Annotated in this window: 56 protein-coding genes and 1 other RNA gene (1 of these 57 running past the window's edge); 26 read left to right on the top strand and 31 right to left on the bottom strand. The window is 35.2% G+C overall.

Translation table 11 applies throughout. The annotated features are described in order from the left end of the window. The 3 genes from AEQU1_RS14220 to AEQU1_RS14210 all read right to left on the bottom strand — a co-directional run. A protein-coding gene (locus AEQU1_RS14220) for a bifunctional UDP-3-O-[3-hydroxymyristoyl] N-acetylglucosamine deacetylase/3-hydroxyacyl-ACP dehydratase (protein WP_111882160.1) crosses the window boundary here: on the bottom strand, nucleotides 1-926 show its 5' portion. 481 nt of this gene lie to the left of the window's left edge; only the first 926 of its 1,407 coding nucleotides appear in the window; it begins with the start codon at nucleotides 924-926; the stop codon falls past the left edge of the window. Continuing rightward, entirely contained in the window at nucleotides 919-1,944 is a 1,026-nt protein-coding gene (gene lpxD / locus AEQU1_RS14215; RefSeq protein ID WP_111882158.1) for a UDP-3-O-(3-hydroxymyristoyl)glucosamine N-acyltransferase, read from the bottom strand. Before lpxD ends, AEQU1_RS14220 begins: the two co-directional genes overlap by 8 nt. A gap of 120 nt (nucleotides 1,945-2,064) precedes the next feature. Beyond that, the gene (locus tag AEQU1_RS14210; protein WP_111882157.1) at nucleotides 2,065-3,309 is read right to left on the bottom strand and encodes an HD domain-containing protein; all 1,245 of its coding nucleotides are present in this window, start codon (nucleotides 3,307-3,309) and stop codon (nucleotides 2,065-2,067) included. A gap of 155 nt (nucleotides 3,310-3,464) precedes the next feature. On the opposite strand from AEQU1_RS14210, the gene AEQU1_RS14205 reads away from it, so the two are divergent. From AEQU1_RS14205 to AEQU1_RS14175, 7 genes are all read left to right on the top strand, one after another. Next, nucleotides 3,465-5,015, top strand: coding sequence for a response regulator (locus AEQU1_RS14205; RefSeq protein ID WP_111882155.1), 1,551 nt, complete (start codon nucleotides 3,465-3,467; stop codon nucleotides 5,013-5,015). A gap of 86 nt (nucleotides 5,016-5,101) precedes the next feature. Beyond that, nucleotides 5,102-5,515 carry a tRNA (adenosine(37)-N6)-threonylcarbamoyltransferase complex ATPase subunit type 1 TsaE gene (gene tsaE, locus AEQU1_RS14200; RefSeq protein WP_111882154.1) on the top strand — a complete coding sequence of 138 codons (414 nt, stop codon included), beginning with the start codon at nucleotides 5,102-5,104 and terminating at the stop codon, nucleotides 5,513-5,515. 265 nt (nucleotides 5,516-5,780) lie between these two features. Beyond that, nucleotides 5,781-6,293: a hypothetical protein gene (locus AEQU1_RS14195; protein ID WP_111882152.1), complete on the top strand. Its 513-nt coding sequence runs from the start codon at nucleotides 5,781-5,783 to the stop codon at nucleotides 6,291-6,293. Nucleotides 6,294-6,669: 376 nt separating this feature from the next. Further along, entirely contained in the window at nucleotides 6,670-6,810 is a 141-nt protein-coding gene (locus AEQU1_RS14190) for a hypothetical protein (RefSeq protein WP_220092321.1), read from the top strand. A gap of 37 nt (nucleotides 6,811-6,847) precedes the next feature. Further along, complete coding sequence (locus AEQU1_RS14185; RefSeq protein WP_111882151.1) at nucleotides 6,848-7,285, top strand: hypothetical protein; 438 nt, start codon at nucleotides 6,848-6,850, stop codon at nucleotides 7,283-7,285. 58 nt (nucleotides 7,286-7,343) lie between these two features. After that, nucleotides 7,344-8,543: an alanine dehydrogenase gene (locus tag AEQU1_RS14180; protein ID WP_111882149.1), complete on the top strand. Its 1,200-nt coding sequence runs from the start codon at nucleotides 7,344-7,346 to the stop codon at nucleotides 8,541-8,543. Between the two features lie 37 nt (nucleotides 8,544-8,580). Then, nucleotides 8,581-8,958, top strand: coding sequence for a DUF4258 domain-containing protein (locus AEQU1_RS14175; RefSeq protein ID WP_111882148.1), 378 nt, complete (start codon nucleotides 8,581-8,583; stop codon nucleotides 8,956-8,958). Nucleotides 8,959-8,971: 13 nt separating this feature from the next. On the opposite strand, the gene AEQU1_RS14170 is transcribed toward AEQU1_RS14175, so the two are convergent. Further along, nucleotides 8,972-10,144, bottom strand: a complete 1,173-nt coding sequence (locus AEQU1_RS14170) for a proline dehydrogenase family protein (protein ID WP_111882146.1) — start codon at nucleotides 10,142-10,144, stop codon at nucleotides 8,972-8,974. Between the two features lie 71 nt (nucleotides 10,145-10,215). Here AEQU1_RS14170 and aroB point away from each other — a divergent pair, with 71 nt between their 5' ends. Together aroB and AEQU1_RS14160 are read left to right on the top strand one after the other, a co-directional pair. Further along, nucleotides 10,216-11,286: a 3-dehydroquinate synthase gene (gene aroB / locus AEQU1_RS14165; protein ID WP_111882144.1), complete on the top strand. Its 1,071-nt coding sequence runs from the start codon at nucleotides 10,216-10,218 to the stop codon at nucleotides 11,284-11,286. 77 nt (nucleotides 11,287-11,363) lie between these two features. Next, complete coding sequence (locus AEQU1_RS14160) at nucleotides 11,364-11,657, top strand: hypothetical protein (protein ID WP_111882143.1); 294 nt, start codon at nucleotides 11,364-11,366, stop codon at nucleotides 11,655-11,657. Nucleotides 11,658-11,730: 73 nt separating this feature from the next. On the opposite strand, the gene AEQU1_RS14155 is transcribed toward AEQU1_RS14160, so the two are convergent. The 5 genes from AEQU1_RS14155 to AEQU1_RS14135 all read right to left on the bottom strand — a co-directional run bounded on the left by AEQU1_RS14155 (nucleotide 11,731) and on the right by AEQU1_RS14135 (nucleotide 15,605). After that, nucleotides 11,731-12,279: a type 1 glutamine amidotransferase domain-containing protein gene (locus tag AEQU1_RS14155; protein ID WP_111882141.1), complete on the bottom strand. Its 549-nt coding sequence runs from the start codon at nucleotides 12,277-12,279 to the stop codon at nucleotides 11,731-11,733. A gap of 116 nt (nucleotides 12,280-12,395) precedes the next feature. After that, nucleotides 12,396-13,343, bottom strand: a complete 948-nt coding sequence (locus tag AEQU1_RS14150) for a YihY/virulence factor BrkB family protein (protein WP_309300267.1) — start codon at nucleotides 13,341-13,343, stop codon at nucleotides 12,396-12,398. Further along, on the bottom strand, nucleotides 13,340-13,858 hold the full coding sequence (locus AEQU1_RS14145) for a DinB family protein (RefSeq protein ID WP_111882138.1): 519 nt from the start codon (nucleotides 13,856-13,858) through the stop codon (nucleotides 13,340-13,342). The genes AEQU1_RS14150 and AEQU1_RS14145 overlap by 4 nt, the downstream gene beginning before the upstream one ends. A gap of 68 nt (nucleotides 13,859-13,926) precedes the next feature. Next, nucleotides 13,927-14,406 carry an Lrp/AsnC family transcriptional regulator gene (locus AEQU1_RS14140; RefSeq protein WP_111882136.1) on the bottom strand — a complete coding sequence of 160 codons (480 nt, stop codon included), beginning with the start codon at nucleotides 14,404-14,406 and terminating at the stop codon, nucleotides 13,927-13,929. A 53-nt stretch (nucleotides 14,407-14,459) separates the two neighbouring features. Beyond that, entirely contained in the window at nucleotides 14,460-15,605 is a 1,146-nt protein-coding gene (locus AEQU1_RS14135) for a M14 family zinc carboxypeptidase (protein WP_111882135.1), read from the bottom strand. Between the two features lie 302 nt (nucleotides 15,606-15,907). On the opposite strand from AEQU1_RS14135, the gene AEQU1_RS14130 reads away from it, so the two are divergent. Next, the gene (locus AEQU1_RS14130) at nucleotides 15,908-16,315 is read left to right on the top strand and encodes a helix-turn-helix transcriptional regulator (RefSeq protein WP_309300266.1); all 408 of its coding nucleotides are present in this window, start codon (nucleotides 15,908-15,910) and stop codon (nucleotides 16,313-16,315) included. 42 nt (nucleotides 16,316-16,357) lie between these two features. Continuing rightward, complete coding sequence (locus AEQU1_RS14125) at nucleotides 16,358-16,729, top strand: DNA topoisomerase IV (RefSeq protein ID WP_111882226.1); 372 nt, start codon at nucleotides 16,358-16,360, stop codon at nucleotides 16,727-16,729. A gap of 111 nt (nucleotides 16,730-16,840) precedes the next feature. Here the strand turns inward: AEQU1_RS14125 and AEQU1_RS14120 are convergent, their stop codons facing one another. The 5 genes from AEQU1_RS14120 to lon form a co-directional block, all read right to left on the bottom strand. After that, the gene (locus AEQU1_RS14120; RefSeq protein ID WP_181566787.1) at nucleotides 16,841-18,754 is read right to left on the bottom strand and encodes an ATP-binding protein; all 1,914 of its coding nucleotides are present in this window, start codon (nucleotides 18,752-18,754) and stop codon (nucleotides 16,841-16,843) included. A gap of 212 nt (nucleotides 18,755-18,966) precedes the next feature. Then, a complete protein-coding gene (gene mscL, locus AEQU1_RS14115) occupies nucleotides 18,967-19,407 on the bottom strand; it encodes a large-conductance mechanosensitive channel protein MscL (protein WP_111882225.1) in 441 nt (146 codons plus the stop codon). An 82-nt stretch (nucleotides 19,408-19,489) separates the two neighbouring features. Then, the gene (cmk, locus tag AEQU1_RS14110; protein ID WP_111882129.1) at nucleotides 19,490-20,185 is read right to left on the bottom strand and encodes a (d)CMP kinase; all 696 of its coding nucleotides are present in this window, start codon (nucleotides 20,183-20,185) and stop codon (nucleotides 19,490-19,492) included. Further along, nucleotides 20,185-21,204, bottom strand: a complete 1,020-nt coding sequence (gene porQ / locus AEQU1_RS14105; protein WP_111882128.1) for a type IX secretion system protein PorQ — start codon at nucleotides 21,202-21,204, stop codon at nucleotides 20,185-20,187. The genes cmk and porQ overlap by 1 nt, the downstream gene beginning before the upstream one ends. Nucleotides 21,205-21,422: 218 nt before the next feature. After that, nucleotides 21,423-23,873, bottom strand: a complete 2,451-nt coding sequence (gene lon, locus AEQU1_RS14100) for an endopeptidase La (RefSeq protein WP_111882126.1) — start codon at nucleotides 23,871-23,873, stop codon at nucleotides 21,423-21,425. Between the two features lie 233 nt (nucleotides 23,874-24,106). On the opposite strand from lon, the gene AEQU1_RS14095 reads away from it, so the two are divergent. Further along, a complete protein-coding gene (locus AEQU1_RS14095) occupies nucleotides 24,107-24,841 on the top strand; it encodes a head GIN domain-containing protein (RefSeq protein WP_111882124.1) in 735 nt (244 codons plus the stop codon). Between the two features lie 75 nt (nucleotides 24,842-24,916). Here the strand turns inward: AEQU1_RS14095 and AEQU1_RS14090 are convergent, their stop codons facing one another. The 3 genes from AEQU1_RS14090 to AEQU1_RS14080 form a co-directional block, all read right to left on the bottom strand. Then, nucleotides 24,917-26,356, bottom strand: a complete 1,440-nt coding sequence (locus tag AEQU1_RS14090) for a DUF6252 family protein (protein ID WP_220092320.1) — start codon at nucleotides 26,354-26,356, stop codon at nucleotides 24,917-24,919. Between the two features lie 13 nt (nucleotides 26,357-26,369). Beyond that, nucleotides 26,370-27,689 carry an MFS transporter gene (locus tag AEQU1_RS14085; protein WP_111882121.1) on the bottom strand — a complete coding sequence of 440 codons (1,320 nt, stop codon included), beginning with the start codon at nucleotides 27,687-27,689 and terminating at the stop codon, nucleotides 26,370-26,372. Nucleotides 27,690-27,784: 95 nt separating this feature from the next. Next, nucleotides 27,785-28,606, bottom strand: coding sequence for a M48 family metallopeptidase (locus AEQU1_RS14080; RefSeq protein ID WP_111882119.1), 822 nt, complete (start codon nucleotides 28,604-28,606; stop codon nucleotides 27,785-27,787). Nucleotides 28,607-28,818: 212 nt separating this feature from the next. On the opposite strand from AEQU1_RS14080, the gene AEQU1_RS14075 reads away from it, so the two are divergent. The 3 genes from AEQU1_RS14075 (at nucleotide 28,819) to lpdA (ending at nucleotide 31,372) form a co-directional block, all read left to right on the top strand. Continuing rightward, nucleotides 28,819-29,349 (top strand): hypothetical protein, encoded by a 531-nt coding sequence (locus tag AEQU1_RS14075; protein WP_111882118.1) that lies wholly within the window; start codon nucleotides 28,819-28,821, stop codon nucleotides 29,347-29,349. A gap of 1 nt (nucleotide 29,350) precedes the next feature. After that, nucleotides 29,351-29,830, top strand: coding sequence for a peptide-methionine (R)-S-oxide reductase MsrB (gene msrB / locus AEQU1_RS14070; RefSeq protein ID WP_111882223.1), 480 nt, complete (start codon nucleotides 29,351-29,353; stop codon nucleotides 29,828-29,830). Nucleotides 29,831-29,995: 165 nt separating this feature from the next. After that, on the top strand, nucleotides 29,996-31,372 hold the full coding sequence (lpdA, locus tag AEQU1_RS14065; RefSeq protein WP_111882116.1) for a dihydrolipoyl dehydrogenase: 1,377 nt from the start codon (nucleotides 29,996-29,998) through the stop codon (nucleotides 31,370-31,372). Between the two features lie 111 nt (nucleotides 31,373-31,483). On the opposite strand, the gene aroQ is transcribed toward lpdA, so the two are convergent. The 5 genes from aroQ to AEQU1_RS14040 all read right to left on the bottom strand — a co-directional run bounded on the left by aroQ (nucleotide 31,484) and on the right by AEQU1_RS14040 (nucleotide 35,008). Further along, nucleotides 31,484-31,900: a type II 3-dehydroquinate dehydratase gene (gene aroQ / locus AEQU1_RS14060; protein WP_111882115.1), complete on the bottom strand. Its 417-nt coding sequence runs from the start codon at nucleotides 31,898-31,900 to the stop codon at nucleotides 31,484-31,486. Between the two features lie 71 nt (nucleotides 31,901-31,971). Next, on the bottom strand, nucleotides 31,972-32,541 hold the full coding sequence (locus tag AEQU1_RS14055; RefSeq protein WP_111882113.1) for a porin family protein: 570 nt from the start codon (nucleotides 32,539-32,541) through the stop codon (nucleotides 31,972-31,974). A gap of 143 nt (nucleotides 32,542-32,684) precedes the next feature. Further along, nucleotides 32,685-33,353 (bottom strand): porin family protein, encoded by a 669-nt coding sequence (locus AEQU1_RS14050; RefSeq protein ID WP_111882111.1) that lies wholly within the window; start codon nucleotides 33,351-33,353, stop codon nucleotides 32,685-32,687. A 251-nt stretch (nucleotides 33,354-33,604) separates the two neighbouring features. Continuing rightward, the gene (locus AEQU1_RS14045; protein ID WP_111882110.1) at nucleotides 33,605-34,192 is read right to left on the bottom strand and encodes a porin family protein; all 588 of its coding nucleotides are present in this window, start codon (nucleotides 34,190-34,192) and stop codon (nucleotides 33,605-33,607) included. Between the two features lie 264 nt (nucleotides 34,193-34,456). Then, nucleotides 34,457-35,008 (bottom strand): porin family protein, encoded by a 552-nt coding sequence (locus AEQU1_RS14040; protein ID WP_111882108.1) that lies wholly within the window; start codon nucleotides 35,006-35,008, stop codon nucleotides 34,457-34,459. A 110-nt stretch (nucleotides 35,009-35,118) separates the two neighbouring features. Here AEQU1_RS14040 and xerD point away from each other — a divergent pair, with 110 nt between their 5' ends. Then, nucleotides 35,119-36,015: a site-specific tyrosine recombinase XerD gene (xerD, locus tag AEQU1_RS14035; RefSeq protein ID WP_111882106.1), complete on the top strand. Its 897-nt coding sequence runs from the start codon at nucleotides 35,119-35,121 to the stop codon at nucleotides 36,013-36,015. 256 nt (nucleotides 36,016-36,271) lie between these two features. Next, nucleotides 36,272-37,219 carry an aldo/keto reductase gene (locus AEQU1_RS14030; protein ID WP_111882105.1) on the top strand — a complete coding sequence of 316 codons (948 nt, stop codon included), beginning with the start codon at nucleotides 36,272-36,274 and terminating at the stop codon, nucleotides 37,217-37,219. A gap of 93 nt (nucleotides 37,220-37,312) precedes the next feature. Here the strand turns inward: AEQU1_RS14030 and rny are convergent, their stop codons facing one another. From rny to AEQU1_RS14010, 4 genes are all read right to left on the bottom strand, one after another. After that, on the bottom strand, nucleotides 37,313-38,875 hold the full coding sequence (gene rny / locus AEQU1_RS14025) for a ribonuclease Y (protein ID WP_111882103.1): 1,563 nt from the start codon (nucleotides 38,873-38,875) through the stop codon (nucleotides 37,313-37,315). Nucleotides 38,876-38,931: 56 nt separating this feature from the next. Beyond that, nucleotides 38,932-39,040: non-coding RNA, 6S RNA (gene ssrS, locus AEQU1_RS14020), on the bottom strand. Between the two features lie 54 nt (nucleotides 39,041-39,094). After that, complete coding sequence (locus AEQU1_RS14015) at nucleotides 39,095-39,385, bottom strand: cell division protein ZapA (RefSeq protein WP_111882102.1); 291 nt, start codon at nucleotides 39,383-39,385, stop codon at nucleotides 39,095-39,097. A 10-nt stretch (nucleotides 39,386-39,395) separates the two neighbouring features. Further along, nucleotides 39,396-39,686: a hypothetical protein gene (locus tag AEQU1_RS14010; protein WP_111882100.1), complete on the bottom strand. Its 291-nt coding sequence runs from the start codon at nucleotides 39,684-39,686 to the stop codon at nucleotides 39,396-39,398. Between the two features lie 164 nt (nucleotides 39,687-39,850). On the opposite strand from AEQU1_RS14010, the gene AEQU1_RS14005 reads away from it, so the two are divergent. Further along, entirely contained in the window at nucleotides 39,851-41,527 is a 1,677-nt protein-coding gene (locus AEQU1_RS14005; RefSeq protein ID WP_258455304.1) for a M23 family metallopeptidase, read from the top strand. 9 nt (nucleotides 41,528-41,536) lie between these two features. After that, complete coding sequence (locus AEQU1_RS14000) at nucleotides 41,537-43,996, top strand: carboxypeptidase-like regulatory domain-containing protein (protein ID WP_111882222.1); 2,460 nt, start codon at nucleotides 41,537-41,539, stop codon at nucleotides 43,994-43,996. A gap of 45 nt (nucleotides 43,997-44,041) precedes the next feature. Here the strand turns inward: AEQU1_RS14000 and AEQU1_RS13995 are convergent, their stop codons facing one another. After that, entirely contained in the window at nucleotides 44,042-45,187 is a 1,146-nt protein-coding gene (locus tag AEQU1_RS13995; RefSeq protein WP_111882097.1) for a cysteine desulfurase family protein, read from the bottom strand. A 167-nt stretch (nucleotides 45,188-45,354) separates the two neighbouring features. On the opposite strand from AEQU1_RS13995, the gene AEQU1_RS13990 reads away from it, so the two are divergent. After that, a complete protein-coding gene (locus AEQU1_RS13990) occupies nucleotides 45,355-46,242 on the top strand; it encodes a hypothetical protein (RefSeq protein WP_111882095.1) in 888 nt (295 codons plus the stop codon). A 163-nt stretch (nucleotides 46,243-46,405) separates the two neighbouring features. Here AEQU1_RS13990 and AEQU1_RS13985 read toward each other — a convergent pair whose 3' ends face one another. Then, nucleotides 46,406-46,954, bottom strand: a complete 549-nt coding sequence (locus AEQU1_RS13985) for a Smr/MutS family protein (protein ID WP_111882093.1) — start codon at nucleotides 46,952-46,954, stop codon at nucleotides 46,406-46,408. Nucleotides 46,955-47,148: 194 nt separating this feature from the next. Here AEQU1_RS13985 and AEQU1_RS13980 point away from each other — a divergent pair, with 194 nt between their 5' ends. Beyond that, the gene (locus AEQU1_RS13980) at nucleotides 47,149-49,056 is read left to right on the top strand and encodes a T9SS type A sorting domain-containing protein (RefSeq protein WP_111882092.1); all 1,908 of its coding nucleotides are present in this window, start codon (nucleotides 47,149-47,151) and stop codon (nucleotides 49,054-49,056) included. 126 nt (nucleotides 49,057-49,182) lie between these two features. On the opposite strand, the gene rocD is transcribed toward AEQU1_RS13980, so the two are convergent. Further along, complete coding sequence (gene rocD / locus AEQU1_RS13975) at nucleotides 49,183-50,463, bottom strand: ornithine--oxo-acid transaminase (protein ID WP_111882220.1); 1,281 nt, start codon at nucleotides 50,461-50,463, stop codon at nucleotides 49,183-49,185. A gap of 146 nt (nucleotides 50,464-50,609) precedes the next feature. Between rocD and rlmD the strand changes: the two genes are divergently transcribed. Genes rlmD through AEQU1_RS13960 form a run of 3 tightly spaced genes read left to right on the top strand, consistent with a single transcriptional unit; the run spans nucleotide 50,610 to nucleotide 53,246 of the window. Beyond that, nucleotides 50,610-52,019: a 23S rRNA (uracil(1939)-C(5))-methyltransferase RlmD gene (rlmD, locus tag AEQU1_RS13970; RefSeq protein WP_111882090.1), complete on the top strand. Its 1,410-nt coding sequence runs from the start codon at nucleotides 50,610-50,612 to the stop codon at nucleotides 52,017-52,019. Nucleotides 52,020-52,045: 26 nt separating this feature from the next. Continuing rightward, entirely contained in the window at nucleotides 52,046-52,543 is a 498-nt protein-coding gene (locus tag AEQU1_RS13965) for a DUF6452 family protein (RefSeq protein WP_111882088.1), read from the top strand. Further along, entirely contained in the window at nucleotides 52,506-53,246 is a 741-nt protein-coding gene (locus AEQU1_RS13960) for a DUF6048 family protein (protein ID WP_309300265.1), read from the top strand. The genes AEQU1_RS13965 and AEQU1_RS13960 overlap by 38 nt, the downstream gene beginning before the upstream one ends. A 31-nt stretch (nucleotides 53,247-53,277) precedes the next feature. On the opposite strand, the gene AEQU1_RS13955 is transcribed toward AEQU1_RS13960, so the two are convergent. Then, nucleotides 53,278-54,435 (bottom strand): class I SAM-dependent RNA methyltransferase, encoded by a 1,158-nt coding sequence (locus tag AEQU1_RS13955; RefSeq protein ID WP_111882085.1) that lies wholly within the window; start codon nucleotides 54,433-54,435, stop codon nucleotides 53,278-53,280. Nucleotides 54,436-54,493: 58 nt separating this feature from the next. Between AEQU1_RS13955 and AEQU1_RS13950 the strand changes: the two genes are divergently transcribed. Further along, a complete protein-coding gene (locus AEQU1_RS13950; RefSeq protein ID WP_111882083.1) occupies nucleotides 54,494-55,225 on the top strand; it encodes a bifunctional 2-polyprenyl-6-hydroxyphenol methylase/3-demethylubiquinol 3-O-methyltransferase UbiG in 732 nt (243 codons plus the stop codon). Continuing rightward, the gene (locus AEQU1_RS13945) at nucleotides 55,225-55,893 is read left to right on the top strand and encodes a ZIP family metal transporter (RefSeq protein WP_111882082.1); all 669 of its coding nucleotides are present in this window, start codon (nucleotides 55,225-55,227) and stop codon (nucleotides 55,891-55,893) included. Before AEQU1_RS13950 ends, AEQU1_RS13945 begins: the two co-directional genes overlap by 1 nt. A gap of 153 nt (nucleotides 55,894-56,046) precedes the next feature. Here the strand turns inward: AEQU1_RS13945 and AEQU1_RS13940 are convergent, their stop codons facing one another. Beyond that, nucleotides 56,047-57,387 (bottom strand): T9SS type A sorting domain-containing protein, encoded by a 1,341-nt coding sequence (locus tag AEQU1_RS13940; RefSeq protein ID WP_111882079.1) that lies wholly within the window; start codon nucleotides 57,385-57,387, stop codon nucleotides 56,047-56,049. Between the last annotated feature and the right edge of the window lie 284 nt (nucleotides 57,388-57,671).

Genomic DNA, 57,671 nt, shown 5'->3' with positions numbered 1-57,671 from the left:
GCTTCCAACTTTATAATTTTTGAAAGCTTTTTAGCAAACTGAGTGTTTACGAAATGCCCAGGTTTGTTAGCAATTACTTTTCCGCGTATGCGTGTACCTACCAAAGCCAAATCGCCCACAACATCCAAAAGTTTATGTCTTGCAGCCTCATTTGGATAATGAAGTGTTAGATTGTCTAAGATTCCATTGGGCTTAACGGAGATTGAATCTTTTCCGAAAGCAGTTCGAAGCTTATCCATTGTGCTCGGGGAAAGTTCTTTGTCCACATAAACAATAGCATTGTTTAGATCGCCTCCTTTTATTAAACCATTTTCAAGCAACATTTCAATTTCGTGAAGAAAACTGAAGGTTCTTGCATTGGCAATTTCATCCTTAAAATCTGATATATGTTTTAATGAAGCATTCTGTGTACCTAAAACCTTTGTGCCAAAATCTACCATAGTGGTTACTTGGTATTCATCAGATGGCATTACGATTATTTCGCTTCCAGTTTCTTCATCCAAATAGGAAATAACTTCTTTTACAACATATTCTTCTCTTGGCGCTTCCTGTTGCACTACTCCTGCCATTTCCACTGCTTCAACAAAAAACTTTGAAGAACCGTCCATAATAGGTGGCTCGGAAGCATTAAGCTCCATAATGCAGTTATCCACTTCAAGTCCAACCAGTGCTGCTAGAACATGTTCAGATGTTTGAATTTTAACCCCACGTTTTTCCAAATTGGTTCCACGCTGGGTATTAACTACATAATTTGCGTCTGCTTCAACTACAGGATGTCCCTCCAAGTCTGTTCTCACAAAAGTATATCCGTGATTTTCGGGCGCAGGCTTAAAGGTTATCGTTACCTCTTTGCCTGTATGCAAACCGACTCCAGTAAGTGAAATCTCCTTACCAATTGTGCGCTGTTTTACAACACTTTCATTCATTATCGAGCTTTTTTTCAACTATATTGAACCTTTCCATTATTTTAGGAAGGTTTTTAAAATATACATAACTTTTATTAAAATCGCCATAATTTAAAGCGGGAGAACCCTGCAACGTTTCATCATCTTTCACATTTCTTCCTATACCACTCTGTGCTTGAATTTTCACATTGTTACCAATTATAATATGACCGGCAATACCTACTTGACCACCAATAATACAATTTTTTCCAATTTTGGTAGAGCCAGCAATACCAGTTTGAGCAGCAATCACAGTATTTTCTCCAATAGTAACATTGTGCGCTATCTGAATTTGATTATCCAATTTTACACCCTTTTTAATTACCGTTGACCCCAAAGTAGCACGGTCAATAGTTGTACCTGGACCAATATCAACGTTATCTTCAATAACTACATTGCCGGTTTGCGGAACTTTATTATATTCTCCTTTTTCATTAGGAGTAAACCCAAAACCATCCGCACCAATAACAACCCCACTGTTTATTACACAAGATTCACCTATTAGCGTTTCGGAATATATTTTGGCGCCTGTAAATAAAATGGTATTATTTCCGACACTAACATTATCACCTATATATACATTGGGATAAATTTTTACATTATCACCAATTTTTACATTTTCTCCTATATATGAAAAAGCGCCTAAATACAAGTTTTCACCGTACTTGGCACTTTCTGAAATGAAAACTGGATTTTCAATTCCGGTTTTATTCATTTTTACCTGGTTGTAATATTCTAGCAATTGTGAAAAGGCCTTATAAGCATTTTCTACTCGAATAAGTGTAGTGGACAAATCATTCGATGCCACAAAATCATTATTTACTATTGTAATTGAAGCTTGGGTGGAATATATATAATGGGTGTATTTTGGGTTAGCAAGAAAGGTTAGACTGCCTTTGCTACCTTCTTCAATTTTTGCAAGTTTCGAAACTTCTACTCCTTCATCGCCTTCTACCGTACCGTTTAGAATTCCTGCTATTTGGGCTGCTGTAAATTTCATCGAGCGTGTTGGGTTTTAGTAACCGAACTGCAAATTATGGTCACCCACAAAACAGTGTTTTTTAAATGAATTAGATATCGGTCGAAAGTTTTCATTCTTGCAAAAATAGAAAAAAAGGATTTAGCCTCGATAGCTATCCTTATTGTTTTTTGGATAGCACATATAGTATTTGACCACAGACTTTGAAAGCGCCTCCAAATTCAGTTGGTCGCTAGCTTTTGCAACGTCAATAATCTTTCCGTTTTTCTTCAATAAATTAATGGTATCCTTTTTCATGCTGTAAGCTTGGTTTTCCAATTTGCCTGTAAAAACAAAAAAGGACGCCTCTTCTTCGGAAATTTTAAAAGTTTCAATCAAAGTACTTCTTTTTTCATCTAATTTTAGTAAAGAAAATGGCTCCGGTTTTACTTTCACTTTTAGCAAATCTCTATTAAGTAGCATTTTTGAAAGGTTTTTCAAAACAAAATCATCATTTCCTACCCATATTTTCATTGCTGATATAATATCGTAATCGTCTAATTTTGAAAAGGTGTTCAGCACTTCTTCAGAAAAATCTTTCAAGCTAATATTGTTTTTCAGAAAAAACCGTAATCCTTCACTAGCCGGAAGATCCACTCCTTTGGCGGTCAATTGCTTTGCACGTTTTAGAACTCTCACCAAAAGCTGTTCTGCCACAATCCCCGTTTTATGAAGGTATACTTGCCAATACATCAATCTTCGAGCAATTATAAAACTTTCAACGGAATAAATTCCTTTTTCCTCAACAACCAATGCGTCATTTTTCACATTCAGCATTGCTATTAAACGCTGCGCATTTACTGTTCCTTCTGGAACACCAGTGTAAAAACTGTCGCGTTTTAAGTAATCTAAACGATCCATGTCCAGCTGACCAGAAACTAATTGATGCAGAAATTTTCGTGGATATTCATTTTTGAAAATTTGAATAGCTAGCGTTAATCCCATGTTAAACTTTCTGTTTAACGCTTCCATAAAAAGCAAGGATATTTGCTCGTGGCTTATGTTTTCAACAATACTATTTTCCATAGCATGGGAAAAAGGACCGTGCCCAATATCGTGTAAAAGAATTGCAATGTACAGCGCATTTTCTTCCTTTTCAGAAATCACTACTCCTTTAGAATGAAGCACTTGCACAGCTTTCTGCATTAAAAACATGGCGCCTAACGCATGATGAAAACGAGTGTGGTGAGCTCCAGGGTAAACGATATATGAAAAGCCCATTTGTGAAATGCGGCGTAGCCTTTGGAAATACTTGTGCTCCATTAAATCAAAAACCAACCTATTGGGTATGGTAATAAAACCATAGATGGGATCGTTAATAATTTTAAGCTTGGGAAGGGTTTTCAAACTTTAACTTTAAATTAATAGCTTCAAAAATTTTTCGGAATAATTCAAGCCTATTTTTGAAGAAAATTCTTCGCTACAGTGCAGAATTATTTATAAATTAAATTTAACAATACTCCTTTGCTAAAGCTTCGGAGTATGAAGACAAATATACATATATGAGCGAGATAAAAGTACTATGGGTAGATGACGAGATTGATTTGCTTAAACCACACATTATATTTCTTGAGAATAAAAATTATAAAGTAACTACTGCACAGAGCGGTACAGAGGCTTTAGAAGAAATTAAAAAGGAAACTTTTGATATTGTTTTTTTAGACGAAAACATGCCTGGTTTAACAGGACTAGAAACTCTAGCGGAAATAAAGGAACATCAAGCTTCCATTCCCGTAGTTATGATTACCAAAAGTGAAGAGGAATATATAATGGAAGAGGCCATCGGCTCAAAAATTGCCGATTATCTTATAAAGCCTGTAAATCCACATCAAATTCTTTTGAGTTTGAAAAAAAATCTGGATCACAGTAGGCTGGTTTCAGAAAAGACTACTTCAAATTATCAACAAGAATTCAGAAAGATAGCAATGGATCTTTCTATGGTAAACAGCTTTGAGGAGTGGAAAGATCTGTATCAAAAATTGATTTATTGGGAACTGGAACTTGAAGATATTGAAGATTCTGGAATGTTCGAAATTTTGGAGTCACAAAAAACTGAGGCCAACAGCCAGTTTTGTAAATTCATCGATAAAAATTATCCAAAATGGTTTAGTGATCCAAGTGAGGCTCCTATTATGTCCCACACTCTTTTTAAAGAAAAAATACAGCCGCAATTGCAAACTGGCACCCCTACTCTTTTAGTAATTGTTGACAATTTAAGGTTTGACCAATGGAAAGCATTTGAACCCACGGTTGCAAATATTTACAAAAAAACATCAGAAGATCTTTTTTGCAGTATCCTGCCCACTGCAACCCAATACGCCCGTAATGCAATTTTTTCTGGATTGATGCCCAGCGATATGGAAAAACTTCATCCAGACTTATGGTTGAACGATACCGAAGATGGTGGGAAAAATATGAAAGAAGAACAATTTCTTGCAGCACAATTAAAACGACTTGGATTAAATCTTAATTGGAGTTATCATAAAATTTCAAGTTTGAAGCAGGGGAAAAAACTAGTAGAAAATTTTAAAAGCCATAAGGATGAAGATTTAACCGTAGTGGTTTATAATTTTGTGGATATGCTATCTCACTCCAAGACAGAAATGGAGGTTATTAAAGAATTGGCATCCAATGATAAATCGTATCGTTCATTGACGCAGAGTTGGTTTAAAAATTCTCCATTGCTGGAAATTATTCAACAGGCGGCACGATTGGGCTTCAAATTAATAATTACTACAGATCACGGAACAATTAATGTGAAAAACCCTTCAAAGGTGATTGGAGATAAAAATACCAGTCTAAACCTTCGATACAAGACAGGAAAAAGTTTGACCTATGAGGACAAAGAAGTGCTCGCTGCCAAGGACCCTAAGTCAATCAATCTGCCAACAATTAACATGAGCAGTTCCTTTATTTTTGCCAAAGGAGACTACTTTTTTGCTTATCCGAACAATTACAATCACTATGTAAGTTATTATCGTAATACGTATCAACATGGAGGTGTCTCTTTAGAGGAAATGATAATTCCTTTTGCAGTCTTAACACCAAAATAATTTTTTTTAAAGCTTTAAAGGTTTGCGAATTGATAGATAATTTCGGTTTTAATTTATAAATTTTCTATATTCGTTCCGTTTTTACCATGGAACTTACTTATACCCAGACCGAAATTCCCAAAGTTGCTGAACAGATCTTAGTCTCATCCGTCTCCAAAATATTACTTTTCTATGGTGATATGGGAGTGGGAAAAACTACATTGATTAAAGAGATTGTTAAACAACTTGGTATTGATGAAATATCAAATAGTCCATCATTTTCGATTGTAAATGAGTATCATACTTCAAAAGATACTATATATCATTTTGATTTTTACAGAATTAATAATATTGTTGAGGCTTATGATATTGGAGTAGAAGATTATCTATATAGCGGGCATTATGTTTTTATAGAGTGGCCAGAAAAGATTGATAAACTATTGCCTAACAATACAGACAAGATATACATTACAAAAAATAATAACGGAAGCAGAACCTTAAAATTAAAGCTAGTGAAATAAAGTTGCAACGTGAAATATAATGTTTATAAAATTCTTTTTAATCGTTTGCCCCAAATCGCAAAAATTATAGAGCAGGGATATTATTTTTTAAAAAAACTTATAAATGTATATTAAAAATAGTTAACGTACTTTTATTTTTTCGTATTAAGTTTGGCCTATTAACCTCACAAAAACTTATATATTATGAAAACTCTAAAGTACCTTTTTATCGTAGCAATTTTTTCATTAGGAACCTTTGCTTCTTGCACCCCAGAAAGCATCCAGAATGAACAAACACCCCAACAAATCCACAAGAGCAAAATCATCGTACCTAGTAACGGGTAGTATTATAGCCCTAATAATAGCGGCTAGTCCATATTTATTTTATTCATATGAAAGTTTCCCACAAACAAAATCGTGGGAAACTTTTTTGTTTACATACCATGCAAATTGGTACCAAGAAGTATACGTCTCTGTCTGGACAATGATGGGCAAGTTTGTTCCCATGCTTCTTTTAGTTATTTGGTTTATTACATGTAAGCACTGGTGGTATCACGTTATTCTTATTCCAATTGGAATGTTCGCATTCCAATTATTCAGTGTGATAAATGATGATGTAGGTATTACAGATGAAGTTGAAATATGGTGGCTTTTTCCTATAATGTTGGTAATCGTGCCCTTGGTTTACCTAATAAAAGCTAAACTTTCAAACAAGTTAATAGGCAAGGATCTGAAAAGTTTTGAAGAGGAATTAGGCACACAAAAAAACTTCTGGCAACAGATTAAGGATCTTTTCTGATTTTCTTAATTTTTAAAATGATAAATTAAATACGTACATTCGTTCGTCTAAGTAAAAGTTTTACCTTTTGGATGATTAAACACATTTTCTTATTTTTATGTGAAATCAAAAAAATATAGAAACAATCCAATCTCAAATCGAACTAATAAAACAAATAAAGTACTGAAGTGAATCTTTAAGATACTGCAGACAAATATGAAATAATAGCATAGCGTTTATAGGAATATTAAAAAATTAACTTTAAAATATCATTAAAAGTGTATTTCAAAGTATTTAATTGCATTATAACCTGTAAAGATACAATTAACATAATTAGTAGACTTAAGTTTTTTGAGTGTAAGTTTGACCCAGTATTAACCTCACAAACACTTACATTATGAAAAACTTAAAATTGATTATCGTAGCAGCTATTTTCGCAGCAGGACTTTTTGCTTCTTGTACCCCAGAAGGAATTCAAGATGAAAACACCCCACAACAAATCGACGTTAGAACGGTTCAAGTTCCGCCAGCCGGATAAAAAAAGCCTTATACAGGGAGGCATTATCGTTTTTATAATGGCGTGTACTCCTTTTATATATTATGCATATGAGAGTTTCCCAAGCAACACCCAAGTTTGGGAAACTCCTTTTTTTACATTCACTACTGAATACACATCTTTATATCATTATGCTTGGTTTCTTGCAGGTAAAGTAATTCCAGTAATTTTACTGCTTATTTGGTTTTTCACTTGTAAACACTGGTGGCATTGGATAATATTGGTTCCCTTATCTATGTATGTTTTTCAATTGTTCAACATACTTAAACAAAATTTAAATGCTGACGAGGTTGAGATCATTTACGTAATACCAATAATGATGGTATTGGTTCCATTTGTCTATTTAATACGCGCCAAACTTTTTAGCCAAATGCGTCAGAATGATTTAAAGTCTTTTGAGGAAGAACTTTTGCACAAACGATCTTTCTGGGAACAGATAAAAGATTTATTTCGGTAATATTTACCTTATAATAAAGTGGGAATTATTCCGTAAATTGAAATTGCAAGATTGAACTATGCCACAACCAAAATCACCCTTCACCAGAGCGCAATTACTTCCGCAGGAAGAAACTCTTGAAATATCAAGACAAAAAGGAGAACTTTACATAGGTATTCCAAAAGAAGCGTATTTCCAAGAAAAAAGAATTTGCCTTACCCCAGATGCTGTAAACGCTATCGTTAGCAACGGTCATAGGGTTTTGATTGAAAATGGCGCAGGAGATGAAGCTGGCTTTTCTGATAAAGATTATTCTGAAGCGGGAGCGCAGTTAACCAATGATACAAAAAAAGTATTTGGTTGCCCCATGGTTTTAAAGGTAGAGCCCCCTACCCTTGAAGAACTGGAATTGATTAAACCAAAAACAGTACTCATTTCAGCATTACAATTAAAAACACGTCAAAAATCTTATTTTGACGCGCTTGCCAAAAAGAAAATTACTGCCCTCGCATTTGAGTTTATAAAAGATGAAGACCACAGTTATCCCGCCGTTAAAGCCCTGAGTGAAATTGCCGGCACTGCATCTGTACTTATTGCTGCCGAGTTAATGGTAAATGCAAAAAAAGGTAATGGGCTTCTATTTGGAAACATTAGTGGCGTCCCTCCTATTGAAGTTGTTGTAATTGGCGCTGGAACAGTTGGCGAATTTGCAGTTCGTTCCGCACTTGGCCTAGGCGCCAATGTAAAGGTTTTTGATAGTTCCATTACAAAACTAAGAACTATTCAAACAAATGTGGGCCGTATTCTATATACATCAACAGTACAGCCAAAAAATTTGATGAAAGCACTTTTACGTTGCGACGTTGCCATTGGTGCTGTACGCGGCCATAATCGGGCACCAATTATAGTTACTGAAGAAATGGTGCGAAATATGAAAAAAGGCGCCGTAATAATTGATGTATGCGTAGATATGGGCGGTTGTTTTGAAACTACCGAAATGACAAGCCACGATAACCCAACATTTATAAAACATGAAGTTATACATTATGGCGTACCCAATATTCCCGCACGATACCCAAAAACAGCTTCGATTTCAATAAGCAACATTTTTACACCTTATATATTGGAAATAGCCGAAAGTGGCGGTCTTGAAAATGCTATCCGTTTTGATAATGGTTTAAAAAATGGTTTGTACTTTTACCGCGGAATTCTTACTAATAAAGCCGTTGCAGATTGGTTTAATATGTCATACAGCGAAATCAACCTTTTGATTTTTTAAAAATTATTCCAAAAATCAATACCCTAATAACAAATTAATGAAGTTAGCATACCGATTGGTCTATTTTTCAGGTGGATTTATAATAGGAATAGCCCTTTTATTTTTTATTCTCAGCGGAAAAAAAACATCTTGCGCCTATGGCCCCGAGTCTAGAACACTTAAAAATATCAAGTTAAAACAACGGGCTTTTTCTGAAGAGTCGCTGAACGTTTTGCGTGAAAATCAAATGGACACAGCCGCAGTTTCAGCCTTACTTGAAGATGGTGATGTATTATTTTCTGAAAGCAATACCAAACTTGATTCTTGCAACATTTATGTTATTGAAGGAATAATTTCAGAAAAAAAATTAAAGATTACAGTTGAAAATTGTGAGAAAACAGCTACCATCATGAAGGCCAAAGTCAATAAAGAATAACTTTAAAAAACAATTACATTTTCCTTCGCTCTCTCTCCTTTTTCAAAAGAGTAAGCTCCCTACTGGTTTGACCAGCAACAGAAGTATTTTCTTCTGCACGCCTAATTAGATAAGGCATCACATCTTTTACAGGGCCAAAAGGAATATACTTTGCAACATTATACCCCTCATCACCAAGATTAAAAGTAATGTGATCACTCATCCCAAAAAGTTGACCGAACCAAACCCGTCCATCACTCTTTGAAATACCTTTTTCATTCATTAAATCCATAGTTAAATACGTACTGGATTCGTTATGGGTACCAACGAACAACTCAATATCATCAAGATTGTCCATTATATATTCCATTATTTGATTAAAATTATCATCTGTAGCTTTTTTACTTACGCAAATTGGAGTTTTGTAACCTTTTTCAACTGCTCGCTCATTTTCTTTTTCCATATAAGCACCACGAACAATTTTAAAACCTAGCTTGTAGCCTTTAGTTTTAGAGCGTTGGTGTATTTTTTTTAAATACTCCAATCTATCCCACCTATAACACTGCAATGTATTAAATACAATAGGGCTTTCCTTGTTGTATTTTTCCATCATCTTTTCGCAAAGATCGTCTGCTGCGTCTTGCATCCAAGATTCTTCACCATCAATCAAAAGACTAATTTTACTTTCATATGCCTCTTTTGAAACCTTTTCATAACGTTCTTCAATTCTTTTCCATTCTTCTTCTTCAGATTCTGTTAATGGTTGTTTTTCAGTTATTTTCTGCCAAATTTTAAACCTACCAAAACCTGTAGGCTTAAAGACTGAAAAGGGCATTGCTTCTTTATTTTTTGCAAATTTCGTTAATTCAATTACCTTATTTGCAGTAGCATCAAACTGAGCATCTTCTTCCTTTCCCTCAACCGAAAAATCCAAAACTGATGAAACGCCCACATCAAAAAGCTTATCAACTGTGGACATGCAATCCCTTTCATTAACCCCACCACAAAAATGATCAAACACAGTAAAGCGTATAATTCCTTCTACGGGAAGATTTATATTTAAAGCGAATTTTGTTACGGCCGTTCCAATTTTTACCAATGGTTCCTTGGATATCATTTTAAAAAGAAAATAGGCTCTTTCCAATTCAGAGTCGCTTTTAAGTTTAAAAGCTGTTTCTGTATTATCAAAAAGGGAATTTGATGTCATAAAATTTAAAATAAAGTGTGCAAATATAGTTAGATTTGAACTCTCAATATATCGGAAAAAGCAACTAATTCATGGAAAAAAAACTAAAAGAAAAAGGTGTAGTTTATAAAGATGAAATCGCGTGGGAATTATTATCAGATAGCATACTCAATTTAAAATTTTCAAAAATTTTCATAATCGTTGATGAAAACACGAAACAGTATTGTTTATCATATCTTTTTAAAAAGCACCAGTTTGAAACTACTCCTGAAATAATAACTATTTCCGTAGGTGAAGCTCATAAAAATATTGAAACTTGTTTAAAAGTTTGGGAAACACTTTCAGAAAAAGGTGCCGACCGAAAAAGTTTAATTATCAACTTGGGTGGCGGTGTAGTCACAGATTTGGGAGGCTTTGTAGCTTCAACATTTATGCGGGGAATTTCATTCATAAACATTCCCACTTCCCTACTCGCAATGGTTGATGCTTCAGTTGGCGGTAAAAACGGTGTTGATCTTGGCCACAAAAAAAATCAAATTGGCATTATTAATCTTCCAGAGATGGTAATCCTGGACACAGAATTTTTAAAAACTTTGCCGCAGGAACACATTATTTCTGGTCTTGCCGAAATGTTGAAACACGGACTTATCTATAATAAAGAATATTGGGAACGCGTGAAAAATGCCGATTATTCAAAAAAAATAGAGTTTGAAAAACTGATTTGGGATTCAGTTGAAATAAAAAAAGGGATCGTGACTAAAGATCCTTTAGAAAAGAATCTTCGAAAAACCTTAAACTATGGACACACCCTGGGCCATGCCATAGAATCCTATTTTCTAGAGAGTTCTGATAAAAAAAGCTTACTTCATGGAGAAGCTGTTGCTGTTGGATTAATTTTGGCTACCTATATTTCAACGGAGACTTTCAGTTTTCCAAAAGATACTTTGAAAGATGTTTCACAAAGCATTTTAAAATATTTTCCAAAACAATATTTTACTGAAAATGATATTGCAGCCATTATAAATTTGTTGGCATTTGACAAAAAAAATAGAAATGGAAAGGTATTGTTTGTACTTTTAGAAGACATTGGCAGCCACAAATACAATTGCGAAGTTAATAACAAGCTGATATATAGTGCTTTCGAGTATTATAAAAATTTATAAAAATTTTCTTTAAAATATTTTTATGTCATCAATTTTTGAATAGTTTTATAACCACAAACCAAAAGATTGAATATTAAATGAAGCGAATCATAGTAGATTACCGAAAGTTAACCCCCGAGATACTTTCTCTATTAGTTGAAAAATATCCCGATGGGTATGATGATGACCATGTTATCACCTTTAAGAATGCTAAAAATGAAACAGTGGAAGCTGTTGAAGTAAGAACAGATGATACTATTTATTTGGTCAAAGTAAGCTCCCGCTTGGAAATAACTATGGCCAATTTTGATGAAGATGATTACGATGATGCAGACTTCAATGAACCAATAAGCGAAATCCCAGATAAGAAGAAATTAGAAGAAGAGGAATAATTTAAATTCCATTTCATAAAAAAAAGAGGCTTGTATTAGCCTCTTTTTTTATGAAATTTGCTCAGCTATTATATTAAGCGTGCTGAAGTGTATGCTTACCTTCTTTAATTTCTTCAATCAATTTTGAATTGAAGGCAGGCAAATCATCTGGATTTCTACTTGTTACAAATCCTTCATCAACAACAACTTCTTCATCTACCCAATTAGCTCCTGCATTAATTAAGTCGTCTTTAATAGAGTTGAATGATGTCATTTTCCTTCCTTTAACAACTCCTGCAGAAATTAAAGTTTGTGGTCCATGACAAATTGAAGCAACAGGCTTCTTTTGTTCAAAAAAATGTTGTACAAATTTTAAAGCATTTTTGTTTCTTCTTAATTTATCTGGGTTAATAACTCCCCCAGGAAGGACCAAAGCATTATAGTCACTTGCATTTGCATTTTCTATAGTCTTGTCAACTTTATATTCATTACTCCAGTTTCCATCTGCCCAAGCTTTTATAGTTCCTTCATTCTCGCTAATAATTTCAACGGTAAAGCCTTCTTTTTCCATCGCCTCTTTAGGTGATTTCAATTCAGATTCTTCAAATCCGTTTGTGGCTAAAATTGCTATTCTCTTATTCATAATATTTCTTTTTTAGTTAAACAATTAATTTAGAATGAAGATAATAAGCAAGAAGGGGCTTATCAATTTTCTGATATTAATTTTTTACTAATCTTTGTTAAGAAATCTTAAGAGAGTTAATTATTCTCTAATTTTTGAGCTTTTTTTTTATCTTCTTCAACTTTACGTTTGTATTCGCGAAGTTCTTTCATTTCAAGTTCGTATGAAAGGGTAGCATTGCTGGTGGGCTCAATTTTAATATTTCTGAGCAGCGCCCAGTTTACGGTAAACTCCGCACCAAAAAAAAGTATGAGGCACGTATAATAAACCCACAGTAAAACTAAAACCACGCTTCCCGCAGCTCCATAAACGGAAGCCGGATCTGATTTCGCAAAATAAAAACCTATTAGGTATTTTCCTGCCAAAAAAAGTAGAGAGGTCATAAAAGCACCAATAAGATTTGTTTTCCACTTTATTTTCACATCTGGAAGAATTGTAAAAATAGCTGCAAAAAGAGCAGTGACTATAATTTGTGAAAACAAGAAATTGATAAAATGTATAAACCCAGAAGAAAATTCGGTATAATAATTTCCAATAAAATCACTGAGCGCATTGATTGCAGTGCTCAATACTAATGAAATGAGCATTAGCAGCCCAATGATTAAGACCATCCCGAAGGAGACTACTCTTCGCTTCAAAGTGTCTATTATGGTATTCTTTTTTGATCGAACGCTCCAAATATCGTTTAATGATTTCTGAAGTTGGAAGAAGACACCCGTAGCTCCAAATATCAACATTCCAATACCAAAAATGATAAACAAAAGTGAACTTTCTGAAAGGGCTGAATTGATTATCATTGCTTGAATTAATTCTGCACTACCTTGCCCAATTAATCCACTAATTTCACCCGTAATTCTCCCCTCTACTGCTTCCTTACCAAAGAAGACCCCCGCAAAATGAACTGTTATAATAAGCAAAGAGGGTAATGAAAAAAGAGCGTAATATGCAATTATAGCGCTTTTTGCCCAAGGATCATTTTTGTCCCAACTTAAATAAGTGTCCTTTAAAAGTTTAAAGAATTTCATAATAGATAACGTTCATTTATAATATTACAATGGTGAATTTCATGTCCGCAAATTATAAAACCAGCAGCAGCTACAGACATATTACTTCCACTGGCCATGCCTATTTGTTTTAATTGAATTGTATTAAAACTCTTAAAAAGACAAATCGTTGAATTGCGAACAGCCAAGTGTTCCTTCAGAAGTTCATCTACTGCCCTGTTATTTGCCAAAGAATTAGCTGCAAAAACATTTTCATCAAAACCTTTAAGTTCGGCCTTCAAGCTTCTTGAGAAATATAAAGCTCTGTACGCGAAGATTCTTTCGGTATCTATAATATGCTGTAAAATATCTTTTGGCGTCCATTTTCCTTCTGCATAACGGTAATCCCATATCTCATTTTGCAGGTTATCATAAAATGATTGGGTAGTTCTTAGCCCATTTTCCAACGCATCAAGCAGGGGAATATCTTCAACCAAATCTATGTAGCGTTTATAAAAGTGATTATATTCAGTAGTTTGAATTTCAGAAGAAGCCATAGTTTTCCTATAAAGATAAAAAAAACCTTTGCTGAATAACAAAGGCTTTTTCTAAAATACATCTAAAATTATATTTCCTTAAATATGGAATGAAGCAAACGTTTTTTATCGTTGATACTTTCTTCCATGGATATCATGGTTTCAGTTCTACTAACGCCCTCTATATCATCTATTTGATAGATAATATCTTTTGCATGAGACGTGTTTTTGGCTCTAATTTTGCAAAAAATATTGAATTTTCCGGTAGTGACACTCGCAACGGTAACAAATGGTATTTCACTAATACGTTCTAACACAAATTGAGTCTGTGAGGTTTTAAAGATAAATACACCTACATATGCAATAAAGGAATATCCCAATTTTTGATAATCAACTTGTAGGGAAGAACCTGTAATAATACCAGCCTCTTCCATTTTTTTTACTCGAACATGAATAGTACCAGCAGAAATTTCTAATTTTTTTGCAATATCTGTGAAAGGAATTCGGGTATTATCGATTAACAGGTCAAGTATTTTGTGATCGGTATCGTCTAATTTAAACTTTGGCATAACATTTAATTTTTGTGCAATATTAGTAAGTTTTATGGTATAATGAAACCGATTTATTGAAAATATATTGTTGAATTGTCAGATTTATCAAAAATTTTTGAAATATTTTGACCTACTGTTAAATTTTCTTGCGAATTTGTTAAAATTTCTCTGCCATTTACATTTTCTTCCTTGTGACCAAATGTATTATCCAATTTTCCTATTTCTTCAATTACTGGAATAAAGGCTATTTTATTATTTTTTAATACTTCTTTATATTGAACCGCAATAGAAACTACTTCAGAATAATCCGGTAATTTTACATCTCTAAGTACGAAATCATTATAATTTTTAAGGTTTTCAGGTATTTTAAAATAATCTTTATACTCTATTTGAGTAGCATCTTCTTCAATAATATCAAAAAGTGAAAGTAGAGAATAGAATATATACGCTCTTGTTTTATCCCGCTGATAGTCTTGTTCGTAGTGACCTGCTTCAAAAAGTATGGTAGGCACCCCTGCCATCTGAAATGTATCTCCAACACAATCTTTATTAAAGCCATCATCATATCTGCCCACCTGTCCAGGAATGTAATTTTGTAGTGTATTGCTCATTTTAACAATAAACTGCATAGCCGTCTTTCTTGAGCTGGTTACACTTCTTTCTTTATCTGCAGAAGGTGCCAAAAAAGAAACCGTTGCAGGCTTACCGTTTTTTAAACCATAAATTGAACGCTGATCGTGTAGATTTAAACATAATGAGGGAGATAAGCTTTCAAAAATATCTCTCAAACACCTACTCTCTCTTTGCGATAAATTTTGCGCATCGCGATTAAGATCTATCCCATTTGCATTTTCACGTGTATAAAGTTGAGCGCCATCTGGGTTCAGAATAGGAAATATATAGAATGTATAGTTTTTTAAAAAAAGTTGGATTTCAGATTGGAAAACATTTTTTTGACTTATAAACTTCAAAAAATCAAAAACAGCCTTCGTTGTTGTCGATTCATTTCCGTGCATCTGCGACCAACCCAAAACAATTTTAGGACCTTTTCCAATTTTGATTAAAGGGATGTCTTTTCCACTTTCTGAAATCCCAGGTATTGAAATCTCATAATTTAATTTATACATATCTAACAATGGAAAAATGCTTTGCAGCGTGATATATCTTCCAGTCAATTGAAATTCAAAATTATTAGTGTACCAGCTTTCTATTTTCATATTCTAATTAAAGTTTACAAAGTTAAACATTGAATAGTTTACAGATGTAAACAGGTAAATTAATCAATCAAGGTTACATTAGTAAACAGATATCTTTCATTTATAGTAATAATAACACTAGAAATAATAATTTCTATATATTTAAGTTTAAAATACTTATTATTAGATATTTATAATATTTTATATGAAGTTAAATTTTAAAGATTATTATTTCTTTTCATAAACTTATTGCTTGCTATTTAATAATATTTTACATTTGTAACCGTTCTTGAAAATAGAATGACGCTACAATGGTAAACAGTATGGATTTTGTAAAAAGGCTTGAGAAAATATTAGATTATTACAATCTAACAGCTGCTGCTTTTGCGGAAGAAATAGCTTTTAACCGCTCCACTATTTCACATTTATTATCTGGAAGAAATAAACCAAGTCTTGAATTTGTAATGAAACTTTTACAAAAATTTCCAGATGTAGAAATGAATTGGCTATTATTTGGAAAGGGAAACTTCCCTTCTACTTCGGAAAATAAAACAACCACCGTGTCTTCAAAACAAAAGATGGCTATTGAGACAGAAAAACCAAAGGACCTTTTTTCTGAGGAAAATAATATAATTGAAAAGAAAACTGCACAACTTAATCAAACTACAAAGCAAATTGAAAAGATTGTTATTTTTTACAAGGATGGCAGTTTTAATGTATACGAAAATTGAGTGGTTTCGCTAATTTTTCTGAAATTTGCCAAAAATCAAACGATGCGCTTTTTTATAATAATTTTTTCTTGCCTTTTTTTAAGTAGCTGTTATGAGACCGATCGAGATTGCTCAGATTTTAAGACAGGAACATTTGAATTTGAAGCGCTTTCAGGTACAGAAGTTTTCAAAACCACCATTATTAGGAATGACTCTCTTGAAATAGATTTCTATCAAGGCAAAACTGACTCATCAACTATTAGATGGATCAATGACTGCGAATATGTCTTGAAAAAAATAAACCCAAAAAATCAGGCTGAAAAGAAAGCGATTCTCATCAAAATTCTAACAACTAACAAGAATAAGTACACCTTTGAATTCAGTGAGGTTGGCAAAATCAAAACGAGTAAAGCAACTGCCAAGAAGATTGAGTAAGGTTTTATGCCCTATAACAATATTAGGCATTGTTTTCATTGATTTTGTTCCTATGAATTCTAAATGTATGGAATGAATAAAAAACCTGTCTGTAGTGATTTTATAACTGCTTCAAGAAAAGTATTTGTTCATAATATTGAATAACGTTTCCTGTTCAACTGGTTTAGTAAGATAGTCGTTCATGCCTGCTTTAATCCCACGTTCAATGGCTTCTTTGGTTACATCTGCAGAAAACCCAAGTATTACTGAAGTATTATCAATCTTTCGCAAATGTTGTACAATTTCAAATCCATCCTTTCCAGGCATGTGAACGTCCATAAAAATAAGATCGTAATGGCGGGAAGCGCATTTAAGTAAAGCATCGTCCCCGTCCGATGACAGATCAGGAGAAATTTGGTTTTTTGAAAGTATCTTTGCCAAGATTTTTTGGTTCAAAAGATTATCATCAACAATTAAAACATTTAAATGACTTAAATTCCTGTATTGCCTTAATTTTTTATTTTCACCTCGATTCTTAACTTTGTGGAAATCTAGTGAAACCGTAAAAGTAGATCCTTCCCCCTCTTTACTTTGTACTCCAATTTTTCCTCCCATCAACTCTACCAAAGTTTTTGTTATAGCTAAACCTAGGCCGCTGCCTTGATGTTTTTTGGTGATTCCAAAATCCAGTTGCTTAAATCTTTCAAAAATAGCATCAATTTTGGAAGGGTCAATTCCTATACCCGAATCAGCCACTTTCAAATTTATTTTCAGCCTACCATTTTGTAACTTTTCCTCGTAAAAAACTTCGATACTCCCTTCTTCCGTAAATTTCGTAGCATTACTTATAAGATTAGTAAAAATCTGTTCGGTACGCGAAACGTCACCGAGTACGTTTTTTGGATTTATAATACTCGCAAAATTTGTTTTTACTTCAATGCCTTTAATTTTTGCGGTTGGAGCGTAAATATCCACAATTCTTTGGAGTGTAATAAAGGGACTGAAAACTTCCTTTGACAGCTCTACAGTGCCAGATTCAATTTTATCTATATGAAGAATATTATTGACCAGATTCAATAATATTCTTGATGAATTTTGCATTAATTTTAAAAATTCTTTTTCACTCGTTGAAAGTTGTTTGCCTTCTAATATTTCAGAAATACTTAAGATCGCACTTAATGGAGTTCTAATTTCATGGCTCATGTTTGAAAGAAACTGTGTTTTTGCCACTGAAGCATCTTCCGCCCTGCGTCGTTCTTTTTCAATTTCTTCATTAAGCATCTGGAGTTTCTGATTCATGAGTTTATACCGATGAGATTGCCTTTTTGCCAGTAAAAAGAAATAGGCTAATAACCCAATAAGAAATGATAAAAAAATACCCAGTGCCAATATGTAATTCTGCAATGTAGTCGCTCTTAACTCTTGATTGGAATAAAACATAAATTCAAATTTCCAATCACCAACAGTCCTACCCACAATTGGATTTATTCTTTGTGTAAATATTTGATCGGTTTTGAAATCTTCAGTTTTTGGATTATTATAACTGTAAAAAATATTTCCCACATCATCTTTAATCAGGACACTGAAAAGATTTTGCTTTGAACTTATATTATCAAATTGGCTTTTAAAATCCATGCCTGCGGATATTGTTCCCTGAAAACTGCTGTTATAATAAATAGGAACATCTACCAAAAAAGCCTTGCCGTGCTGGGTGAGATTGACCCAAGAAGTTATATTTACTAAAGTATCTTTAGAATTTTCAATCCAACTTTGGTAACGATAGCCTACCGATTTTATGTCTAAATTTAGGACTTCTCTATTTGGATAATAAGGAGCTACAAAGTTTATAACTCCAGTGCTATCTATGTACTCTATAAATTTAATGGACTGGTTTTGTTTTATAATCCTTTCCGTATCAGACTTCAAGTAGGTTTTGAATTTGCCATTGCTCTCAACTATACGGTCACGCATATCTTCCAGAGAAATAATATTGTGACTAATTATTTTTTTAAAATCCTGATAGGTCAATATGCCAGCAATTTCCAATTGCCTGAGCTTAGCTTGCTTTTGATCAATAACTGTTCTATAATAACTTAGAACACATAATGCAGACATGAATACAAACAAAATTATAGAAAGCAACGCAAATTTGCATTTCCGGAAACTAGCTATAATCTTTTTTGGGAACATCTTTAAAGTTACTAAAAGATTGTCTTTTATTATTATAAAGATTTGTTTTTAAGAAACTTTAAAAAAATCTATTTTGAAGTAGTGCTCTTGGACTTTAAAAAAGAATTTTGCTCTTCCATCAATCTTTCAATATTTGATAAAAGCTGAATATCTTTTGGAGTTTCTACGGTTTTGTCGTGCGGGTCTTCTGACTTTTTCTTAAAACGATTTATAACTTTTATTACAAGAAAAATAGTGAAGGCAACAATAAAGAAATCAATTAAAACCTCCATAAACTCACCATAACCAATTGCAACTTCTTCAGCAGAATCTGTTGCAGCACGAAGTATGTATTTTTTGTTTGATAGGTTTACATCATCAGTAAGCAAAGATAGCGGCGGCATAACTATTTTCTTTACAATCGTACTAATAACATTGTTGAAGGCGGTACCAATAACAATACCCACCGCCATATCGATCATATTGCCCTTTATGGCGAAGTTTTTAAATTCTTGTAGAAATGAACCCATTATAATATTATAAATTTTTGAAGATTCAAGTATAGAAAAGATTTCAAAAAGAGGAAAGGATTTTTTATAAAAAGTATCGACTTTAAACGCGGCCAGCAATTCGGTCTTTTGCCAATTGCAACACTGTGTGAAATTGATCTTCAAGGTTCATTTCAGAATTATCTATTTCAATGGCATCCGTAGCTTTTACTAATGGTGAATCTTGACGAGTTGTATCAATATGGTCACGCTCCTCAATATTTTTTAAAACATCATTAAAATTAATAGCTTCTCCCCGTTCTAAAAGTTCTTTATAGCGCCTTTGGGCACGCTCTTGTGCGGAAGCATTCATGAAAATTTTTAATTCAGCTTTTGGAAAAACCACGGTCCCAATATCTCGACCATCCATAACAACTCCTTTTTCAAAACCCATCTGTTGCTGCTGGGCAACAAGCTTTACACGTACTTCGTGAATAGTAGCTATTGGACTAACAAATTCGGAAACTTCAAGATTCCGAATTTTTTTTTCTATATCATTTCCGTTAAGATAAATATGCGCTTTGTTCCAATCGTCATTTTTAACAAATTTCAGATTGATTAGAGGAAGAGATTCTATTAGTTTTTCAACATTAAAATATCCTTTGGAAATAATGTCGTTTTGCATTGCATAAAACGTTACAGCTCGGTACATTGCCCCACTATCCACATATAAATAGCCTAAATAATCTGCAAGTTGTTTAGCAACCGTGCTTTTTCCAGTGGAAGAATATCCGTCTATGGCTATGGTAATTTTTTTCATTACTGAAGGTCTATGTTAAGCCCAAAAAAGCTCGATGATGCGGCTGTGCTATATTTTGAATAGGAATAACTCAACCGAAGTTTATTTAGTTTTATGCCAAATCCCGCGCTTAAACCCGCAAAAGCACGTTTTTCAGCAATCCGCAATTCTTCTCCTCTTCTAAAATTATAGCCCAAACGGATGTTAAAACCGCTTTCGGGGAAAAGTTCTATTCCAGCAATCATATGCCGAAAAGAGTTATCGATAAAATTAATGTTTTCTTTTTGAGTATTACCCTCAAGATCTGTTTGTTCTCTTGATGGGTTTGAAAAGGCAACATTCCACTGCTGCATATTTTCTAAGGTGAAATGCCAACGGATAGGAACATTCTCCAAAGTTTGTGAAATTCCAAAAATTAGTTCGAAAGGTAGTGGTTCATATGTTTCAAAATAAGGAGTAAACTGGGTTCCAATGTTTCTGGCTACACCGGTAATTTGAAGATCCCAATCTTCATAAACATACATTAAGCCTATATCTAAAGCTCCACCGAAGGAGGAATAGTTTTCAAGTTTAGAGGAAATAAGTTTTAAATTTACACCTACGTGAAAATTTGTAAATGCAATGTTTCTGGCATGGCCAATAGACAATGCCACTTCTCCCCCACTAAAACTACTTGTGGGATTTCCTGCTTCGTCATAACCGTCAAACTTTCCGTAATTAACATAAGTAACACCCGCATGCAAAACCTGTGTCCTTCTGTCCCAAAGGTAGGCGTATGCAGCTGTGCCGTAATTTACGTCGCCTATGTAATTAGTGTAGTTTAGGGATAATTGATTGTCCATCGCCGGATTTATAGTTGCCGGATTGAACAACGGCTGTGTGGGGTCATAATCGTAATTTGTAACAACCTTCCCGCCCAAGGCTGCCATTCGGGGGCTATTTACCAAATTCAGAAATTGATAAGTTGCTTTACCCCCTATCTGGGCCGTTATAAGGTGAGATAAAAAAAGTGAAACAACTAAGAAAACCTTTTGGGTCATAGACGCGAGTTACCGTAACTAAAAACTAAACGAATGCAAGTATAATTTATTTTTGCAAAGGAAAGAAACATCGATGATTAATTTTTAAGAACATATCAAAATCTGCATGAAGTTCCATCTATTCAATGAAAAACAAATACTGAATGATAGAAAATAATTGGTGCTTAAAGTATAATTAAACTTTAAGCACCAATTAAAAAATCATCAATTAAAAAAGGCTAAAGCTTTTTAGCATTTTTCACTTTTTCTTTGGTAAGCGCTAAATCTAAAACATCACTCATATCTTTTACATAATGAAAAGTGAGTCCTTTCAAATATTCGGCATTTATCTCTTCTATATCACGTTTGTTATCTTCACAAAGAAGTATTTCCTTAATTCGGGCGCGTTTTGCTGCAAGAATTTTCTCTTTAATTCCGCCTACCGGCAATACTTTTCCACGAAGTGTAATTTCACCGGTCATCGCCATAGATTTTTTTACTTTTCTTTGTGTGAAAAGAGAAACCAACGAGGTAAGCATCGTTATTCCCGCACTCGGTCCATCTTTTGGTGTCGCACCTTCAGGCACATGGATGTGAACATTATAGTTTTCAAAAATATCCGGATTAATTCCAAGTTTCTCCGCGTTAGATTTAATATACTCAAGTGCAATAGTTGCAGATTCCTTCATCACTTTTCCAAGATTTCCGGTCATGTTTAAAGTGCCTTTCCCTTTAGAAAGTGTAGATTCTATAAACAATATATCTCCGCCAACCCTTGTCCAAGCAAGCCCTGTAACCACACCAGCAACATCATTATTTTCATATTTATCACGTTCCATTTTAGGAGCGCCAAGAACTTCAATAATAACTTTGTTGGTTACTTTCACTTCATATTCTTCTTCCATTGCAATTTTCATTGCAGCATAGCGAACCATTTTCGCTATTTGCTTTTCCAAAGAACGCACCCCACTTTCGCGCGTATAGCCTTCCACAATTTTTTCAAGCTGTGGTTTGGCAATTTTCAGTGCGTCAGGATTCATTCCATGTTCTTTCAATTGCTTTGGAAGCAAATGGCGTTTTGCAATTTCAACCTTTTCTTCAACCGTATAACCAGTAACATTTATAATCTCCATTCTGTCTAGCAACGCAGGCTGAATGGTGCTTAAACTATTTGAAGTAGCGATAAACATAACTTTTGAAAGGTCGTAACCAAGCTCCAAAAAGTTATCGTAAAAAGAATTATTTTGTTCTGGATCAAGAACTTCAAGCATTGCTGAAGAAGGATCTCCTTGATTGCCCGCCGAAATCTTATCTATCTCATCCAAAACAAAAACAGGATTGCTAGTTTCTGCTTTCTTTATACTCTGTATAATTCTACCAGGCATTGCCCCAATATATGTTTTTCGGTGTCCACGGATTTCGGCTTCATCGCGAAGTCCGCCCAAACTCATACGTACATATTTTCTGCCCAATGCTTCAGCAATAGATTTTCCCAGAGAAGTCTTTCCAACTCCAGGAGGGCCATAGAGACAAAGTATTGGAGATTTCATATCGTTTCGCAATTTCAAAACGGCCAAATATTCAATGATTCGTTTTTTTACGTCATCAAGTCCATAATGATCACGATCCAAGATTTTTCTTGCGCGTTTTAAATCGAATTTATCTTTACTGTATTTATTCCACGGAAGCTCTAAAAGTAAATCCAAATAATTACGTTGAATGCTGTATTCCGCGACCTGCGGATTCATACGTTGCATTTTTGTAAGTTCTTTTAAGAAATGTTTTTCCACTTCCTTACTCCATTTCTTGGCTTTTGCACGTTCGCGCATATCCTCAATTTCTTCTTCAGAAGATGAACCGCCCAATTCCTCTTGAATGGTTTTCATTTGCTGGTGAAGAAAATACTCTCTTTGTTGTTGATTAATATCACTCTGAACTTTAGACTGAATATCATTTCGAAGCGAAAGCTTTTGAATTTCCATATTCATATACCGAAGCGTTTCCAGCGCACGATCTTTCAGATTGTTTATTTCCAGTAGTGTCTGCTTCTCTTCAACATCTATATTTAGGTTTGAAGAAACAAAATTGATAAGGAAACTAGAGCTTTCAATATTTTTAATGGCAAAGGCAGCTTCCGAAGGAATATTTGGGCTTTCCTTAATTATTTTAAGCGCCATTTCCTTTATGGATTCTATAATCGCATTGAATTCCTCACTTTCCTTTTCGGGACGCGCTTCTGCAACTTCACGAATGGTTGCGGTCATGTAAGGTTCGGTGGTAATCACTTCCGAAACCTCAAAGCGTTTTTTTCCTTGAATGATAACTGTAGTATTGCCATCGGGCATTTTCAATACACGAAGAATCTTTGCCACAGTTCCAATAGTGTTTATATCGCCTATTCCTGGTTCCTCTTCATATTCGTCTTTTTGCGAAACAACACCAATTACTTTGTTTCCCTTATTGGTTTCATTTATAAGTTTAATAGATTTATCTCTTCCAGCTGTTATAGGGATTACAACTCCTGGAAATAAAACTGTATTCCGCAAAGGCAAAATGGGGAGTATTTCGGGAAGTTCCTCTTTATGCATTGCATCTTCGTCTTCTGCTGACATTAAAGGAATGAATTCTGCATCTTCCTTTAAATCCTGAAATGACAACTTGTCTAATAATGTAACTTTTGAATTGGCCATATATTTGTTTAGGACATTGTGTCACAAAGGTAACACAGGTAATGTCTTATTAATAAATTGTTTATGATTAATTTATGAAAGAACACTGGCTATCAAACGTTTTGCCTGTTCCTTTATACTATATTTCAAGAGTTATGCCAGTTATATAATTTTTTATTCAGTGAAAGTGTAACATCTTTATAAAAAAGCTGTCTATAAAGGAAATAACTATACTAAATCAAAAAATCAAAATTATGGCCAGACTGACTAAATTCTCTTTCGCTTTGATGTTTTTAATTATAGGGAATCTTCAAGTAGATGCACAAAACAGAAATAATAATTCCATAAAAGGAAGTGGGAATATAATAACGAAAACTTTAAACACCCAATCATACAACGCTATTAATGTTTCAGGGTCAATGGACGTTTATCTTGAAAAAGGTACTGAAGGAAACATAAGTATAACCGCTGAAGATAATGTACAGGATAAGATTGTGGTGGAATCTGATGGAACTACACTTACAATCTCAATGAAAAACAATACATCCCTTCGAAATACAGAAAAAATTAAGATTACTGTACCTTTTGAGGATATTTCAGAGATCTCCCTTCGTGGATCTGGAAATGTTGAAGGAAAAGATATATTGAAAAATAATACACTTACCTTAAACCTTCAAGGTTCGGGCGGTATAAAAATCTCCATTGATGCTACTTCTTTAGATGCAAAGTTAAATGGCTCAGGCGATATGAAACTTTCTGGAAAAGCCACAGATGTTGAAGTGAAAACTACTGGAAGTGGAAACTTTGAAGGAAAAGAACTTATTTCTGAAAATGCACAAATTTATATTTCTGGTTCGGGAGATTCAACAATATTTGCAAAAAACAGTCTAAAGGCTCGTATTCAAGGATCGGGTTCTATTTTTTGTGCGGGAAATCCTTCTTCCAACGACGTAAAAGTAATGGGTTCCGGAAAGGTAAAATCTATTTAATTGAACATTTTTCTGAATTAAAAAAGCCGCTTTTAGAAAACTAAAAGCGGCTTTTTTATGGTTTATAATTTCTATTTACGGTAAAACTATCAAAAATTCCCCTCCGGTTATTTGATAAATTGAAGGATCTTGACCTGAACCATCTCTTCCGGTAAAGTTAAAGGTTCCTTCTATTAACCCGCTTGGTATATCATAATTAGTAATAACCAAACTTCCTGGACTTGAAACGTACGTAATAGAAGTTCCAACCTGTGGTGTGTAATATGCAACAATTTCATCTCCATCAATAACTTCGGTCCCCATATCAAAAGTGCCTATAGTAACTGTTGCTGGGAAAGTTAGCTCCATTCTTTGGTCTCCTATTGTTGTTGATATAGTAATTCTAGGATATTGGTTAACAATAGAAGTTGTTATAACAATTTCATCCGGAGTATAAGAAGCGCCATCCACATTTGCCGTAAATGCATTATTTGCCCCGGGAACACCTTCAAAATATACAGTAAAGCTTCCTTCTGTAACTTCAACAGTATCGGGAACCTGACTTAATGGATCATTTCCTGTAAATGAAAAAGCAGCTTTTAAAATACCCAATTCAAGGTCAAACTCAGAAATAGTAATCATTCCTGGATTTGAAGTAAGGTTTTCGGCTCCATTTCCAGCATTGTAAAGCGCAATTAATTTTGTTCCATCTGAAATGTTTACCATATTAAAAGTACCAATCCCTAGAGAACGTGGAATATCAATACGTATAAGTTCACCTGTATTAGATTTGGCTTCAATTTTTATCATATGTACGTCCCCCACCATTGGTTCGCTAACGTATATACTATCTGCAACAAAATCAACACCCTCAACTTTTGCGAAAAATTCATTGTTGGGATCGCCGGTTCCGCCACCACCACCGCCGTTCGTGTCGTCAACTATGTAAGGTATTGCATTAAACGCCCCATTTGAAATTGCTATATCTTCTATAACTGGATCTCCATTTCCATCGAGAATTGGGTTTCCGTCTCCATCAACTTTTTCACGTGATCCTACAAAACTAAAAGTTCCTGTAATTGTTAATGCACTGGCATCCAAAGCCGTTATATTCATAAGGCCATAGCCACCTAAAGAGTCTGCAGAAACATAAGGACTTAAATTGGTTGAACCGTCAAAATAATATCCCCCATTATTATTAGCTCCCCCGTGTGACAAATTAAAAGAACCAACTTCTGGATTATCAACCTTCAGGGTTATTTCTTCTCCTCCGGGTTTTAAGCCGCTAATTATCAACTTGTTATCTGTAGTGTAAAGTGTTGCGGTAACAGAATTTGCAATAAATTCTTGACCTTCAATTTGGGCTATGAATTGTCCTTCATTTGCATTATTCTGCTCTTCTTGAATAAATTCGCCTGTAAGAGGCTCATTTTCACAGGAAAAAAATTGAAATGCCAGAAATGCCAAAAGCACTCCCTTTATAAAATACATTTTCTTCATATTATTAAGTAGTTTGTAGGTAATAAACGCAAACATAATCAAAAATTGTTTAATTGGTTTTATTTCGTGGCACTCTTAGTAACAAAAATACGCCCGTTATAAAAAATACCACAAGAAACAATATGGAGTTTCGCATACTCCCTGTTATTTGGTCTATAAAACCATAGATTAACATTCCTATTACAATTCCTATTTTTTCGGCAACGTCATAAAAACTAAAATATGACGTAGTATCCTTTGTTTCTGGTAAAAACTTTGAATATGTAGAACGCGAAAGTGACTGTATTCCACCCATCACTAAACCTACTACACCAGCGGTAGCATAAAATTGAATTGGTGATTCTATAAAAAACGCAACTATACAAATTAGCACCCAAATTATATTAATAACTATAAGAACGGGGATGTTTCCGAATTTCTCTGAAGCACGCGACGTTAAAATCGCCCCACCAACTGCAACTAATTGGATAATCAATATGCTAACAATTAAACCCATGGTTTTTGAGTCATCACCGCCCCAAGCAATTTCCTGTTCCCCAAAATAAGTTGCAACAAGCATCACCGTTTGTACGGCCATACTGTAAACAAAAAATGCGGCCAAATATCTTTTTAACTGTATGTTTTCGGAAAGCGAATTGTAAACACTTTTTAATTCCCTAAAACCGTTTAGTACTATTTTAGTACTAACTTTTTTTCCACTTTTATTTCCCTTCGGAAGAAAATAAAAAGAATACTGGCTGAAGAGAATCCACCAAATACCAACGGTTACAAAAGACCAACGCATGCCTTGCATACTAGCCTCCCCTCCTTCTCCGAATCCAAAATATTGGGGAAACATAACCATTCCCAAATTAAACAACAACAATATTACGCTACCTATATATCCTAAAGAATAACCACGAGCGCTAACTCTGTCCTGTTGTTCTGGAAATGCCACATCTGGTAAATATGAATTGTAGAAAACCAAACTTCCCCAGAAACCTATCAATCCAAAAAAATAAAATAGTAAACTTATTTTAATATTTTCAATACTGAAAAAATAAAGCCCCATACACGAAAGCGCCCCCAGGTAGCAGAAAAATTTCATAAAATTCTTCTTATTACCCACATAATCTGCAATTCCCGAAAGCAAAGGCGAGATAACTGCCACAAGCAAAAAAGCAGCTGCCGTGGTATAACTAATCAAAGGAGTGCTACGAATAGTTCCACCAAATAAATAAACTGTAGTTATATTTTCCGATTTAAAAAGTGCCTGATAATAAATGGGGAAAATTGCTGAAGCAATTACAAGACTGTAAACCGAATTTGCCCAATCGTAAAAAGCCCAAGCATTTAGCAATTTTTTACTTCCTTTAAGTAAGTTGGGCATATTGAAGGTTCAATTTTGAGATTACTAAACTAATAAAAAATCCCACTTGAAGTGGGATTTTAAAAATATTCAATAAAATATTTATTACTATTATTTTATCTTTTGAATGAAGTTACACCAAATTTTCTGGCTTCAGCTTTAGCTTCAGGAGCCCACGCTTGAATATTTTGTATTCTTGTGGTGCTAGAAGGGTGTGTGCTCAAAAATTCTGGCGGCGCGCTTCCATTTTCCTGTGCTTGCATACGTTGCCATAATTCTGCTGAAACTATTGGGTCATAACCAGCTATAGCCATCAAAATTAGTCCAATATGATCTGCCTCGGTTTCATGACTTCGGCTGAAAGGAAGCATAACCCCTAAATTTGAACCTAAGCCGTAAGCTGTATTAAAAATCTGTTGGTTTTCAGCGCTACCACTCAATGCAACATTTCCTGCAACGGCTCCCAATTGTTGTAATTGGCCGGCACTCATACGCTGCTGACCATGATTTGCAAGTGCGTGAGCAACTTCGTGCCCCATAACTGCCGCTAAACCAGCTTCATCTTTGGTTATTGGTAAAATACCAGTGTAAACTACAATCTTTCCGCCGGGCATACACCAAGCATTTACATCTGGACTTTGCACAAGATTATACTCCCAACGATAATCAGTTAAATAACCCGCATAGCCGTTGGCTGTAAGATATCTTTCAGCGGCTGAAGCTATTTTTTGGCCTACATTCTTTACCATGTTTGCATCGGATGTTCCCTTTACAACTTTATTTTCAGATAAAAACTCATTGTATTGCTGAAATGCCATTGGTAATATTTGCGAATTAGGAACCAATGCTAAAGTCTGTTTCCCAGTAAATGGATTGGTGCTGCATGCAACAACAAATATTCCCATTAATAATATAGCTAAAGATTTTTTGAATTTCATAAGAAGATGGTTTTTTGAATTGTTAAAATTAGAGATATAAATTTACTATTGTATTAAAATTATTCTAAAATTAATTTTCAATTATTGTTCCATAAAATTTAAACTTTAGTGTTTTTTTAGTATAAAATAGCTTCCGAAGCCTTTAAATTTATAGCCTTTTAAAAGTTGGAACGACTTTTGTAAACTTTCATTAAACATTTAAAATATCTATTATGAAAAACATACTTCTATTTTTAGCACTTTCATCAACTATTTTATTCACCTCTTGCGAAGGAGATCCAGGACCTCCGGGAGAGCCGGGTGGATTGGTTTATGCTAACGTTTTTGAGGTTAGCCCCACTTTCAGTTATAGCGACTATCCTGATAACCAATATTTTACATCGGTTTATAATTATCCTTTTGAAGTGTATGAAAGCGACGTTGTATTAGTGTATCGTTTATCAGGTCTGGATGATACAACATCGCCCCCTGCCGATATTTGGACGCAACTTCCTCAAAATAAATTCTATCAAGATGGAACAGGCGACTTTATACAATACAATTATAATAGCACATTTATAAGTGTGCAATTCACCATTGAGGGAAATTTCGATTTAACTAATATAGATCCTTTTGATTTGAATGGTCAAACATTCCGTATTGCTGTAGTTCCTGCAGAATTTGCGAAAACAAACCCATCAATGGGAGATATTTTGGAAGTGATGCAGACTGATGGATCGCAAATTGAAAAAATTGAGCTTTAAAATGAAATTTTTAAGTGCATTTATAATTTTAAGTACTCTGCTTTTTAGCTGTAATTCCCCAGCTCAGAAAAAGGATACAAAGCAAGAAGCTTTTAAGGTTACCAAAACTGATGCTGAATGGAAGTCACAACTATCTCCATCAGCATATAATGTGATGCGCCACGAAGGAACAGAGCGTGCTTTTACCAGTGATTTAAATGACAATCACAAAGTGGGAACCTACCTTTGTGCTGGCTGCGGAACTCACGTTTTTGAAAGTAAACACAAATTTGATAGTGGCACAGGTTGGCCAAGCTTTGATAGGGCTATTGAAGGAAATGTAGCTTATTCTACTGACAGAAATCTAGGTTATACCAGAACCGAAGAACACTGCGCTACTTGCGGCGGACATTTGGGTCACGTTTTTAACGATGGCCCAGAAACCACTGGAAAAAGACACTGCATTAATGGAGTTGCATTAAACTTTATTCCGAAAGAATAAATCTGTTTGAAAAATCAAGAATTGAATTAAAGCACCACAGTCCAAAAACAAGATTGGAATTTGGTGCTTTTTTCATTATTTGGAATTTGGGTTTTCTGTTTTGGGATTTTTCCTTTTGAATTTCGTAATTTCGTTACCTTAAAAATTCAGACTTAAACACACAAAATGAGTAAATACGACGTAATAGTATTAGGAAGCGGTCCCGGCGGCTATGTTACTGCCATAAGGGCTTCACAGTTAGGGTTAAAGACCGCCATTATTGAAAAGGAAAGCCTTGGAGGCGTTTGTTTAAACTGGGGATGTATCCCTACAAAAGCACTTTTAAAGAGCGCGCAGGTTTTTGACTATCTTAAACACGCAGACAGTTACGGCCTTATCGTAAAAGATTTTGATAAAGACTTTGGGAAAGTTGTTGAACGTAGTCGCGGCGTTGCCGACGGAATGAGTAAAGGCGTTCAGTTTTTAATGAAGAAAAATAAAATTGACGTTATCAATGGTTTCGGAAAAATTAAACCTGGAAAGAAAATTGACGTTGACGGAAAGGAATATTCCGCAGACCATATAATTATTGCAACGGGAGCACGTTCACGTGAATTGCCAAACCTGATACAGGACGGCAAAAAAGTTATTGGTTACCGCGAAGCAATGACCTTAAAAAAACAACCCAAAAGTATGATTGTAGTGGGCAGTGGCGCCATTGGCGTTGAGTTCGCACACTTCTATAATTCTATGGGAACTGACGTTACAATCGTTGAATTTTTACCCAATCTTGTTCCTTTGGAAGATGAAGACGTTTCAAAACAATTTGAGCGTTCCTTCAAAAAAGCGGGAATAAAAGTGATGACTAATTCTTCTGTAGAAAAATTAGACACTTCAGGAAAACTAGTAAAAGCCACAGTAAAAACTGCTAAAGGCGAAGAAACAATTGAAGCTGAAATTGTACTTTCCGCTGTGGGAATTGCTACAAATATTGAAAACATCGGATTGGAAGATGTGGGTATTGTAACCGACAAAGGAAAAGTGATGGTGAACGATTGGTACCAAACCAATATTCCCGGATATTACGCTATTGGCGATATAACTCCCGGTCCTGCCCTAGCCCACGTTGCTTCAGCTGAAGGAATAACTTGCGTTGAAAAAATTGCAGGACTTCACGTAGAGCCAATCGATTATGGAAACATTCCGGGCTGTACGTATGCTTCGCCAGAAATTGCAAGCGTTGGTATGACTGAAAAGCAAGCCAAGGAGGCTGGTTATGAATTGAAAGTTGGAAAATTCCCTTTCTCTGCCAGCGGAAAAGCAAGTGCTTCTGGTGAAAAGGATGGATTTGTAAAAGTAATTTTCGATGCCAAATATGGCGAATGGCTAGGCTGTCACATGATTGGCGCCGGCGTAACCGATATGATTGCTGAAGCCGTTTTAGGAAGAAAACTTGAAACAACAGGACACGAAGTACTAAAAGCAATTCACCCACACCCAACAATGAGCGAAGCGGTTATGGAAGCCACGGCCGATGCTTATGGAGAAGTAATTCACTTATAATAGTTTAGGCTTTAGGCTTTAGGCTTTAGGCTTTAGGCAAAAATAAAAAAACCGCAATTTTTGCGGTTTTTTTATACTCAATACTCAATACTCAATACTCAATACTCAATACTACTTCAAAAAACTCAGCAAAGCCAATTCGTAACTCTGCAGTCCAAAACCAACAATTACCCCTTTTACATTGGGTGATATATAGCTTTTATGCCTAAAATCTTCTCTTGAAAATGTGTTGGAAATATGTACTTCAACTACAGGCGTGGTTATTGCTTTCACAGCATCTGCAATACCTACAGAAGTATGTGTATATGCAGCGGCATTCAAAATAACCCCATCATATTTGTATCCAACCTCCTGAATTTTATCAATCAGTTCGCCTTCAATGTTGGATTGAAAATAGGAAACTTCTTGGTTTGCATACTTCTTCTGTAATTTTTCAAAAAAATCGTTGAAAGTTTCGTTTCCGTAAATATTGTTCTCCCGCCTGCCAAGTAGGTTTAGGTTTGGACCGTTGATTATTATTATTTTCATTTCGTAAAGATATAAAATAAAAAAAGCAGAAGTTTTATCTTCCGCTTTTCTACAGTATTATAATGTTTCTTTCAATTAAAGAAATAACCAACCGAAAGACTAATTACTGAATTTTTGGCATCGAAACTTTCACCATCAAAATCTTCAAAAACTGAGGTAAGCCCAGTAACATATCGAGCTTGGAAAAATAAATTCATAGGAAGGATATATTGAGCGCCTAAACCAGCTCCTATATCAACAGTTTGAACTCCCTCTGCATCTTCTTTCTCACCATCAAAGTCCACTTTACTGCTTAAGTTAAATCCTACTTGTGGGCCTGCTTGAAGGCTAAATCCTTCCGCTAAAGTGAAATCAACCATAATTGGTAAATTAATATAATTAAGGTTTACTTTTAAATCATCGTCAAGAGAATATCCTTGTAATGAATAAACAATTTCAGGTTGAATGGCGAATAATTCAGAAATACCAATACGTGCTACGGCACCTACATGAAGACCTGTAAGCATATCAACATTGTCAATATCGCTTCCATTTAAGGAAGAAAAGTTTACCCCAGCCTTAGCTCCAAAACGTACATTTTGTGATTGAGCTGCTGTAAAGGATAAAGTTGCTACTGCAACAAAAAGTAATAATTTTTTCATTTATATAAATTTTAGGGTTAAAGGACGCAAATTAACAATAAACCTGTAACCTTTACAATGATAAAATCATATTCCTTTATATAAAAAAAAGACCACCCTCAATCAGGTAGCCTTAATAATATATAGTTTATACAATTCCTAAATTAAAACGAATATCCAGCTGAAATTTGGAATACGTTATTGTGCTGTTTATAAGAATAGTCAAATCCAGGAATTGGATCACCTTCTTCAATTACAGAATAATCAAGATCCTCATTTACTTTCGTAATTCCTTTATTGAATCTCAAACTGAAAAACACACCATTATTTAAACGATAACTTGCGCCAATGCCTATTGCAATATCCAGGGAATTATAAAAATCTTTTACATCATCATCTCCAGATTCATCTCCTCTAAAGCCAGAAACCTCATACTCGTTTTTTGCAGAAATTAAAAACCCAAATTGCGGACCTGCCTCAACACTTAGTCCATTAATAATATAATATTTCGCCATAATGGGAATATTTATATAATCTAATTTCAGTTTTTCTTTACCAATAACTAAACTATCGCCAAAACTATTATCATATTCTGATTTTGCACCTTGTGAGGAATATAAAAGCTCTGGCTGAATGGCAAATTTTTCAGAAATTGGAATTTCAACCAAACCACCTATGTGAAAGCTTGTTCTTCCATCATAATTATCTGTGAAATCGCCACCAACTGAAGAAAAATTAACACCTCCTTTAAATCCAATGCGAAATTCACTTTGAGCATTTGCTGTAGTGAAGGTGAACGCTGCAAAAGTGGCAAAAAGTAATATTTTTTTCATAATAAATTATGTTTAAAGATTGTTGACAATATTGTCATTTCAAAGTCTTAACACCCGCAATAGTTATTAACCAATGTTACAAAAACTTAAGTTAATATTACAGAATACTCCGTCAATATATCAATAAGCTAATTATATTTTGTTTAAATACAAAATATATTAAATGTTCCGCAAATAATTGGGAAAAAACAAGCTCATAAAAAAAGCAGGAACATAGTCCCTGCTTTTAATATTAGTTACATCCATTATTATTAGAAAGAATACCCTGCTGAAACTTGGAAAACATTACTTTGGTTTTTATAACTATAAGTAATTCCACCATCTTCATAATCCTCATTTACATTTAGCAGACCTTTATTATATCTCAGGCTAAAGAAAACACCCATACTTAAACGGTATGAAGCACCAATTCCAAATGCAGCATCAAAGGTTTTAAAGCTATCTTTTATATCATCGCCATCATCATTTTTTGCATTGACCAAAACTCCAAATACAGGACCTGCTTCTGCGCTTAAACCTTCAATAATATAGTACTTTGCCAAAACAGGAACTCTAATATAATCCAAATTAATATTATCATCGCCTAGTCCAAAACTCCAGTCAGAGCCTTCCGAAGAATATAATAATTCAGGTTGAAGCGCAAATTTACCCATTAATGGAATTTCCGCTAAACCCCCAACGTGAAAACTTGTGCGGGAGCCTAAGCTACCAACTCCGTAACTATCTCCTCCTAAAGAGGCAACATTTAAACCAGCTTTCGCTCCAAGGCGAAATTCTTGAGATTGCACAGACGTTAATGCAAATAATGCTACTGCAGTAAATAGTATTAGTTTTTTCATAATAAAAAAGTTTTATGATTAATTTGGTTGACAATATTGTCCCAATAAAAATATTAAAACTTCTAAATTGTAAATATCACTTATGTAACAAAACCTAGATTATATGTAACTATCATCTCGGATTCAACATTTATAAAACGTTATACATTAGAATTTTAGACATTATGCTAGAAAAACAACTTTCAATACAAACTCTAATACATTATTTTAAATAAAAAAAGCCGTCCCAATGGAACGGCTTTTATAATCAATATTGTTTTTTTATTATAGGAAGGAATAACCTAAAGCGATTGAAAATACGCTGTTTTTACCTTCAGAACCCTCTACCTTGGAAACATTTGTTAATCCAAAATTATATCGGGCATCAAGTCTTACGCCAAATGGAAAATCATATCCAGCTCCTACTACACCTGAAACATCGGTTTTTTCTGCTTCTATCTGGTTCTCAATATCACCAAATACCGTTTTTATATTATCGTCCACAATAAAACCAAACTGCGGTCCTGCTTGAATATTCAAGCCTTGAACAAGATAATATTTAAGCACTATGGGTACATTTACATACGTTAAGTCAAATTCTCCGCCATCAAATTCAGCTCCCTGCTGCGAGTAAAGCAAATCTGCTTGAATCCCTACTTTATCAGTAAACTTGATACCACCAAATATACCTGCCTGAAAGCCTGTTTTGTTCGATAGTCCAGATGCGTCAGTAATATTCGAAAAGTTTGCCCCAGCTTTCACACCAAGATCGATCTCCTGCGAAAAAGCGGTTGTTCCTAGAAATAAAGTAATAACTGCTACAATTAATTTTTTCATAATTAGTGATTTTTCTATTTAAAATTAAAACGCAAAGATACCTTTAATGTTATGCTTTAATATATATTTAGTTTTTTGTTAACTATTGTTTTTAGTAGTAATATAGCAGTATGAAGTGGCAACAGAGTTTAAAGGATTATCAAAATTACCTACGTTTGGAACGTGGCCTTTCTGAAAATTCTATTATAAACTATTCTTTAGATGTAAAGAAACTAATGCGGTGGCTGGAAACCAATGAAATGCAGATTTCTCCAATTGAAATTTCTGAAGAGACGTTGCAACAATTCATTTATGAAATTGCTAAAGCAGTGAATCCGCGTTCCCAGAGTCGCCTAATTTCTGGGTTAAAAGGTTTTTTCAATTACCTGATTTTTGAAGATTACAGAAAAACCAACCCCTTGGAACTAATTGAATCCCCAAAATTGGGAAGAAAGCTTCCGGACACTTTAGCTATTGAAGAAATTGACTCCCTTATAAACGCTATAGACTTAGGTTCAAAACAAGGAGAACGAAACCGTGCCATTCTTGAAACTTTATATGGCTGCGGACTCCGTGTTTCAGAACTTACGTATCTAAAGATTTCAGATCTATATTTTGATGAAGGTTTTATAAAGGTAACAGGAAAAGGAGATAAACAACGTTTGGTGCCCATTGGCCCAACCACAGAAAAGTACATTACTATTTATAGGAAGGAAATTCGCGTGCACCAAAAAATTAATGCCACAGCAAAAGACACACTCTTTTTAAACCAACACGGCAGACAATTAACCCGGGCAATGATATTTACTATCGTGAAACGCTTAGCAGAAAAAGCAGGTATTCGCAAAACAATAAGTCCGCACACGTTTCGTCATTCCTTCGCCACCCATCTTCTTGAAAATGGCGCCGATCTACGCGCCATACAACAAATGCTAGGGCACGAAAGTATCACAACTACAGAAATCTATACACACATAGACCGCAAACATCTCACAGAAGTTATAAATCGCTTCCATCCAAGAAAATAATTGATGGGTTCAGAATTCGATTAATTCAACTTTTATATCCTCGGAACGTTGAATACAATATTAAAATTGATCTTTTTTAAGATTTCACTTCGGTTAAAAAAAACCTAAACTTTCCTAAATCCTTCTTGGTAAGTAGACAGTTTTGTAATTTGAAAATAAAAATTTCAAAAACTATGAAATGCCCACTAAAAATTTATAAATCAATAGAAGATGAATATTGGGGCATTCCATCTTCTTTATCAAATATATAATACAGATGAAAACATTAAAATTCAGTAACGGTGATACTATGCACGCCATTGGCCTAGGTACTTGGAAGTCAACCGGCGGCGATGTAAAACAAGCCGTAAAAGACGCCTTGCAAGCAGGATACAGACATATTGACACGGCCGCTGCCTATGGAAATGAAGATGTAATAGGTGAAGCTTTAGCGGAAGTTTTTGCCGAAGGCGAAATATTCCGTGAAGATGTATTTATTACTTCTAAACTGTGGAACGATTCACATGCCGAAGGACAAGTAATTCCAGCGTTAGAAGAATCTTTAAAAAAATTAAAGCTTGATTATTTAGACCTCTATCTTATCCATTGGCCAGTTGCTTTTAGAAATGGTGTGGACTCTCCCAAAAAACCGGAAGATTATCTCACTCCCGAAGAAGCACCCATTATAGAAACTTGGAAACAAATGGAAAAGGCAAAAAATGACGGTCTTACACGTCACATAGGTGTTTCTAATTTCAGCGAAAAGAAATTAAAAGATTTAATTTCAAAAGCGACTATAAAACCTGAAATGAACCAAGTGGAGCTTCACCCACTGCTTCAGCAAGATTCTTTACTCGCTTATTGCAAAAGCGAAAACATCAACGTTACCGCATACTCCCCACTTGGGTCGGGAGATAGATCTGATTCTATGAAAGCTGAAGATGAACCAAATATGATGGACATTGAAACTTTAAAGGAAATTGCCAGAGATCGAAGCGCCATAGTGCCACAAATCTTAATCGCTTGGCATAATCATAGAGGTTGTGCGGCAATTCCAAAATCTACAACCAAAGATCATATTATCGCAAACTTTAAATCGGCAGATGTTTCTTTAACAGACTCTGATATGAAGAAAATAGCCAAACTTGATCGTCATTTTAGATACATTACCGGTAAGTTTTTTGAAGAACCTTCTAAAGGTTATGAAAATATTTATGATGAATAGGTTTTAACTAGCAACATCCAACAGTTAGTTGATAGTAAAATAAAAAGCCGCAACATAATTTGTTGCGGCTTTTGTATAAAATACTTGTTTAAATTATTTAGCTATGTTAACCGCACGTGTTTCACGTATCACGGTAACTTTTACTTGCCCAGGATAGGTCATATCAGTTTGTATTTTTTGAGAGATTTCAAAAGAAAGTTGTGCTGCTTTTTCATCACTCACTTTTTCACTTTCAACCATCACTCTAAGTTCACGTCCGGCCTGAATTGCATAAGCTTTGTTAACCCCTCCAAAACCGAAGGCGATATCTTCTAAATCTTTCAAACGCTGAATGTAAGAATCCAATACTTGACGTCTTGCTCCAGGTCTTGCGCCACTTATAGCATCACAAACTTGAATAATTGGAGAAAGCAAACCAGTCATCTCTATCTCGTCGTGGTGAGCACCAATTGCATTGCACACTTCAGGTTTTTCACCATACTTTTCGGCCCATTGCATTCCTAAAAGTGCGTGAGGCATTTCGGTTTCCATTTCTGGAACCTTTCCAATATCGTGAAGCAATCCGGCGCGTTTTGCTAATTTGGCATTTAAGCCCAATTCAGCTGCCATAACCCCACAAAGTCGTGCGACCTCTCGCGAGTGATGCAATAGATTTTGTCCGTAAGAAGAACGATACTTCATACGGCCCACAGCTTTTATAAGCTCTGGGTGTAGGCCGTGAATTCCTAAATCAATAACCGTACGCTTTCCAACTTCAATAATTTCCTCTTCTATCTGTTTGGTTGTTTTTTGAACCACTTCTTCAATTCGAGCTGGATGGATACGACCATCTGTCACTAATTTGTGAAGTGATAAACGTGCAATTTCCCTTCGTACCGAATCAAAGCAGGAAAGAATAATGGCTTCGGGAGTATCATCAACAATAATTTCAACGCCTGTAGCAGCTTCAATGGCCCGAATGTTTCTACCTTCGCGACCTATTATTCTACCTTTAACATCATCGCTTTCAAGATTGAAGACCGAAACACAGTTTTCTACCGCTTCTTCTGTACCAATACGTTGAATTGTATTTATAATAATTTTTTTAGCTTCTTGCTGGGCAGTCATTTTTGCCTCCTCCATAGAAGTTTGAATAAAGGCCATTGCCTGGGTCTTGGCTTCGTCTTTAAGACTTTCCATCAACTGCCTTTTGGCTTCTTCTGCGGAAAGACTACTTATCACTTCTAATTGTTCTATCTGGCTGCGGTGAAGTTTATCCACATCGTTTTGTTTCTTTTCCAGTATAGAAATCCTTTCGCTATAATCGGTTTGTTTTTCCTCTAATTCTGAATTTAATTTTTTTGATTTCGCCAGCTCGCTTGATACTTGTGATTCTTTATCACGGGTTCTTTTTTCAGCTTCAGTAATCTTTTTATCACGATTCAATATAACTTTTTCGTGCTCTGACTTTAGTTCCAAAAATTTCTCTTTGGCTTGAAGTATTTTATCTTTTTTGAGCGTTTCAGCTTCAGATTTTGCTTCTTTTAATATTGAAGATGCGCTCTTTTTTGCTCTTATTATAAGTTGGGACGCGTTGTTGCGCTCCAGTATTTTTGCAATAAAAAAACTAACCGCAATTCCAACGACTACGCCTATTACAGGTATTATTATTTCCATTTTTTAGTTGAATTATATGTATAAAAAAAGCCTACATCAATATATTTATTTTGAATAAACTCCTTAAAATGAATGTTTAGGGCTAACAAGCTGATCAAGTATCCGCTCAAAGACGGCTCGCTTTTACAACTTCAACTCACCCTTTTTAAAGAATTCGTGTTGAGTTTACCAAAAATGAATATTAATGTAGGCAGTAACCTTATTTAATTTAAAGAACGTTTATGATAATTGCTCCTGCAATAAACGGTCCAAAGCCTTAAGCTTTGCCTCTGTTTCATGCGTATCGCTTGATTTATCAATTTGTTTTTGCTCTACCTGGGCGGCAAACTGGAGGGCACACATGGCCAATACATCCTGTTTGTCACGTACGGCATAACTTTGCTCGAATTTCTTAATCATTTGTTCTATCTTTTTGGTCGCCAACCGCAATCCCTCTTCCTGCGAGGGGTTAATGGTTAAGGGATAAACCCTGTCTGCAATTGATAGCTTTATTTTTAATGATTCGGCCATTGTTATATTTTTATTCGGAAAGTTGGGTAATGCACTGGTCAATTTCCCGAATGAGAGCGTTTATCTTGAGTTTAGTTTCTCGTTTATGCTGGTCGCTGCCAAGCATTGAATTTGCTAACTTTAATGAATTGCACTTTTCGCTCCAAATTTCAATTTCTTTTTGAATTTTTTGCTGGTTCGTTTTTAAAACGGCGACTTCTTCTTCCAATTCCGCATTAGCCTTTTTTAATTTTTCGTGCCTGTTGAGCAGTTTGCTAATCCTATTTTCAAGAGAATCAACTATTTCAGAAAGATTACTCATTAAACTTTATATTCAATACTTCTTTCACAAAGTTAGCATACCATACCTAATAAGCAAATAGTTTTCCATTATTTTTTTAATATTGAATTTTACACACAATAAATTGCCTCTCCCTCCATTTAGTTATAGTGTATTCTTATTTTTGCCCTATGAATAAAATTTTTATGTTGCTCCTTTTTTGGGGAGGTATTGTACAATCACAGACAGATATTCCAACCGATTATTTTTCGAACCCACTAGATATTGATTTAGTGTTGGCGGGTAATTTTGGCGAAATGCGCGCTAATCATTTTCACAGTGGCCTCGATTTAAAAACACAGCAAAAAGAAGGACTTCCTGTATATGCTCCAGCCGATGGTTACGTTAGCCGCATACAAGTACAGCATTATGGTTATGGTAAGGCTCTTTATATTCTTCACCCAAACGGTTACACGACTGTTTATGGACACTTGCGCAGTTATGCCGGCGAAATTGAAAAATATGTAAAAGACACCCAATACAAAAAAGAAACTTTTGAATTGGAACTTTTTCCAGATAAAACACTTTTGCCCGTAAAAAAAGGAGATATAATTGCCTATTCCGGAAATACCGGTGGCAGTGGCGGCCCGCATTTGCATTTTGAAATTCGCGATTCTTCCCAGCGGCCAATGAACCCACTTCTTTTTGGATTAGAAATTCCAGACACAAAAACACCAATAATCAGTGCGTTATTTGCGTATCCTATAAGTGAGGATGCCCAAATAAACCAAAGCCAAAACAGAACAAAATTAAGGCTTACAAAACAAAAAGACGGCAGTTATAAATCCGAAAGTCTTACTGCTTTTGGAAAAATTGGTTTTGGAATCACTACGTATGACCAGCAAAATGGGGCTTCAAATAAAAACGGTTCCTATAAAATAAAGACAACCTATAATGGCACAGAAAAGTTTGAAGTATTATTTAACAAATTCTCCTTCTCCGAAACACGCTATTTAAACCGCTATACAGATTACAACTATTACGAAACCAATAAAAGTATGGTTCAAAAGCTTTTCAGAGAAAAAAATAATCCGTTGAGCATTATTACTAAAGAGGACGAAAATGGGTTTGTCACAGTGGCAGATAGCCTCAATTCAATTTACACTATTGAAGTTGACGATTTTAAAGGAAATAGTATTTTGGTTTCCATCCCCATTGATGGAAAAAACCTTGAAATATTGGATCCAAAAAAAGAAGAAAAGACCGATGACTATATTTATGCAGATCACGCCACTTCCATAACAAAAGGAAAGTTCAGTATATATATTTCTGCAAATAGTTTATATGAAGACACCTATTTAAATATTGAAGCCAAAGGTGACACCCTCAAATTTCATGAAGATGTAATTCCTATCCATACTAATATTTCAATCACTGCAGATATTTCAGCTTATAATGAAGCTGACAAAGACAAACTTTATATTGGGAGATTAAATTATAGAGGCGTGCCCTATTACAACTCCACTACCCGCAATGGCGACAAACTAACTGGTAAAACTAGAACCTTTGGAGATTATACAGTTGCCGCAGACACCACGCCGCCAAAAATAAAATCAGTTAATTTTTCTGAGGGAAAATGGATCAGCAACCAAAATTTTCTAGAAGTAAAAATAACTGATGACCTAAGTGGTATAAGCTCCTATCGCGCAACAATCAACGGAAAATTTATATTGATGGAATATGATTACAAAAAAAACGTTCTAACATATAATTTCAATGATAATGTGAATCTTGAATCTGAAAATAATTTGAAACTTATTGTTATAGATAATGTTGGAAATAGTGCTACATTTGAAACAAAATTTTTCAGAAAACAACCCTAACCCTTGCTTTTGAAAACAATTAAACTACCGCTTGCATTCCTTTTCTTTTTCTTCGCTACCGTTGTATTTGCTCAAAAAGCTACAATACGAGGAGTGATATTGGACGAAAACAACACGCCACTTTCTGGAGTAAACGTGACTTACGATGACATTGGAACAATTTCAGACTTTAACGGATATTATCTACTGGAAATACCTTCCAATCAAGAGGTTATAGTAACCTTTTCACACGTAGGTCATAAGTTTGCAAAACTGCGTTTCAACTTAAGTCCAAACGAGGATTATGAACTAAACCCAGTTTTAAAAATTGATGTTGAGCAAATTCCCGAAGTAGTAATATCTGGTAGGGAAAATAGACGCATTGAGGGCCTAGTTAGTATTCAGCCGGAAGTGATTCGAAAAATGGTGGGTGCAAACGCGGGTGTAGAAAACCTACTGAAATCGCTTCCCGGGGTTAACGGGAATGACGAGTTGAGCACACAGTATGCTGTTCGTGGTGGAAACTATGATGAAAATCTTGTATATGTAAATGAAATTGAAGTATATCGTCCTTTCCTTATTAGAAGTGGACAACAGGAAGGTTTAAGCTTTGTAAATAGTGACCTGACCAGCAATGTTGATTTTTCCGCAGGTGGATTTCAAGCAAAATATGGCGACAAACTTTCTTCCGTTTTGGATATTACCTATCGCCGGCCCGTTGATTTTGGAGCTTCCTTAGATTTAAGTCTTTTAGGCGCAAGCGGTTCTGTGGAAGGTATTTCTAAAAATGGACGCTTTTCTGGAATTGTTGGTCTTCGCTATCGCGACAATAGTCTTTTGGTAAACGCCAAAGAGACCGAAACTAACTACAGACCAAAATTTGCCGATGCGCAAACTTATCTTACTTATAAATTCACAAATAAATTTGAGCTTAGCTTTTTGGGGAATGTTTCAATAAACGAATACAATTATAGACCACTAACCCGTCAAACAAATTTTGGGACTATTACTGATCCAATCGCACTACTCGTATTTTACGAAGGCCGGGAGGAAGACCGATACAACACCTACTTTGGCGCACTAAAATCTACTTGGGTAGTTTCAGACAATTATACCGCAAAATTTATTGCTTCCTTATACCAAACCACAGAACAGGAATATTATGATATTTTAGCCGAATACCGTTTGGGGCAAGTAAACACCAGTATTGGTGACGAAAATTTAGGCGAAGTGGAATTTACCGAAGGCATTGGTGGACAACTTACGCACGCCAGAAATGACTTAGACGCCTTGATTCTGAATTTAGAACACAAAGGAAATTTGAATATTGAAGAAAATAATATTGAGTACGGCATTAAATACACACGCGAAGATATTCGTGATCGTGTGCAGGAGTATGAAGTAATTGACTCGGCAGGATTTTCAATACGCCCTCCTATCTTTTCACCAAACAACCAACCTTACGAACCATATTCTTCTCCCATTGAACCCTATACCAATGTTCGCGCAATTAACGATGCGCAAATAGACCGAATTTCGGGTTACGCACAATGGAGCAGAAAAACAAGTCTTGGCAGTAGTGATTTGTGGCTAAACGCAGGTGTTCGTGCCCATAACTGGACCGTAAGCGGAAAAGATATAACAAGTACAACACAAACTGTTTTCAGCCCAAGAGCACAGGTATCCTTAAAACCAGATTGGGAAATGGATATGCTTTTCCGTCTTTCCGGTGGGGTTTATCACCAACCTCCTTTTTATAGGGAATTACGCGATTCCTCGGGAACAGTTCGTCCGGGTGTAAAAGCGCAGAAATCAATTCACATTGTTTTCGGAAACGACTACAGTTTTAAAATGTGGGACCGTGCGTTTCGACTAAATTCTGAAATATATTACAAGAATTTAACCGATGTAAACCCTTATACTTTAGAAAACGTCCGCATTCGTTACCGCGCCACAAACAATGCTGTTGCCTATGCGTACGGACTTGATTTACGTTTGGCTGGTGAATTTGTTCCAGGCACTGAAAGCTGGTTGAGTTTCGGATATTTAAAGACTGAGGAAAATATTGAAGACCAAGGCTACATCTTTCGCCCAACAGATCAACGTTTGAAGTTTGGAATGCTTTTTCAGGATTATGTGAAAGTTATTCCTTCTCTTAAAATGTACCTAAACCTTACCTACAATACGGGTCTTCCCGGTGGTTCGCCCAGTTATGCAGATCCGTACAAATATCAAGTACGTTTGCCAGATTACAAGCGTGCCGATCTTGGCGTGAGTTATGTAATTGTGGATGACACAAAACTAAGGGAAAGTGGTTGGTTAAAACCGTTTAAGGAACTAACTATTGGCGCAGAGATATTCAATATTTTTGATGTGCAGAACTCTATTACAAATACATTTGTAAGGGACGTTTACACCAAAGTGCAATACTCTATTCCAAACTATTTATCGCCCCGTGTTTTCAACGTGAAAATTACTTCCAGGTTTTAATGGTTCTAGTTTCTAAGTTGGTAAAATGAATACTCAATACAGAAACTAACCAATAAACTCTTTCAGTACTTCCACCAAATAATCAACTTCTTCCTTTTTGTTGAAACTGGAAAATGAAAAACGAATGGATGGTTTTTGAAGATCTTCTTCGGAAAGGATAGCACTCAAAACATGCGAACCTCCTTCAGCCCCACTCTGGCAAGCACTACCTTTAGAACAGGCAATACCCTTTAAATCCAATTGAAACAAAAGTAACGTTGCTTTTTCTGGAGAAATAGGCAAACAAACATTTAATAAGGTATACGTGCTGCTTGTATTATCACCACAGCTGCCGTTAAATTTCACACCTAGAATATTTTTGGAAAGCTGTTCCTTGAAATAACTTTTCAGCTCAGTTATATATTTTCTTTCGTTTTCAAGATTTTGATAGGATAATTTTAAAGCTTCTACCATCCCCGCTATTGCGTAAACAGCTTCAGTTCCAGCACGGAGACCTCTTTCCTGTTCTCCGCCATGAATTAGAGACCGAAGCCCAGAATTCTTACGTATAAAAGCAAATCCCGCTCCCTTTGGCCCATGGAATTTATGTCCCGCAGCAGCTGCAAAATCTATAGGTATTTCCTTGAAATCAAGTTCAAAATGGCCGACGGACTGAACTGTATCACTATGGAATAGTGCTTTATATTTTTTACAAAGCAACGCCGTTCCCTTTATATCTAATACATTACCCACTTCATTGTTCACGTGCATCAAGCTTACTAATGTTTTTTCCGAAGTAGCTGACAATAAACTTTCCAAATTTTCATGGTCCACGTGTCCACAATCATTCAGTTTTACAAAATCTACTTGAATATTGTATTCTTTTTGAAGGAATTCTAAAGTATGCAACACAGCATGATGCTCTATTTTACTCGAAATAATACGCTTTACGCCCAAGTCGCGAACTGCGCTAATAAGTATGAGATTATCAGCCTCAGTGCCTCCAGAAGTGAAAATAATTTCACTTGCGCTTACATTTAATATCTTTGCAACATCCTTTCTGGCGTTTTCAAGTAATGATTTGGAAGACCTACCGTAAGAATGTGTAGATGAGGGATTTCCATATTCAGTTTTTAAAACTTCAGTAATACAAGTGATTACTTCACTTCTAAGTTGCGTAGTTGCCGCACTATCAAAATAAACTTTCTTCATTGACAAAATTTTTCATAAAAAACGGGTAGCATCCGAGTTCTATTACATTTGGAGCAAATTCTACTCCGTAATTATGGTTGGCAAAAATACATATTAAAACAGTTTTGCCGGCGTTTCAGTTAAAAAGAAATGCGTTACTTTGTAACCGTTGATGATTTTAATTTACGATGAAAAAAATTCTTTTCCTTTTTATAGTTTCCCTCATTTTGCATAGCTGCAATGACGGCGATATTATTGTAACAACTTTTAATTTTGACGATGCCGAATTAAAATCGTGCGGCAATGTTGGTAATTATGTTTTTTATAAAGTGAACCCGGAAGCACTGGAAAGCCTTTCCTTAAAATTGGGTGTTACGGATAGCATTTATAAAACCGCAGAAACCAAATCCTATATTTTGAATGGCACTACAAATTTTGTAAACTACAGAACTTATGACGGTATTTTGGGCACCACCTATTTTTGCAGTAGCATCCCGCCTACATCGCCAAACGTAACGGTAGATTATCTCGCCGCCTCCGGTACAGCTGAATTTGCAACAACCTTTGTTTATGATGACAATGATGGCGTGCCCGAAGAAAAAGAGTTTAATGGAGATACCGATGGCGATGGACTTCCAAATATTTATGATTTGGATGATGATGGAGATAACGTACCTACGGCAAGGGAGCTGGACACTGAAAATGCTGATGGTGATAACGATCCCTTTACAAACCCTAAAGATACCGATGGCGATGGAATCCCCGATTATCTTGACGCTGATGATGACAACGACAATGTACTAACCCGTGACGAAGACAAAGACATGGACTTAGACCCCACCAATGATGTTTCAGATACTTCAGTAGGGCCAGATTATTTGAATCCCGCTGTGTCTGAAACGTATGAAATCACCCAATACCGCGTTCACACTTATAAAATTTTTAAAAGCGTTAAAATTACCCTGAAAAATGTGGTGCTAATAAATGGTGAAGAGGAAATTACTCAGGAAACACTGACTATGGGGACTATTGAAAACGTGGAAACTAAAGACAAAACAATTAGACCGGAATTATAAATTAAGTATCAATTAGTGGGAATTTGTTTGGCATAGGACAAACTGAAAGAAACAATTATAGAAATTATTAGAACTACTTGAGTCTATATTTAATTTGGTTTTCTTAAAAACAAAAGGCTCCCACACTACCAAATACTCACTTCTCACTACTAACTACTAAATTCTAATTACCACTATTCTGAAAAATATAAACTTCGGTCGCACCACGACCGTATTTTTGAAAATCGGCATCATAGAACTTTACATTGTCGTAGCGGTTAAAAAGATATTCCAGTTCCGTGCGCAAAACGCCTTCACCCACACCGTGTATAAAAACCACTTTTTGAATACGTTTTGAAATAGCAAAATCTAACTGCCCTTTTGCAGCATCAAGCTGAATGGTGAGCATTTCATAATTGTTCAGCCCGCGGGTTTTTGGCACTAATTGATTTATGTGCAAATCTACCTCCATAGGCGGCAAGCTTCGCTCCTTTGGCTTTATACGTTGGGTTTTTCCAGGTTTTTTTTGCTCTTTTTCAGAAATTATAGAAGAAACATCCATCTGTGCCAGTTCTCTTTTTGAAAGAGAACCATCCATGATGATAAGTTCATTTTTTAAGAAATCCAACTCAAAACCATCTGTTGTTAATATAGTTACATCATTACCTTTCACAGCAGTAACCACGCCAGATATGGCATCATCAAGCACTGAAACCTTATCACCTTTCTCCATAAAAAAATTACTTTATTTTTTATAATTAAAAAAATCCTTCCTTAGGCACGAATTATAGGGGCTAAACCTCTAAAAACGAAAAATTTGCGTATTTTTGTAACTTATAATATGCATATTAATTTTTTATTTTTAAATTTAAGCCTTCTAAAAAGGTTTGTTGCCCCACATCAAATGCTTTTATAAACCGTAAAAATATGAAAAACCTACTACTCTTTTCTACATTACTTTTAACATCTTTTGGCGCTTTTGCTCAATTAACCGTGAAGCCCACTACTGCTGGTGCTGATTCATATGTCTATGTGAATGATCAAGTACTTTATGTAAAGAACGAAATAAATCTGACCAGAAATCCTAGTGGCCCAAGTAATACAGAAGCAAGTATCTACCTTCGCAACAATGGACAATTAATACAGTCTGGAGTTGCGTCTACAAATACTGGTAATGGTCAGCTTTCAGTACAGCAAAATACGCTTGAGACTAATAGATGGGGATATTATTTATGGTGTTCTCCAATTGGTAACACAGTTATTGGGTCGAGCATAGGTAATACGAATTTTGGTATTGGTAGCGTATATCAACCAACATCTGCCACATCTGCAACATTGGCACTAACCACAACTGGACCTGATGGCATTTTGAGTCCCTTTACCGTTTCTACGAGATGGTTATATACTTTTGAAACTCCCGGTACGGAGATAGAAAGCCATTATAGAAGAATTAACGGAGGCAATAGTGCACCTCCAGGATTTGGCTATACTATGAAAGGAGTTGGCAACTATTTACCGGGTGACAACTTTAACTATGATTTTAGAGGAAGACCCAACAGTGGTGATTTTAATATTCCAGTAGGTATTGATTTAATGACACTTTCCGGAAACCCTTATCCTTCTGCTTTAGACCTTAACAAACTTTTTTACGATTCAGACAATACTGAACTTAAAACGTTTTGGTATTATGATGAAGACAGAAGTGTTGGGTCCCATAATTATAGTGGAAAGCCCTTTGGATATGGAGTATATGCTGTAGGCCCAGAAGATACGGATAACGATCCTTCTAATGGAAACAATATGGGTATTTATACTTCCTCACCTTTTAGAATATACACTTCAGGGGGAGGAACTTCCCCTCCAGGAAGTACACCGTCCGCTGTTCAAGGTAAACGGTTTGCTCCAGTCGGACAAGGTATTATGCTTGTGGGTGATGCTGTTGGTTTTATTACCATTAAAAACTTACATAGAGTATTTGTAAGAGAAGGTCTAGCAAATGGTTCGGTTTTTCAAAGGCCAAACATTGTTGATAATACCGCAACTGAAGAAAACCTAAATGGAACCCCAACTTTATCAACTGATTCAGAAACAACAGGAACAGTAGATTATCGTACGCCAATGATGCGTTTATGGACCGTTTTTGATGATGCAGTAACCAGAGATATGGTATTAGCGTTTTATGACCAAGCAACAGATGGCTATGATCGCGGTCTAGATGGGTTAAGCGCACAAGATTTAAAAACGGACGCGTATTTTCCTATAGGCAATGACAATAACCGTAAACCATATGTTATAAACGGAATAAAGTATAATAAATACAAACAAGTGCCAATCGCTTTTAAATTAAATAAACAAACGAATATAGCATTGCGCGTTCAAGAAGAGATTAAAAAACCATATCAACATGCTTATCTTTTTGACAACCAAGAAAATACTTATAAAGAGTTAGGCTTAGCAGCTACTACTCGACCTACTCTAACTCTGCCAGCGGGTACTTATGACAACAGATTCTTTATCGTTTTCCGCAATCCGAATATTAAGAGTGATATACCTAAAACTGAATTGGAAAGAACAGTGGTTGTTCGTGAAAACGTAACTTTTTTCCAAAACAATCCACAACAACAATTGGAAGTTGGCAACCCAGAAGGCTATACCATTAAAACTGCTTTAGTATATGATATGAGCGGTAAATTGGTGATCTCCGAATCAAACTTGGGTGATAATAACAAATACAGTTTCTACACCGGTAACTTAAGTGATGGTGTCTATTTAGTGAAACTAATGACTTCGGAAGATATTGCAATAGACTATAAAGCTATTGTTCACAATCAATAAGAATTAAGCTCTTCTACCAGAGAGTTTAAAATTTCCCATAATAAAAGAAACGGCCCCGATATTCTCGGGGCCGTTTTTATTTGTAACTCTGTTTGAACATATCAAACTTCGTATATGAAAAGTGTTTTATTTTTCAAACTCCTTTAAAGTTTTAATAATTATAGAAACACAATCCCTCAACTGTTCTTCGTTCATAACCAACGGTGGTGCAAAACGAATAATATTTCCGTGGGTTGGTTTTGCAAGTAAACCATTATCGCGAAGTTTTAAGCAAATGTTCCAAGCTGTGTCGCTGTCTTCAGAATCATTAATTAAAACCGCATTCAGCAGACCTTTTCCGCGGACAGATTTTGCAATGTTACTAATTTCTATGTAATTGTTCAATTCACTTCGGAAAATTTTTCCAAGGCGTTCCGCATTTTCAGCGAGATTTTCATCACGAACAACGCTGAGTGCGGCAATAGCTACGGCAGCAGCCACAGGATTTCCTCCAAAAGTAGAACCGTGTGTTCCAGGCTCTATAACACTCATTACATTATCATTCGCAAGAACGGCAGAAACTGGATACGCGCCACCGCTCATCGCCTTTCCAAGAATTAAAATATCGGCTTTTACATCTGGTGTGCCGCTACAATTTTTATCTGGACAACTACAATCTCCGCAAGTGGCCAATAGTCTACCTGTTCGGGCAATTCCTGTTTGCACTTCATCTGCAATAAAAAGTACGTTGTGCTTTTCGCATAGTGCCTTGGCCTTTTTTAAATATCCTTCGGAAGGAACGAACACACCCGCTTCCCCTTGAATAGGTTCCACAAGAAAACCAGCAATGTTTTTATTGCTTTCCAAATGTTGTTGTAGCTGTTCTATATTGTCGTATTCTATTTTTATAAATCCTTTGGTATATGGACCAAAATGCTTTCTCGCTATAGGATCGTTACTAAAAGATATAATAGTAGTAGTTCTTCCGTGGAAGTTGTTTTCACAAACAATAATTTCGGCTTCATTTTCATTGATGCCTTTCTTTTCATACGCCCACTTTCTACAAATTTTCAAAGCAGTTTCCACTGCTTCGGCACCAGTATTCATTGGAAGTAATTTATCATAATTGAAAAAGTCGCAAGCAAATTTTTCATACTTTCCTAGCATATCATTATAAAATGCACGAGAAGTTAATGTAAGCGTTTTTGCTTGTTCATTCATCGCATCCACAATTTTTGGGTGGCAATGCCCTTGATTTACCGCAGAATATGCCGAGAGAAAATCGTAATATTTCTTGCCGTCAACATCCCAAACGTGCACACCTTCTCCCCTGTTCAAAACCACGGGTAACGGATGATAGTTGTGGGCTCCGTATTTGTTTTCCAATTCGATAGCTTTTTGAGAAGCTGTTTGCTCTAAAACTGACATAAGATTGTAATAATTTAAAGTAAAATATAATTGATTCCTGCTTTTCGGAGCGGAATCCTCCGTGGCTTGCAAATTACTAAATTAATCCCACAATTTTTGAAGCTTCAAAAGGTTTTAAAAGTTCCATTTATACTATTTTTGCGCCTATGGCTAGAAAAAACAATAGAGTGATTTTTGAGAACCTTGAAGTGATTGATGCTGGGGCAAAAGGAAAAGCCGTTGCCAAAGCGCCGGATGGCCGCGTGGTTTTCATAAATAATGCAGTTCCGGGCGATGTGGTTACGGTACAAACTTTTAAAAAGAAAAAAGCTTTTTACGAAGCTAACGTACTTTCAATTTCAAAATATTCCGAAAAAAGAGTGGAACCCGTTTGTCCACACTTCGGGACTTGTGGCGGCTGTAAATGGCAAAATCTTGGCTATGAGCATCAACTTTTTTATAAGCAAAAAGAAATTGAACAAAACCTACAGCGTATTGGGAAAGTAGAATTGCCGGATTTTCAACCAATCCTCGGTTCCGAAAAGCAATATTTCTATCGCAACAAGATGGAGTTCAGTTTTAGCGACAACAAGTGGCTAACGCTGGAACAGATTAAAAGCGACAAAATAATAGGAAATCGAAATGCACTAGGTTTTCATATTCCTGGAATGTGGGACAAAATTTTGGATTTAGAAATCTGCTATCTGCAAGCAGACCCGAGTAATGCAATCCGCGATTTTATTAAAGCCAAAGCAGAAGAACTAAAGCTATCTTTCTTCAATACTAGAAATCAGGAGGGATTTTTGCGGACTTTGATGATCCGCACTACTTCTATTGGCGAAGTAATGGTTTTGGTGCAGTTTTTTCACGAAGACGAAGCAAATAGAAAGTTATTGTTGGAAGCTGTTGCTGAAGAATTTCCACAGATTACATCTCTTTTATATGTAATCAATTCCAAAGGAAACGATACGCTGTATGATCAGGAAATTGAACTTTTCTTTGGAAGGGATCATATTTTTGAAGAAATGGAAGGTTTACAGTTTAAGATAAATGCTAAGTCTTTTTACCAAACCAACAGCGAGCAAGCGTATGAGCTTTATAAAATAACCCGTGATTTTGCAGGTTTGAGCGGAAATGAACTAGTTTATGATCTTTACACAGGAACAGGAACTATTGCACAATTCATCGCTAAAAAAGCGAAGAAAGTAATTGGTGTAGAAGCTGTGCCAGACGCAATTGAAGCTGCAAAACAAAACGCGCAATTAAATAATATTGAAAACGTTGAGTTCTTTGTAGGCGATATGAAAAAAGTTTTCAATGAAGAATTCATAAATACACACGGAAAACCAGACGTAGTTATTACAGATCCCCCGCGAGACGGCATGCACGCCGATGTTGTTGGGCAATTATTGAATTTGGGTGCCGAAAAAATTGTGTATGTAAGTTGCAACAGCGCCACCCAAGCACGTGACTTGGCGCTATTAGATTCAAAATATAAAGTGACAAAGGTGCAACCAGTAGATATGTTTCCACAGACGCATCACGTGGAAAATGTTGTACTTTTGGAGAAGCGCTGATTTTTTCTGAAAATGAAAATTAAAATATGATCAAAAGAATAATTGTACTCATCCTTATAATATTTGCCTTCAAGGGCTGTACAAAGGATGATATCTGTCCGGAAGGAACTGCCACTACTCCTAATTTGATAATTACCTTTAATGATATTGTGAATCCTGCAAACCGCAAGCAAGTGGAAGGTTTAAGTATTGTAACAAATTATGCTGACACATTGGAGGTTTTGGCTCGGACTACTACAGATTCCATTGCTATTCCGCTTAACATAAATTCTGACACCACAAAATACAAGTTTATTCGAACCACAATAACAACTACAGATACTATTAGAAATGTAGATAGTATTGTTTTTGTTTACCAACGTAACAATAGCTATGTAACCCGTGCCTGTGGTTTTAAAACGGAATTTGACAATCTGGATACAACTTTGGAGGAAGAAGGAACCGAAAACTGGATTCAAGATATTATAACAATTAGAGACACTATTAATGATGAAAACGAAGCTCACCTTACTATTCTTCATTAGTCTTTTTTGTAGCGCCCAAATTTCTTTGGCGCAAAAGAAAAATGAAACAACTACCGATACAGTTCCTAAAATTGAAAAATACGGGATACGTGTGGGAGTAGATTTAGCAAAACCCATAAGAACGCTGATTGAAGATGGTTATTCCGGCTTTGAAATTATGGGCGATTTCAGGGTGACAAAAAAGTTCTATGCAGCTTTGGAACTTGGTAATGAAAAGAAAGATTGGATAGAGCCTTACGTTACATCAAAAACCAGTGGAAGCTATGCTAAAATAGGTTTTGATTACAATGCTTATGAAAACTGGTTGGGAATGGAAAACGCAATTACACTTGGACTCCGCTATGGTTTTTCAACTTTTAAACAGGAACTTTTAAGTTACAGAATCTATACTGATAATCCTGCATTTCCATCTCAAGTTATAAATGAGCCACAAGAGTTTAGTGGTTTGACCGCACATTGGGCCGAAGTTATTATTGGCGTAAAAACCGAAATATTCAACAATGTTTATCTTTCAATAAACGCTCAAATTAAAAGAAGAATCACAGAAGACCAACCGGAAAATTTCGCCAATTTATATATTCCCGGTTTCAACAGAACCTATGATTATAGTAAATTCGGAGTAGGATATGGATATTCAATTTCCTATCTAATTCCAATTTTTAAGAAAACTGAAGCTCCAAAAGAAGAAACCCAAAACCCTTAAACTAAGTAAATACTATTAATTAGCTAATTACTTATTGTTTACTCGCTTTTTTGCTACCCTCATACATTTCGTAACGCACCAATTTCGCTTCCAATTTTCCATTGAAGAGCTTAATTTTTTTTGAAGGACGAAGTCCAACAAATTTTAATGCTTCCATATTTGAAGTGATCATCCACGCCTGCGTTCCGGAATAGCTTCGTTTTAAAGTGTTACCGATGGAACTGTAAAAATTTTCAACATCACTTAAAGAAATACGTTCATCATACGGCGGGTTAAAAACAATATATAGTGGTTTGTCACTTTCCTTTTCACTTTCGAAAAAATCCTGTTGTTTCACTTCAATGAAATCCTGCAGGTTAGCACTTTTAATGTTTTCTTTAGCCTTACTTATTGCTACGGGATCAGTATCAAAACCATAAATTTTATGTGGAAAATCTCGAACTTTCGTAAGTGCGGCTTCTTCAATTTTTTCATAAAGATCCACATCAAAATCTGGCCAATTTTCAAATCCAAATTCCTCGCGGTTCAGATTTGGAGGAATATTGCAGGCTATCATCGCCGCTTCGGTTAACATTGTTCCACCACCACACATTGGGTCTAGAAAATTACACTGTCCGCTCCAGCCTGAAAGCATTATAATGCCCGCGGCCAAAACTTCGTTAATTGGAGCAAGAGTACTTTCTACTTTATAACCACGTTTATGTAACGATTCTCCAGAACTGTCAAGTGAAACGGTACAAATATTTCTATCAATATGAATATTGATACGAAGTGTGGGATGATCTAAATCTACATCTGGACGTACCCCTTCCCTATCGCGAAAACGGTCAACGATTGCATCCTTTGTTTTTAAAGCAATATACTGTGAATGGGTAAAAACATCAGAAAAAACAGTTGCGTTTACAGCCAATGAGCCTTTTACATCCATATAATTTTCCCAAGGCATTTCGTAAATTTTCTTGTAAAGATCTTCTTCAGTAAAAATATTGAATGCAGTTATTGGTTTCAGTATTTTAATAGCGGTTCTGCAACATAGATTTGCTTTGTACATAAACCCAGTATCACCTTCAAAAGAAACATTTCGTATACCAATTTCAATAGAAGAAGCACCCAATTGGCGAAGTTCCTGTGCAAGAAGTTCTTCCATCCCAAAAAGGGTTTTGGCTACCATTTTAAAATTCTTTACCATAATATATAAACAGATTTCCTGCAAAAATACAGTATTTTAGCAGGGCGAAACGAAAACTATGCAAAAAGAAAAACACAATTGGTACGCTTCGTGGTTTAACACGCCTTACTATCATCTGCTTTACAAAGATAGAGGCCACAGGGAGGCTGCGCTATTTATGAATACGCTCACCAATTTTTTAAATTTACAGAAAAATGACACTATTCTAGACCTTGCCTGTGGGCGAGGGCGGCACTCCAAATATTTATATAAGCAAGGTTTTAATGTTACTGGAGTTGATCTTTCCGAAGAGAGTATTAAAGACGCCAAGCAATATGAACAGCCAAAACTTCATTTTGAAGTGCACGATATGTGTTTACCCTATCCACAGCAATTTGATGCAGTTTTCAATCTTTTTACAAGCTTTGGATATTTTGAAAACGAAATTGATAATCTACGAACTATCAAATCTATAAAGACTGAGTTAAAAACAACTGGGTTTGGCGTGATTGATTTTTTAAATGTTGAATTAGCAATTAAGAAGTTAGTTCCTTCAGAAAAAAAGAGAGTGGGTGATATTGTTTTTCACATCGAAAAATATGTTGAAGATGATTATATCGTAAAAAACATACGTTTTAATGACAAAGGAAAAGACTATTTTTATACAGAGCGTGTAAAAGCTTTGACTTTGGAAGATTTTAAAGTCTACTTTAATGAGGCAAATGTTGAATTAAAAAATGTTTTCGGAAATTATCAACTGGACAATTTTGATAGAAATACTTCCGAAAGATTAATATTAATTTTCAATTGATGAATTATTTATTTCTTTTTTTGGCCGTGGCCGTAGGTTATCTGATTGCGTTATTTTTAAAGAAAAAAGAATTACGCAATATGGAAGTTTTCCTTGCTTTTAGTGGGGCGTTCCTTTTATCAATTACTGTATTTGAGTTATTGCCGGAAGTTTTTGAAACACCCTCGAAAAATATTGGCGTATATATAATGCTCGGTATTTTATTGCAGATATTCCTCGAATTCTTTTCAAAAGGCGCAGAACACGGGCATGTTCATTTACATTCCGAAACAAAGCATTTTCCCTGGATTTTGTTTATTAGTCTCAGCATTCACGCCTTTATGGAAGGTTTTCCCATCTCGGAAGAAAACAATTTATTACTTGCTATTATAATTCATAAAATTCCGGTAGCAATAATTTTATCTTTCTTTTTTATAACAGCGGGCTATCGTAGGTCAACAACTTTATTCTTTTTATTCTTTTTTGCATTGATGACTCCATTAGGAAGTTTTATTTCTACAAACTACAACATTGTTCACCACTATGAAACTGAAATAACTGCCGTTGTTATTGGTATATTTCTACACGTTTCAACCACAATTCTTTTTGAAAGCTCTAAAAATCATAAATTCAATCTTACCAAAATGACAGCTGTGGTAGTGGCAGTTCTTATAGCTTATTTTTTATAATTTAACCTTTATATTCTTTACTAGAAACTTAAGAATATTTCATGGTTTAAGAATTAAAACAAAAGAGCATTTGCTTCAATATTTTTGCCTACAAATATTTATAAAAAAAAGCTGCCAGTAAATGACAGCCTTTTTTAGTTCTCAATATATTGCTTACTCTTTAATAATCTTAATCGTTTTCCTATTTTCACTTGCACTTACGGTTAGTAAGTAAATTCCTTTAGGCAAAAAGGATAAGTCTAATTCTACATCAGAATTTTGAGGGTGCAAATCAAGTATATTCTGTCCCAATAAATTACTGATAGAAATTTCAGTAATTGTAGCAGTATGTTTTAGCATCAATTTATCGCGGGTTGGATTTGGATAATAGCTAAAATTAGCATCGTTAAACTCGGTAGTGCTTAAAGTAACTGTTACAGTTACAGCAAAAGGATCGCTTAAACATCCGTTAACAATATTTACTGCGTAATAAGTTTCCCCGTTCTGCAAAGGAGTATTTGAAGGTAATGGATTGGTATTGTTTATTGCATCTACTTCAGTAGCAAACCAAGTAACATCTGTTGGATCTATAACTATATCAGCCAAAGTTGCTCCCTGCACAAAAGTTTGCATAGAATCTCCAGTAGGAGTAGCTGGTGTCACACAACCATCCAAGTTGAGTTTTCCAAAATATTGCGCAGAAACACCACTTATTACAACACTCACTCCTGTATCTGGATTTAATTTATTTATTCCAGCACCGCTAGACCACAAAATATCTCCATTCCCGAGTTTGGCAACTCCCCTTAAATTACCCAAACTCCAATAATCAATTATAGAACCGTCAGTTTCAGAAAAACGATATAATCCATTCTGATTTCCACCACTTACAATACTAAATACGGCAGCCAAAATCACACCTGGCTCTTCAATTTCTATTTGTTGGACAAAATTAACTACACCCTGCTCAACAATATTTCCCAAAAAAGCACCACTATAATCCCGTCTCTCAATATTACTAGTTCCGCTATATGAAATATATACTTCTCCATCACCATTATCTATAATATCAAATGGGGAGTCTGACTGTGGTGTGGTAAGAAAAAATCCTAAATTATTACCTTGAAAATCAAAACGAATAATAGCTTCACCAGGCGCACCATTATTAGTTCCAGAATTACAAACCCATACTTCAGTTCCATTCACTACTGATAAACCTCGAATATTGTCCATTCCAGTATCAATTGTAGCAATTAGGTTTCCATCAAGATCATATCGTTCCATTTTGTCTGCCAATTGATATGCAATCCAAATTTCGTCCGCTACTTGAATTAATGCTTTCGGGGTTCCAGCATCAAGCGCAATAAATGTTGGATCAATAATGTCACCGGTAGTAGAATCAAGCAAAAGTACTTGTCCGTTTTGTATTACAGCAATCCTTTCTTGTGCGGTCAAAGACCCGACAAAGAATATTAATAATAGGACAGCATTTTTGAAAAGAGTAGTTTTTTTCATAATAATGAATTTTATTTAGTTAATATATAAAATTTACTCTTAGGAAACAAAAAAAGACATTTGGTCTGTCATTATAAATTGTAAATATTAAAGAAAATCTTAATAAAATTTTTATGTGTAAAATCCTTAAGAATAAGATTTTACAAAATATTTCACTTTTTCACATAAAAAAACCCCCTCCATTTAATGGAGGGGGTTTTAAAGGAAGGCGGCGACCTACTCTCCCACAGGATGCAGTACCATCGGCGCAAACGGGCTTAACTTCTCTGTTCGGAAAGGTAAGA

This window comes from Aequorivita sp. CIP111184, assembly GCF_900489465.1.
Classification (GTDB): Bacteria; Bacteroidota; Bacteroidia; order Flavobacteriales; family Flavobacteriaceae; genus Aequorivita.
Note: the sequence above shows the minus strand (reverse complement) of the source record. Positions and strands in the feature narration are given on the sequence as shown.

Excerpts from the sequence above, each read along its gene's own strand:
- porQ (WP_111882128.1), bottom strand. The coding sequence starts at position 21,204 with ATGACCCAAAAGGTTTTCTTAGTTGTTTCACTTTTTTTATCTCACCTT.
- AEQU1_RS14045 (WP_111882110.1), bottom strand. The coding sequence starts at position 34,192 with ATGAAAAAACTAATACTATTTACTGCAGTAGCATTATTTGCATTAACG.
- AEQU1_RS13985 (WP_111882093.1), bottom strand. The coding sequence starts at position 46,954 with ATGGAGAAAGGTGATAAGGTTTCAGTGCTTGATGATGCCATATCTGGC.
- rny (WP_111882103.1), bottom strand. The coding sequence starts at position 38,875 with ATGGAAATAATAATACCTGTAATAGGCGTAGTCGTTGGAATTGCGGTT.
- AEQU1_RS14090 (WP_220092320.1), bottom strand. The coding sequence starts at position 26,356 with ATGTTTGCGTTTATTACCTACAAACTACTTAATAATATGAAGAAAATG.
- AEQU1_RS13950 (WP_111882083.1), top strand. The coding sequence starts at position 54,494 with ATGCAAAAAGAAAAACACAATTGGTACGCTTCGTGGTTTAACACGCCT.
- rlmD (WP_111882090.1), top strand. The coding sequence starts at position 50,610 with ATGGCTAGAAAAAACAATAGAGTGATTTTTGAGAACCTTGAAGTGATT.
- AEQU1_RS14155 (WP_111882141.1), bottom strand. The coding sequence starts at position 12,279 with ATGAATAAGAGAATAGCAATTTTAGCCACAAACGGATTTGAAGAATCT.
- AEQU1_RS14140 (WP_111882136.1), bottom strand. The coding sequence starts at position 14,406 with ATGCCAAAGTTTAAATTAGACGATACCGATCACAAAATACTTGACCTG.
- lon (WP_111882126.1), bottom strand. The coding sequence starts at position 23,873 with ATGGCCAATTCAAAAGTTACATTATTAGACAAGTTGTCATTTCAGGAT.
- AEQU1_RS13990 (WP_111882095.1), top strand. The coding sequence starts at position 45,355 with ATGAAAAAAATTCTTTTCCTTTTTATAGTTTCCCTCATTTTGCATAGC.
- AEQU1_RS14055 (WP_111882113.1), bottom strand. The coding sequence starts at position 32,541 with ATGAAAAAATTATTACTTTTTGTTGCAGTAGCAACTTTATCCTTTACA.
- AEQU1_RS14175 (WP_111882148.1), top strand. The coding sequence starts at position 8,581 with ATGAAGTTAGCATACCGATTGGTCTATTTTTCAGGTGGATTTATAATA.
- AEQU1_RS13940 (WP_111882079.1), bottom strand. The coding sequence starts at position 57,387 with ATGAAAAAAACTACTCTTTTCAAAAATGCTGTCCTATTATTAATATTC.
- AEQU1_RS14095 (WP_111882124.1), top strand. The coding sequence starts at position 24,107 with ATGGCCAGACTGACTAAATTCTCTTTCGCTTTGATGTTTTTAATTATA.
- AEQU1_RS14010 (WP_111882100.1), bottom strand. The coding sequence starts at position 39,686 with ATGAGTAATCTTTCTGAAATAGTTGATTCTCTTGAAAATAGGATTAGC.
- AEQU1_RS14130 (WP_309300266.1), top strand. The coding sequence starts at position 15,908 with ATGGATTTTGTAAAAAGGCTTGAGAAAATATTAGATTATTACAATCTA.
- AEQU1_RS13980 (WP_111882092.1), top strand. The coding sequence starts at position 47,149 with ATGAAAAACCTACTACTCTTTTCTACATTACTTTTAACATCTTTTGGC.
- AEQU1_RS13945 (WP_111882082.1), top strand. The coding sequence starts at position 55,225 with ATGAATTATTTATTTCTTTTTTTGGCCGTGGCCGTAGGTTATCTGATT.
- AEQU1_RS13995 (WP_111882097.1), bottom strand. The coding sequence starts at position 45,187 with ATGAAGAAAGTTTATTTTGATAGTGCGGCAACTACGCAACTTAGAAGT.
- cmk (WP_111882129.1), bottom strand. The coding sequence starts at position 20,185 with ATGAAAAAAATTACCATAGCCATAGACGGATATTCTTCCACTGGAAAA.
- AEQU1_RS14180 (WP_111882149.1), top strand. The coding sequence starts at position 7,344 with ATGCCACAACCAAAATCACCCTTCACCAGAGCGCAATTACTTCCGCAG.
- AEQU1_RS14005 (WP_258455304.1), top strand. The coding sequence starts at position 39,851 with ATGTTGCTCCTTTTTTGGGGAGGTATTGTACAATCACAGACAGATATT.
- AEQU1_RS14040 (WP_111882108.1), bottom strand. The coding sequence starts at position 35,008 with ATGAAAAAATTAATTGTAGCAGTTATTACTTTATTTCTAGGAACAACC.
- lpdA (WP_111882116.1), top strand. The coding sequence starts at position 29,996 with ATGAGTAAATACGACGTAATAGTATTAGGAAGCGGTCCCGGCGGCTAT.
- mscL (WP_111882225.1), bottom strand. The coding sequence starts at position 19,407 with ATGGGTTCATTTCTACAAGAATTTAAAAACTTCGCCATAAAGGGCAAT.
- xerD (WP_111882106.1), top strand. The coding sequence starts at position 35,119 with ATGAAGTGGCAACAGAGTTTAAAGGATTATCAAAATTACCTACGTTTG.
- AEQU1_RS14195 (WP_111882152.1), top strand. The coding sequence starts at position 5,781 with ATGAACAAACACCCCAACAAATCCACAAGAGCAAAATCATCGTACCTA.
- AEQU1_RS14205 (WP_111882155.1), top strand. The coding sequence starts at position 3,465 with ATGAGCGAGATAAAAGTACTATGGGTAGATGACGAGATTGATTTGCTT.
- AEQU1_RS14085 (WP_111882121.1), bottom strand. The coding sequence starts at position 27,689 with ATGCCCAACTTACTTAAAGGAAGTAAAAAATTGCTAAATGCTTGGGCT.
- AEQU1_RS14080 (WP_111882119.1), bottom strand. The coding sequence starts at position 28,606 with ATGAAATTCAAAAAATCTTTAGCTATATTATTAATGGGAATATTTGTT.
- aroB (WP_111882144.1), top strand. The coding sequence starts at position 10,216 with ATGGAAAAAAAACTAAAAGAAAAAGGTGTAGTTTATAAAGATGAAATC.
- AEQU1_RS14050 (WP_111882111.1), bottom strand. The coding sequence starts at position 33,353 with ATGAAAAAAATATTACTTTTTGCCACTTTTGCAGCGTTCACCTTCACT.
- AEQU1_RS14170 (WP_111882146.1), bottom strand. The coding sequence starts at position 10,144 with ATGACATCAAATTCCCTTTTTGATAATACAGAAACAGCTTTTAAACTT.
- aroQ (WP_111882115.1), bottom strand. The coding sequence starts at position 31,900 with ATGAAAATAATAATAATCAACGGTCCAAACCTAAACCTACTTGGCAGG.
- AEQU1_RS14190 (WP_220092321.1), top strand. The coding sequence starts at position 6,670 with ATGAAAAACTTAAAATTGATTATCGTAGCAGCTATTTTCGCAGCAGGA.
- AEQU1_RS13960 (WP_309300265.1), top strand. The coding sequence starts at position 52,506 with ATGATGAAAACGAAGCTCACCTTACTATTCTTCATTAGTCTTTTTTGT.
- AEQU1_RS14160 (WP_111882143.1), top strand. The coding sequence starts at position 11,364 with ATGAAGCGAATCATAGTAGATTACCGAAAGTTAACCCCCGAGATACTT.
- rocD (WP_111882220.1), bottom strand. The coding sequence starts at position 50,463 with ATGTCAGTTTTAGAGCAAACAGCTTCTCAAAAAGCTATCGAATTGGAA.
- AEQU1_RS13955 (WP_111882085.1), bottom strand. The coding sequence starts at position 54,435 with ATGGTAAAGAATTTTAAAATGGTAGCCAAAACCCTTTTTGGGATGGAA.
- AEQU1_RS14150 (WP_309300267.1), bottom strand. The coding sequence starts at position 13,343 with ATGAAATTCTTTAAACTTTTAAAGGACACTTATTTAAGTTGGGACAAA.
- lpxD (WP_111882158.1), bottom strand. The coding sequence starts at position 1,944 with ATGAAATTTACAGCAGCCCAAATAGCAGGAATTCTAAACGGTACGGTA.
- AEQU1_RS14145 (WP_111882138.1), bottom strand. The coding sequence starts at position 13,858 with ATGGCTTCTTCTGAAATTCAAACTACTGAATATAATCACTTTTATAAA.
- tsaE (WP_111882154.1), top strand. The coding sequence starts at position 5,102 with ATGGAACTTACTTATACCCAGACCGAAATTCCCAAAGTTGCTGAACAG.
- msrB (WP_111882223.1), top strand. The coding sequence starts at position 29,351 with ATGAAATTTTTAAGTGCATTTATAATTTTAAGTACTCTGCTTTTTAGC.
- AEQU1_RS14075 (WP_111882118.1), top strand. The coding sequence starts at position 28,819 with ATGAAAAACATACTTCTATTTTTAGCACTTTCATCAACTATTTTATTC.
- AEQU1_RS14135 (WP_111882135.1), bottom strand. The coding sequence starts at position 15,605 with ATGAAAATAGAAAGCTGGTACACTAATAATTTTGAATTTCAATTGACT.
- AEQU1_RS14015 (WP_111882102.1), bottom strand. The coding sequence starts at position 39,385 with ATGGCCGAATCATTAAAAATAAAGCTATCAATTGCAGACAGGGTTTAT.
- AEQU1_RS13965 (WP_111882088.1), top strand. The coding sequence starts at position 52,046 with ATGATCAAAAGAATAATTGTACTCATCCTTATAATATTTGCCTTCAAG.
- AEQU1_RS14125 (WP_111882226.1), top strand. The coding sequence starts at position 16,358 with ATGCGCTTTTTTATAATAATTTTTTCTTGCCTTTTTTTAAGTAGCTGT.
- AEQU1_RS14030 (WP_111882105.1), top strand. The coding sequence starts at position 36,272 with ATGAAAACATTAAAATTCAGTAACGGTGATACTATGCACGCCATTGGC.
- AEQU1_RS14185 (WP_111882151.1), top strand. The coding sequence starts at position 6,848 with ATGGCGTGTACTCCTTTTATATATTATGCATATGAGAGTTTCCCAAGC.